Source organism: Streptomyces sp. NPDC030995, assembly GCF_055571215.1.
Genome location: NZ_JBVIFS010000008.1, coordinates 92,452 through 148,147 on the forward strand (window position 1 = coordinate 92,452; position 55,696 = coordinate 148,147).

Annotated in this window: 34 protein-coding genes; 21 read left to right on the top strand and 13 right to left on the bottom strand. The window is 72.7% G+C overall.

What is annotated here, in order from left to right; translation table 11 throughout:
* Positions 1–132: 132 nt before the first annotated feature.
* Positions 133–1,686 carry an MFS transporter gene (locus ACZ45T_RS15280; RefSeq protein ID WP_468441284.1) on the bottom strand — a complete coding sequence of 518 codons (1,554 nt, stop codon included), beginning with the start codon at positions 1,684–1,686 and terminating at the stop codon, positions 133–135.
* 142 nt (positions 1,687–1,828) lie between these two features.
* Here ACZ45T_RS15280 and ACZ45T_RS15285 point away from each other — a divergent pair, with 142 nt between their 5' ends.
* The 3 genes from ACZ45T_RS15285 (at position 1,829) to ACZ45T_RS15295 (ending at position 3,958) form a co-directional block, all read left to right on the top strand.
* Positions 1,829–2,431 (top strand): TetR/AcrR family transcriptional regulator, encoded by a 603-nt coding sequence (locus ACZ45T_RS15285; RefSeq protein ID WP_468441286.1) that lies wholly within the window; start codon positions 1,829–1,831, stop codon positions 2,429–2,431.
* 115 nt (positions 2,432–2,546) lie between these two features.
* Positions 2,547–3,257, top strand: a complete 711-nt coding sequence (locus ACZ45T_RS15290; RefSeq protein ID WP_468441288.1) for a ribonuclease HII — start codon at positions 2,547–2,549, stop codon at positions 3,255–3,257.
* Between the two features lie 8 nt (positions 3,258–3,265).
* Positions 3,266–3,958 carry a hypothetical protein gene (locus ACZ45T_RS15295; RefSeq protein WP_468441290.1) on the top strand — a complete coding sequence of 231 codons (693 nt, stop codon included), beginning with the start codon at positions 3,266–3,268 and terminating at the stop codon, positions 3,956–3,958.
* 72 nt (positions 3,959–4,030) lie between these two features.
* Here the strand turns inward: ACZ45T_RS15295 and ACZ45T_RS15300 are convergent, their stop codons facing one another.
* Positions 4,031–4,660, bottom strand: a complete 630-nt coding sequence (locus ACZ45T_RS15300) for a hypothetical protein (RefSeq protein WP_468441292.1) — start codon at positions 4,658–4,660, stop codon at positions 4,031–4,033.
* A gap of 330 nt (positions 4,661–4,990) precedes the next feature.
* Here ACZ45T_RS15300 and ACZ45T_RS15305 point away from each other — a divergent pair, with 330 nt between their 5' ends.
* The 3 genes from ACZ45T_RS15305 to ACZ45T_RS15315 all read left to right on the top strand — a co-directional run bounded on the left by ACZ45T_RS15305 (position 4,991) and on the right by ACZ45T_RS15315 (position 11,341).
* The gene (locus tag ACZ45T_RS15305; RefSeq protein WP_468441294.1) at positions 4,991–7,150 is read left to right on the top strand and encodes a DEAD/DEAH box helicase; all 2,160 of its coding nucleotides are present in this window, start codon (positions 4,991–4,993) and stop codon (positions 7,148–7,150) included.
* Positions 7,151–8,060: 910 nt separating this feature from the next.
* Positions 8,061–10,979: an AfsR/SARP family transcriptional regulator gene (locus tag ACZ45T_RS15310; RefSeq protein ID WP_468441561.1), complete on the top strand. Its 2,919-nt coding sequence runs from the start codon at positions 8,061–8,063 to the stop codon at positions 10,977–10,979.
* A gap of 137 nt (positions 10,980–11,116) precedes the next feature.
* A complete protein-coding gene (locus tag ACZ45T_RS15315) occupies positions 11,117–11,341 on the top strand; it encodes a hypothetical protein (protein ID WP_468441296.1) in 225 nt (74 codons plus the stop codon).
* Positions 11,342–11,538: 197 nt separating this feature from the next.
* On the opposite strand, the gene ACZ45T_RS15320 is transcribed toward ACZ45T_RS15315, so the two are convergent.
* The 5 genes from ACZ45T_RS15320 to ACZ45T_RS15340 are packed head-to-tail and all read right to left on the bottom strand — an operon-like array spanning position 11,539 to position 15,980.
* On the bottom strand, positions 11,539–12,366 hold the full coding sequence (locus ACZ45T_RS15320) for an ABC transporter permease (RefSeq protein ID WP_468441298.1): 828 nt from the start codon (positions 12,364–12,366) through the stop codon (positions 11,539–11,541).
* A complete protein-coding gene (locus tag ACZ45T_RS15325; protein WP_468441300.1) occupies positions 12,363–13,340 on the bottom strand; it encodes an ABC transporter ATP-binding protein in 978 nt (325 codons plus the stop codon). The genes ACZ45T_RS15320 and ACZ45T_RS15325 overlap by 4 nt, the downstream gene beginning before the upstream one ends.
* Position 13,341: 1 nt before the next feature.
* Complete coding sequence (locus tag ACZ45T_RS15330; RefSeq protein ID WP_468441302.1) at positions 13,342–14,133, bottom strand: thioesterase II family protein; 792 nt, start codon at positions 14,131–14,133, stop codon at positions 13,342–13,344.
* 3 nt (positions 14,134–14,136) lie between these two features.
* Positions 14,137–14,931 (bottom strand): ABC transporter permease, encoded by a 795-nt coding sequence (locus ACZ45T_RS15335; RefSeq protein ID WP_468441304.1) that lies wholly within the window; start codon positions 14,929–14,931, stop codon positions 14,137–14,139.
* The gene (locus ACZ45T_RS15340; RefSeq protein ID WP_468441306.1) at positions 14,928–15,980 is read right to left on the bottom strand and encodes an ATP-binding cassette domain-containing protein; all 1,053 of its coding nucleotides are present in this window, start codon (positions 15,978–15,980) and stop codon (positions 14,928–14,930) included. Before ACZ45T_RS15340 ends, ACZ45T_RS15335 begins: the two co-directional genes overlap by 4 nt.
* 185 nt (positions 15,981–16,165) lie before the next feature.
* Here ACZ45T_RS15340 and ACZ45T_RS15345 point away from each other — a divergent pair, with 185 nt between their 5' ends.
* From ACZ45T_RS15345 to ACZ45T_RS15405, 13 genes are all read left to right on the top strand, one after another.
* Positions 16,166–24,241: an amino acid adenylation domain-containing protein gene (locus ACZ45T_RS15345; protein ID WP_468441308.1), complete on the top strand. Its 8,076-nt coding sequence runs from the start codon at positions 16,166–16,168 to the stop codon at positions 24,239–24,241.
* The gene (locus ACZ45T_RS15350) at positions 24,238–31,977 is read left to right on the top strand and encodes an amino acid adenylation domain-containing protein (RefSeq protein ID WP_468441310.1); all 7,740 of its coding nucleotides are present in this window, start codon (positions 24,238–24,240) and stop codon (positions 31,975–31,977) included. Before ACZ45T_RS15345 ends, ACZ45T_RS15350 begins: the two co-directional genes overlap by 4 nt.
* Positions 31,974–37,577: an amino acid adenylation domain-containing protein gene (locus ACZ45T_RS15355; RefSeq protein ID WP_468441312.1), complete on the top strand. Its 5,604-nt coding sequence runs from the start codon at positions 31,974–31,976 to the stop codon at positions 37,575–37,577. Before ACZ45T_RS15350 ends, ACZ45T_RS15355 begins: the two co-directional genes overlap by 4 nt.
* 153 nt (positions 37,578–37,730) lie before the next feature.
* Entirely contained in the window at positions 37,731–40,310 is a 2,580-nt protein-coding gene (locus tag ACZ45T_RS15360; protein WP_468441314.1) for an amino acid adenylation domain-containing protein, read from the top strand.
* Between the two features lie 80 nt (positions 40,311–40,390).
* On the top strand, positions 40,391–41,377 hold the full coding sequence (locus tag ACZ45T_RS15365) for a TauD/TfdA family dioxygenase (protein WP_468441316.1): 987 nt from the start codon (positions 40,391–40,393) through the stop codon (positions 41,375–41,377).
* A 47-nt stretch (positions 41,378–41,424) separates the two neighbouring features.
* Entirely contained in the window at positions 41,425–42,462 is a 1,038-nt protein-coding gene (gene sbnB, locus ACZ45T_RS15370) for a 2,3-diaminopropionate biosynthesis protein SbnB (protein WP_468441318.1), read from the top strand.
* A gap of 42 nt (positions 42,463–42,504) precedes the next feature.
* On the top strand, positions 42,505–43,497 hold the full coding sequence (gene sbnA / locus ACZ45T_RS15375) for a 2,3-diaminopropionate biosynthesis protein SbnA (RefSeq protein ID WP_468441320.1): 993 nt from the start codon (positions 42,505–42,507) through the stop codon (positions 43,495–43,497).
* A gap of 49 nt (positions 43,498–43,546) precedes the next feature.
* Entirely contained in the window at positions 43,547–43,762 is a 216-nt protein-coding gene (locus ACZ45T_RS15380) for an MbtH family protein (RefSeq protein ID WP_468441322.1), read from the top strand.
* 34 nt (positions 43,763–43,796) lie between these two features.
* Positions 43,797–44,282: a YbaK/EbsC family protein gene (locus ACZ45T_RS15385; RefSeq protein ID WP_468441563.1), complete on the top strand. Its 486-nt coding sequence runs from the start codon at positions 43,797–43,799 to the stop codon at positions 44,280–44,282.
* A complete protein-coding gene (locus ACZ45T_RS15390) occupies positions 44,279–45,271 on the top strand; it encodes a TauD/TfdA family dioxygenase (RefSeq protein WP_468441324.1) in 993 nt (330 codons plus the stop codon). Before ACZ45T_RS15385 ends, ACZ45T_RS15390 begins: the two co-directional genes overlap by 4 nt.
* A gap of 38 nt (positions 45,272–45,309) precedes the next feature.
* Positions 45,310–46,824, top strand: coding sequence for an anthranilate synthase component I family protein (locus ACZ45T_RS15395; RefSeq protein WP_468441326.1), 1,515 nt, complete (start codon positions 45,310–45,312; stop codon positions 46,822–46,824).
* On the top strand, positions 46,821–47,411 hold the full coding sequence (locus ACZ45T_RS15400) for an anthranilate synthase component II (RefSeq protein ID WP_468441328.1): 591 nt from the start codon (positions 46,821–46,823) through the stop codon (positions 47,409–47,411). The genes ACZ45T_RS15395 and ACZ45T_RS15400 overlap by 4 nt, the downstream gene beginning before the upstream one ends.
* Positions 47,412–47,485: 74 nt before the next feature.
* Positions 47,486–48,253, top strand: coding sequence for a LuxR C-terminal-related transcriptional regulator (locus ACZ45T_RS15405; protein ID WP_468441330.1), 768 nt, complete (start codon positions 47,486–47,488; stop codon positions 48,251–48,253).
* A 118-nt stretch (positions 48,254–48,371) separates the two neighbouring features.
* Here the strand turns inward: ACZ45T_RS15405 and ACZ45T_RS15410 are convergent, their stop codons facing one another.
* The 6 genes from ACZ45T_RS15410 to ACZ45T_RS15435 form a co-directional block, all read right to left on the bottom strand.
* On the bottom strand, positions 48,372–49,007 hold the full coding sequence (locus ACZ45T_RS15410) for a sensor domain-containing protein (RefSeq protein ID WP_468441332.1): 636 nt from the start codon (positions 49,005–49,007) through the stop codon (positions 48,372–48,374).
* A gap of 106 nt (positions 49,008–49,113) precedes the next feature.
* Complete coding sequence (locus ACZ45T_RS15415) at positions 49,114–49,422, bottom strand: chorismate mutase family protein (protein ID WP_468441334.1); 309 nt, start codon at positions 49,420–49,422, stop codon at positions 49,114–49,116.
* Between the two features lies 1 nt (position 49,423).
* The gene (locus ACZ45T_RS15420) at positions 49,424–50,767 is read right to left on the bottom strand and encodes a cation:proton antiporter (RefSeq protein WP_468441336.1); all 1,344 of its coding nucleotides are present in this window, start codon (positions 50,765–50,767) and stop codon (positions 49,424–49,426) included.
* Positions 50,764–51,363, bottom strand: a complete 600-nt coding sequence (locus ACZ45T_RS15425; RefSeq protein ID WP_468441338.1) for a flavin reductase family protein — start codon at positions 51,361–51,363, stop codon at positions 50,764–50,766. The genes ACZ45T_RS15420 and ACZ45T_RS15425 overlap by 4 nt, the downstream gene beginning before the upstream one ends.
* Before the next feature lie 211 nt (positions 51,364–51,574).
* Positions 51,575–53,116, bottom strand: a complete 1,542-nt coding sequence (locus ACZ45T_RS15430) for a tryptophan halogenase family protein (protein WP_468441340.1) — start codon at positions 53,114–53,116, stop codon at positions 51,575–51,577.
* Between the two features lie 74 nt (positions 53,117–53,190).
* The gene (locus ACZ45T_RS15435) at positions 53,191–53,970 is read right to left on the bottom strand and encodes a 4'-phosphopantetheinyl transferase family protein (protein WP_468441342.1); all 780 of its coding nucleotides are present in this window, start codon (positions 53,968–53,970) and stop codon (positions 53,191–53,193) included.
* Positions 53,971–54,243: 273 nt separating this feature from the next.
* On the opposite strand from ACZ45T_RS15435, the gene ACZ45T_RS15440 reads away from it, so the two are divergent.
* Positions 54,244–54,447 (top strand): hypothetical protein, encoded by a 204-nt coding sequence (locus ACZ45T_RS15440; RefSeq protein ID WP_468441344.1) that lies wholly within the window; start codon positions 54,244–54,246, stop codon positions 54,445–54,447.
* Between the two features lies 1 nt (position 54,448).
* Positions 54,449–55,549: an anthranilate phosphoribosyltransferase gene (gene trpD / locus ACZ45T_RS15445; protein WP_468441346.1), complete on the top strand. Its 1,101-nt coding sequence runs from the start codon at positions 54,449–54,451 to the stop codon at positions 55,547–55,549.
* Positions 55,550–55,696: the final 147 nt, after the last annotated feature.

A 55,696-nucleotide genomic window follows, 5' to 3' on the forward strand; every position in this document is an offset into this window, starting at 1 on the left:
TTCTCCGTCTTCAACACCCCCAACGGCTACCCCCCCTCGGTCAGCTACCGCCCCCGAAGGGGCGGGGGGGGGGGGGGGGGGGCCCCCCCCCCCCCCCCCCCCCCCCCCCCCCCCCGGTACGGCGGGCCGTGCTCAGGCGGCCGGACCGGCCTTCGCGGCGGCTCCGGCCAGGGACTCCAGGTCGCTCTTGCGCACCCGGATCACCAGCAGGGCGGTGGCCAGGGCGAGTCCGGCCATCGCGACGGCGGCGAGGAACGCGGTGGAGATGCCCTGGGCGAGCACCAGGTCCCCCCAGGGGTCGGGCAGTTGCTTGGTCTCCTTGAAGGCGGCCAACTGGCCCGGATCCGCCTGCGCCATGAAGGCAGGGACCTGCTTCTCGGCCTCGGTGCGGCTGGCGGTGCCGAAGACGGTGACCAGGATGGACAGGCCGAGCGAGCCGCCGACCTGCTGGCTGGCGTTGAGCAGCCCGGAGGCCGCGCCGGCCTCGTGCGGCGCCACCCCGGAGACGGCGGTGAGGGTGAGGGTCACGAAGTTGAGGCCCATGCCGAGGCCGAAGAGCAGCATCGGGCCGAGCACTCCGGAGAGGTAGGAACTGTCGGTCCGGAGGAAGGTCAGCCAGACGAGCCCGGTTCCGGTGAGCGTGGAACCGATGACCATGAAGGGCTTGGGGCCGAAGCGCGGCAGGAAGCGCTGCGAGAGACCGGCGGCGGTGACGATGGCGACCGTCACGGGCAGGAAGCCGAGCCCGGCCTGGATGGGCGAGAAGCCCAGGACGTTCTCCACGAACTGCACGATGAAGAAGAACATGCCGAACATCGCGGCGGCGAGGCCGAGCATGATCACGTAGGTGCCGGTGCGGTTGCGGTCGGCGAACATGCGCAGCGGGACGATCGGCTCGGGGGCCCGCGACTCGATGAAGACGAAGAGTGCGAGCAGGACGAGCGCGGCCGTGAAGGAGCCGAGCGTGAGCGAGTCCCGCCAGCCCTCCTCCGAGGCGCTGATGAACCCGTAGACGAGCGAGGCCATGCCGCCGGTGGACGTGACGGCTCCGGCGATGTCGAAGCGGCCGGGGTGGCGCTCGGACTCGCTGATGTAGAGCGGGGTCAGGACCGCGATCAGCAGGCCGATCGGCACGTTGACGAACAGGACCCAGCGCCAGTCCAGCCACTCGGTCAGCATGCCGCCGGCCAGCAGGCCGATCGCGCCGCCGCCCGCGGAGACGGCGGCGAACACCCCGAAGGCCCGGTTGCGCTCGGGACCTTCGGCGAAGGTCGTGGTGATCAGCGCGAGCGAGGTGGGGGACGCGATGGCGCCGCCGACCCCTTGCAGGGCGCGGGCGGCGAGCAGCTGCCAGGGCTCCTGGGCGAAGCCGCCGAGGAGGGAGGCGAGGGTGAAGAGCAGGATGCCGGTCAGGAACACGCGGCGTCGGCCGAGGATGTCGCCGGCCCGGGCGCCGAGCAGCAGCAGGCCGCCGAAGGTGAGGGTGTAGGCGCTGAGGACCCAGGAGAGGTCGGTGGTGCTGAAGCTGAGGGCGCTCTGGATGTGCGGGAGCGCGATGTTCACGATCGTCGCGTCGAGGACGACCATGAGCTGGCATGCGGCGATGACGGCGAGCGCCACTCCGGGGCGCCCCTCCCGGCGTGCCGCGCCCGGTATCCGGGGCGTCGTGAGTTGAGAAGTTGTCACTGAGGATCCCCCCCAAAGTGAAATAGTGAACGTATTCGTTCACTACGGGGCTACGGTAGGAGTGGAGCGTTAGGGAACGCAAGCGTTCTCTAACGTTGAAATCATGTGTTTCGGGCACGGGGGCCGGTCGGGAGGTGGAGAGATGGTGGATTCGCGCTGGTCGGCGGGGTCGTCGGGGCGCAGGCGGGGTCCCGAACTCGAACGGGCGATTCTCGACGCCGCGTTGGAACAGCTGAGCACGGTCGGCTGGAACGCACTCACGATGGAGGGTGTCGCGGCCGGCGCGCAGACCGGCAAGGCCTCGCTCTACCGGCGGTGGCCGTCGAAGGCGGACCTGGTGGACGAGGCGCTGCGGACCGGGCTGCCGCAGATCGGTGAGATTGCCGACCACGGGTCGATTCGCGAGGACCTCCGTCTGCTGTGCGTGCGGATGCGGGACGTCATGCACTCGCGTGCCGGGCAGGCCGTGCGGTCTGTGCTTCACGAATGCGACCACATGCATGCGGAGCGGTTCCACGGGGTCATCCTGTCCGGGGTGCACGAGCCGGCCCAGGTGTTGATCAAGGAGCTTGTCCAGCGGGGAATCAAGCGTGGTGACGTCCGGTCGGACGCGACGGGTCCGTTTGTCGTGGATGTCATTCCGGCGATGCTGATGTACCGCGCCAAGGTGTGCGGTAGCGAATGGGTGGACGCGGATATCGCGGAGCTGATCGACGAGGTGATGGTGCCGCTGCTCCGCAGGTGAGACGCGCCGGGCGCGCTGCGGAGCGCGTGGAGCGGGATCCGCGCCCGGCCGGATGCGGGTCGGACCCGGGCGGGGGTGTGCAGTCGGCTCGGGGCGGCGTAACCTTGCTGGCGCCATGCCGTACGAAGCACCCACCCACACCGTCGAACGCTCCCTCCGTGCAACCACCGGCGCCAAGGTCATCGCCGGGGTCGACGAAGTCGGACGAGGGGCCTGGGCCGGTCCCGTCACCGTGTGTGCGGCGATCACCGGCCTGCGTCGGCCGCCCGCAGGGCTCACCGACTCCAAACTGCTCACCCCCAAGCGCCGTGATGCCCTCCTCGATGTCCTGGAGGACTGGGTCACCGCGTACGCCCTCGGGCACGCCTCGCCCGAGGAGATCGACGAGCTCGGGATGACGGCCGCCCTGCGGCTCGCGGCGGAGCGCGCCCTGGAAGCCCTTCCGGTGCGGCCCGACGCGGTGATCCTCGACGGCAAGCACGACTATCTCGGCCCGCCCTGGCGGGTCCGTACGGTGATCAAGGGCGACCAGTCCTGCGTCGCCGTCGCCGCGGCCTCGGTCATCGCCAAGGTCCGGCGCGACCGCATGATGGCCGAACTGGGCGAACAGGGCAGCGGAATAGCGGACTTCGCCTTCGCCGCCAACGCCGGATATCCCTCGCCCGTGCACCGGGCGGCGCTGGAGGAGTTGGGGCCCACCCCCTACCACCGGCTCTCGTGGTCGTACCTCGACGCGCTGCCCCGCTGGCGCCACCTGAAGAAGGTGCGCCGCAGCGAGGAAGCGGCGGAGCTGGAAAACGGAGGCCAACTCGGCTTCGATTTCTGATCGCACCCATGTGCCACCGGCCGGTACGTTTCGTACCGGTGTTTGATAGACATCAACTCACGCCTCTCACACCCGCCATCGAGGAGCCTCAGATTCACGAGAGTGCCCAGGGTCCCCGCGTCACGCCGGCCGCGAGCCGCACCGCGCAGACCCCCCGCCCCGTACCTGGTCCGCGTCCCGCCGCCGTCCCGCGGCCCGGACGCCCCGGCCCGGCCCGGCCCGCACCGCCCGCACCGCGTGCGCCGCAGGCCGCCTCCGGATCCGTTCCCGCAGCCCCGGCTGCCCCCACCGCGCCGTCCGTCTCCGCGGCGGTGCCGCAGATCCAGCTGATCCCGGCCTCCGCCGAGGGTGCGCTGGACGCGGCCGAAGAGGCCGTCGACCTGCTGCTCGACACCGGGCGCGCGCCCGGCGACATCCTGGTGCTCACCACCGGCGACCCGCACCCGTGGGCCGCACACGAGCTGTCCTTCGGCGAGGCCGCGTACTGGGCCCTGCACGACGCCGGGGACGACGTCTTCTACGCGGACACGGCGCAGGTCCAGCGCGCCACCAGCCGTCCCGTCGTGGTCTTCGCGGCCAACGGCGGAGCGGTCGACACGGTCGCGGGCAGCCTGCCGGTCGCGCTCACCCGGGCGGGTGCGCTGCTGATCGTGTGCGGCGACCCACAGCAGATCAACTCCGTGCTGGGTGCGGGCGTCTGACGCCCTGTACCCCGGTACGGGCGAGGGGCGGGGCGGGCCTTTCGGTCGGCCCCGCTGAAGCCCCTGGGGGTGTCAGCGCGCGGCGGTCCGGCGCAGGGCCTCGACCGCGCCGCCGCCCGTGTGCAGGGCGAGCGGGGAGAACTCGGCCGCGGTGTCACCGAGGCGCTGCGGACGGGAGTCCGAGCCGGGCCGGCGGCCGCCGCGGCCCTCGCCCAGCACCTGCCAGCCGCCGCGGGTCAGCGTGATGTACGCGCCGCAGCGCAGCCCGTGCAGGGTGCAGGCGTCCCGCAGCCCCCACATCCACGCCCCGTCCTCCTCGGTCCACCGCTCGTCGCCCTCGCGGCAGTAGAGCAGCACCGCGGTCCGTACCGGGGTCCGGCGCCGCAGGTCGTGCGGGAGGATCCGGCGCAGCCGGGACAGCAGGGCGTTGCGGTACTCCCAGCCGTCGGCCGAGACGGACCGCTGCACGAAGGAGGCGCTCGCCACGAGCTGCTCCTCCGGGCCGAGGACGGCGATCACCGCGGTCGAGGGCACCGGGCTGTGCCGGGAGTGCAGGCCGCTGACGACCTCGCGCGGATTGCGGAGCAGCGGAATGCCCGCCGCCGTCCATTCCGCGGGTTCCAGCAGCCTGCCGTGCCGGCTGGCGCCGCCGGTGGCCGTTGCCAGGGACGTGGTCGAGGGCGGCGTATGTCCGAAGGTCACGGTCCTCCCTTCGGGTACACGCCCGTGGACGGGCACGGCTGGAGTTGGGCGCGCCGCAGCGCGGCCCAGGAGAGTGCCGAGGAGCCGAGCGGGAGCACTCCAATTCTCGCGTGGTATCCGAGGGTGCGGCAACGAGCAATTGACGCCGCAGACCGGAATTCGCCGGTATGCCGTTCATATCCTTGCCCCGCCACGCCGGTGATGACGCACATTCGGCTGGTCCGCGAGACGGGCTTCCCCGATCACCGCGCGGGCGGGGGACCGTTCGAGAGCGGGTCGTCACGCTGGGTGAGTTGGCCGATTGTCCTTGCCATCGGGTTGCATGGGGGCATGGACAACCTGGAGCTCCGCACCGAAGCCGATGCCATCCTCGCTGAGCTCGTCGGTGCCCCGGGGGGTTCGGCGCGGTTGCGGGAGGACCAGTGGCAGGCGGTGTCGGCCCTGGTGGAGGACCGCCGGCGCGCACTGGTGGTGCAGCGCACCGGCTGGGGCAAGTCGGCGGTGTACTTCGTCGCCACTGCTCTGCTGCGCCGGCGCGGCGCGGGCCCGACGGTGATCGTCTCGCCGCTGCTGGCGCTGATGCGCAACCAGGTCGAGGCGGCGGCGCGGGCCGGCATCCAGGCGCGCACGATCAATTCCGCCAACCCGGAGGAGTGGGACACCATCTACGGGGAGGTCGAGCGCGGCGAGACCGACGTCCTCCTCGTGAGCCCGGAGCGCCTCAATTCGGTGGACTTCCGCGAGCAGGTGCTGCCCAAGCTCGCGGCCACGACCGGTCTGCTGGTGGTCGACGAGGCGCACTGCATCTCCGACTGGGGCCACGACTTCCGCCCCGACTACCGCCGGCTGCGGTCGATGCTCGCCGATCTCGCCCCCGGAGTGCCGGTCCTGGCCACGACCGCCACGGCCAACGCACGGGTCACGGCGGACGTGGCCGACCAGCTGGGGACGGGGAGCGGGGGCGCGCTGGTCCTGCGCGGGCCGCTGGACCGCGAAAGCCTGCGGCTGGGCGTGCTGGAGCTGCCGGACGCGGCGCATCGGCTCGCGTGGCTGGGTGAGCGGCTCGGTGATCTGCCGGGCTCGGGGATCATCTACACGCTGACGGTGGCGGCGGCGGAAGAGGTCGCGGCGTTCCTGCGGCAGCGCGGGTATCCGGTGTCGTCCTACACGGGGAAGACCGAGAACGCCGACCGGTTGCGGGCGGAGGAGGACCTGCTGGCGAACCGGGTGAAGGCGCTGGTGGCGACCTCCGCGCTGGGGATGGGCTTCGACAAGCCGGACCTCGGCTTCGTGGTGCACCTGGGGTCGCCCTCGTCGCCGATCGCCTATTACCAGCAGGTGGGGCGTGCGGGGCGCGGCGTGGACCACGCGGATGTGCTGCTGCTGCCGGGGCGGGAGGACGAGGCGATCTGGGCGTACTTCGCCTCGGTGGGCTTCCCGGCCGAGGAGCAGGTGCGGCGCACGCTGGCGGTTCTGGAGCAGGCGGGGCGTCCGCTGTCGCTGCCCGCGCTGGAGCCGTTGGTGGATCTCCGGCGCTCGCGGCTGGAGACGATGCTGAAGGTCCTGGACGTGGACGGGGCGGTCAAGCGCGTGAAGGGCGGCTGGACCTCCACCGGCCAGCCGTGGGCGTACGACGCGGAGCGGTACGCGTGGGTGGCCCGGCAGCGGGCGGCGGAGCAGCAGGCGATGCGGGACTACGTGGCGACCACGGGGTGCCGGATGGAGTTCCTGCAGCGGCAGCTCGACGACGAGAAGGCGGCCCCGTGCGGTCGCTGTGACTCCTGTGCCGGGCCCTGGCTGGACGGCGCGGTCTCGCCCGGCGCGCTCGCGGGCGCGGCGGGTGAACTGGAGCGGCCGGGGGTCGAGGTCGAGCCGCGCCGGATGTGGCCGACGGGGATGGCCGCGGTCGGGATCGACCTCAAGGGCCGCATCCCCGAGGGCCAGCAGGCGGCCGGCGGGCGTGCGCTGGGAAGGCTGTCGGACATCGGCTGGGGCAACCGGCTGCGTCCGCTGCTGTCGGAGCAGGCCGCGGACGGGCCGGTTCCGGAAGACGTGCTGGCCGCCGTCGTGACGGTGGTGGCCGACTGGGCGCGCTCGCCCGGCGGCTGGGCCGGCGGCGGCCCGGACGCGGTGGCGCGGCCGGTGGGCATCGTCGCCATGCCCTCCCGCACCCGTCCGCAGCTGGTGGCCTCCCTGGCCGGGGGCCTGGCCCGGGTCGGCAGGCTGCCGCTGCTGGGCAGCCTCGCCTACACCGAGCAGGCCGGCGACCACGCGCCGCACCGCAGCAACTCCGCGCAGCGGCTGCGCGCCCTGGCCGCTTCCTTCACCGTGCCCGACGAGCTGGCCGCCGCCCTGGCCGCCACCCCCGGGCCGGTCCTGCTCGTCGACGACTACACCGACTCCGGATGGACCCTGGCCGTGGGCGCACGCCTCCTTCGCCGGGCCGGAGCCGGCCGGGTGCTCCCCCTCGTCCTCGCCCAGGCCGGCTAGGCCCTGTCCGGGCGATCTTCGCGGGCCCGCGCTGCCTGGCACGGCACCTCGCCGCGTTGTCGGATCGCGCGAGTACGGTCAAGTACGAGCTGCGACCCTCCGCCTTGCGATGCACCGCACCAGACAACGCGGGCTGATCCACGAAGATCGCCCGGACAGAACCTAGGCCCTGTCCGGGTGGCCGGCCCGGTCCGGGCGGACAGGGCCTTCGGCCTGCGAAATCACCAGGCGGCGGGATTGTTTTCCGGCCAACCAGCCCAGGTTGGATCGGGCCTGCGCGTGGAGTGAAGCGGACGTGCCCCGACTACCCCCACCTGGGAGGACGCCGAGGGCGTCGACGACCTTCCGCTCGTGCTCGTGAGCCCCGACGGCTGTGCCCGGCGGGCGGGCCGGTCGTACTCGTGTCGCGTGCCGCGGACATCGGCGGCCGGCCGACGGTCCGCGGCCGCGCCCGGGCGGTGTCGCAGTGCCGTGGCCGTGTTCCGGAGGATTGCTCGCCCTTGATCCGCATGTCCTGAGCGGCCGATCGCCCGGACAGGATGGCCTGTTCTCGACCATCCTGCCTGCGTTTCCCCATGGACCATGCGGCATGATCTACGAGACTTGATCTGTACCAGGGGGCGGGGAGGTCCGGCGGGGGAACGGCTCGGATCGGGAGTTCTCGGGCCATTGTCACTGGTGGCCGGTGTCGCACCGTTGACGCGGGAGGGCCCGGCAGTGGGCCGCCCCCCTGTATTGATCCGCATGTCCTGACCGGCCGTCCGTCCCGGCGAGACGGCCTCTTCTTGGATTGCCCGTCGGGGAGCCCTGGCGGGAAATACACGGCAATGTCTACAAGGTTCGATCTGTACGGGGGCGGGGAGGTTCGGTGGGGGAACGACTCGGATTCAGAGTTCTCGGGCCATTGACAGTGACGGTCGGGGACCGCAGCGTCCAGGTGGGAGGAGCCCGGCAGCGGGCCATCCTCGCCCTGCTGATCCTCAGTCCCGGGCGCGTCGTCCCGGTCGACACGCTCGTCGACGTCGTGTGGAACGGCAGGCCGCCGGCCACGGCCCGCACCCAAGTGGCGATCTGCATCGCCGCGCTGCGCAAGACCTTCAAGGCGGAGGGCGGCGGGGACGATGTGATCGTCACGGCCCACCCGGGCTATCTGCTCAACACCAAGGAACACGACGTCGACTGGGTCGACTTCGCCACCCTGGTCGGGCAGGCCGAGCAGGAGGCCGGGGGCGGGCGGCTCGCCGAGGCCGCGCACCACTACGCCGAGGCGCTCGCCCTGTGGCGGGGTCCGGCGCTCGCGGGCGTGATGGGGCGGCCGGTCGAGGACGAGGCCGGGCGCCTGGAGGAGTACCGGCTCAACGCCTTCGACGACTCGACCGCCGTACAACTGGAGTTGGGCCAGCACCACGAGATCGTCCCGGAGCTGGCCGCCGTGGTCAGGGACCAGCCGCTGCGCGAGCGCACCCTGGGGCACCTGATGCTGGCCCTGTACCGGTCCGGCCGCCGGGCGGAAGCGATGGAGACCTTCCGCAAGGTGCGCAGGCAGTTCATCGACGAGCTGGGCCTCGAACCAGGCCCCGACCTTCAGAACCTGCACGACGCGATCCTGCAGGACGCCCCGTCCCTCGACGCCCCGAAGGCCTCCCCGGCCGCGCCCGCACCCGCCGAGCCGCGCGTCGTGCCCTCCGAACTTCCGCCGGACATCCCGGGATTCATCGGCCGCAGCGCCGAACTCGCAGGTCTCGACGCCCTGATCGCCGAGGACGGCGACACGCGTGGGCCGCGGGTCGGACTGATCGCAGGGGTGGCGGGGGTCGGCAAGACCGGACTCGCGGTGCGCTGGGCCCACCGGGTCCACGACCGCTTCCCCGACGGCCGCCTCTACGCCGAGATGCGCGGCTACGACGGGAACCACCCGCCCACCGAAGCGGGTGACGTACTCAGCCGCTTCCTGCGCTCGCTCGGTGTGCTGAGCGACCACATCCCGCACGGCCTGGAGGAGCGGACGGCGCTCTACCGGTCGTTGCTCGCCCACCGCAAGATGCTCATCGTCCTCGACAACGTGCGCAACTACAGCCAGATCAAGGACCTGCTGCCGGGTGTCGGCGAGTGCTGCGTCGTGATCACCAGCCGGGAGCAGCTGGAAGAGCTGGTCACCTGGCCGCCGCAGGCCAGGGTGCACCTGGGCCTGCTCTCCGAGCCGGAGGCGGTCGGCCTGCTCGGTGCGATCGTCGGCGAGGGGCGGATCGCCGGCAACCCGGCCGAGGCGACCGCCCTGGTCGGGCTGTGCGACCGGCTGCCGCTGGCGCTGAGGATCGCCGCGGCCCGGCTGGCCTCCAAGCCGCACTGGACGGTGCGGCACATGGTGAACCGCCTCCGCAGCGAGCGGCAGCGGCTCGACGAACTCAGCCAGGGAGAGTCCCAGGTCCGGGCCAGCCTGGAACTGAGCTACCGCTACCTCTCCGACGGCGCGGCCCACCTCTACCGCAACCTCGGGCTGCTGACCGCCCCGGACTTCGCCGCGTGGTCCGCGGCCGCCCTCCTGGACCTCGGGGTGCTGGAGGCCGAACGGCTCATCGAGCAGCTCGTCGACGCGCAGTTCCTCGAAGCGGTCGGTCTCGACGCGACCGGCCACATGCGCTACCGCTTCCAGAACCTGCTCCGGCTGTACGCGGGCGAGTGCGCGGCGCGCGAGGAGAGCGAGGAGCAGCGGTGGGCCGCCCGGGACCGGCTCTTCCGCACCTACCTGACCCTCGCCGAGGAGGCTCATCGCCGCGAGTACGGCGGAGACTTCAGCGTGCTGCACGGCTCGACCCGGCGCCGTCCGCTCGACCCGGAGCTGACGGACGAGCTGCTGGTCGCGCCCCTGGAGTGGTTCGAGGCGGAGCGGCTCTCGCTGCGGACCGTGATCGACCAGGGCGCCGAACTCGGCATGGACGAGCTGGTCTGGGACCTGACGGTCTCGATGGCGGTGCTCTTCGAGACCCGCAACTACATCGAGGACTGGCGGATGTGCGCCGAGCGGGCCCTGGCAGCCACCCGCGCCTCGGGCAACGTCCGCGGGCAGGCCGCCATGCTGACCGACCTGGGCGCCGTGGAGCTGCGGCTGCGCAACCTGCCGCTCACCGCGGCCAGGCTGGAGGAGGCGCTTGCCCTGCACATCGAGGTCGGTGAACGCCACGGCGAGGCGCTGACCCTGCGGAACCTGGCGATCCACGACCGGATGCAGGGCGAGCTGGGCATCGCGATGGGGCGGCTCCAGGTGGCGCGCGAGATATTCGAGGAGGTGGGTGACCGCTCCTCCGAGGCGCACACGATGAACAACATGGCGCAGATCGAGCTGGACCTGGGCAGGCCGGAGGAGGCCATCCAGCTGGGTCTGGAGGCGGTGCGGCTCTCCGAGAGCACCGGCCGGGGCGGGGCACGGGGCGTCGCGATGAGCATTCACCGGCTCGCCCGCGCCTATCTGGCGCTGGGGCGTTCGGAACAGGCGGAGGAAGCGTTCCTGCGCGTGGTGCACATCGTCAAGGAGAAGTCCGACATGGTCGGCCTCTCGCACGCGCTCCTCGGTCTCGGGGAGACCCGCCTCGCGGCCGGAGCCGGGCAGCAGGCACTCGACACGCTCACCGACGCCCTGGACATCGCCTCGCGGATCAACAGCCCGCTGGTGGAAGGACAGATCAACATGGCCATCGGCGGGACGCTGCGGGCCCTGGGCCGGCCGGGCGCCGAGAAGTACCTGACGGACGCGCAGGCCATCTTCGACCGGATCGGTGCCAGACCCTGGCAGGAACGGGCGGCGTTGGCCATCGGCTCACCCGTTCACTGAAAGGGCCCGGCCCTCCCCCCGTCCGCCCCGCGGCCCGCCATTTGTTCCGGTTTTCCCACATGGTCGCGGGTGTCCCCGCCCCGTAGCGTTCTTTGTCTCGGCACGTACACCACGACCGAGTAGGGAAGGCGCGGATCATGGACGCCACGGCTGGGGCTGTTATCGCGGCCGCTGTCATGCTCAGCTGCACGATGCTCGTCGTCGCGGCGCTGTTCTGGTTCTCCACGGGACACAGTCGTCGCCGGTACGCCGCCGTCGAGCGGATCGCCGTGGAGCAGGAGGTGCTGCGGGGTGAACTGACGGAGGTCTCCGGCCGGATACGTGCGATCCAGGGGCTCCTTGAGGACTCGGTCGACCAGTGAGCCCGAGAGGGACGGCGAGAAGGGGCGGCATCCTGGATGCCGCCCCTTCGCCGTTCCCTGCCGCTCTCCGCCGTCCCTGCCGCCTCTGCCGTCTTCGCCGTTACACGCCGGGCTCGGGATCGGGATCGGGCTCACCGCAAAAACCCGTACCGGCCGCAGGGGACGGCCGGTACGGGGAGTCGCGGGGGCGCGGGGGGTCAGACGTCGCGGCGCTTGAGCATGGCGGACGCGACCGCGATGACGGCCACGCCCCACAGGGTGCAGACACCCAGGCCCTGCCAGGGGGTGAGCAGCGCGTCCGCGCCGGGGTGGGCGAAGATGATCTGCTGGCCCGCGTTGGCCGGGAGGTAGGCGGCGACGTGCCGGCCCGCCTCGCCGGGCAGGCTGCCCGCCATCGGCCCGAGCACCAGCAGGAAGCCGAGGACGCCGGCGACCGCGCCCGCGGTGTGCCGCACCAGCGCGCCGATGCCGAGGGCGAACAGGCTCATCGCCGCGAGGAACAGGCCGCTGCCCACGACCACGCGCAGGACCTCCGGGTCGCCGAGGGCCACCGGGGCGTGCTCGTGGAGGAGGGCGGACCCGGCGAAGAAGGAGGCGAACGCCGTGATCTCGCCCGCCACCAGGGTCACGAGGGCGAAGGCGGCCGCCTTGGCGACGAGCACCGGTGTGCGGCTGGGGACGGCCAGGACGCTGGCCCGGATGGTGCCGCTGGTGTACTCGCTGGTGATGACCAGAACACCGAGCACCGAGATGATCAACTCGCCGACGCCGAAGGCGCTGAAGATGATGCCCAGCGGGTCGGCCGTGACCTTGTCACGGTTCGCCTGTGACGCGGTGTCCCATCCGGCGGCGGTGACGGCGCTCGTCGCGACCGCCGCGCCGACCGAGGCCACCAGCATCAGCAGCAGCGCCAGCAGCGTGGAACGGACCGATGTGATCTTGACCCATTCGGCCCGCAGCAGGCTGATGAAGCCGACCGACTTGACCGGTCGGGACTGAAGGGGACGGGCTACTGCGGTGGTCATGCCGCGCTCCTGTGGGTGAGGGGGGACGAGGCGGCGGAGTCCGCCTCCGGGGCGGGGCCGCCGTACTCGACGCTGGCGCCCGTCATCTGCATGAACGCCTCCTCCAAGGAGGAGCGCTGCGGGGTGAGTTCGTGGATGGCGACCCGCTCGGCGCTCGCGAGTTCGGCGATCCGGGGGGCGTCGATGCCGACCACGGTCAGCCGGCCCGGGTCCGCCTCGCTGACCGACGCCCCCGCGGCGACGACGGCGTCGGTGAACCGCACCGCGTCGGGGGTGCGCACCAGGACGGAGTCCGTGCGCGAGTTGCGGGCGATGAACTCGTCGACCGGGCAGTCGGCCAGCAGCGTTCCCCGGCCGATCACGATCAGGTGGTCCGCGGTGACCGCCATCTCGTTCATCAGGTGGCTGGAGACGAAGACCGTACGTCCCTCCGCGGCCAGCGACTTCATCAGATTGCGGATCCACAGCACGCCCTCGGGGTCGAGGCCGTTGACCGGCTCGTCGAGGACGAGGATCTGCGGGTCGCCGAGGAGCGCCGCCGCGATGCCCAGGCGCTGCGCCATGCCGAGCGAGAAGCCGCCGGCCCGGGCCTTGCGGACCTCGGTGAGGCCCACCCGCTCGAGGACCTCGTCCGCCCGGGAGGCGGGCAGGCCCTGGGTGTGGGCGAGGAAGCGGAGGTGGTTGTAGGCGCTGCGGCCCTTGTGGAACGCGCGCGCCTCCAGCAGGGCGCCGATGGTGCGCAGCGGGTTCTTCAGCTCGCCGTAGGGGCGGCCGCCGATCGTCGCGCTGCCGCTGTCGGGCCGGTCGAGGCCCAGCAGCAGACGCATGGTGGTCGACTTGCCGGCACCGTTGGGGCCGAGGAAGCCGGTCACCTTGCCGGAGGGGATGGTGAAGCTCAGGTCGCGTACGGCCGTCTTGCCCCCGTACTGCTTGGTCAGATTGCGGGCTTCGACTACGGGAGCCGGTGCGGGCATGTCAGTTCTTCCCTTCGGACGCGCTCGTGCGGGTCAGCGCCGTGAGTCGCTTGTCGATCTCGCCGGCCAGGGCGTCGGCGTGCGGCACGAGATAGAAGTGGTCGCCCGGGAACGGCCGGGCGGAGAAGTCGGCGGGACTGGCGTCGGCCCAGGCCAGGACGGACGCGACGGACACGTCGGGGTCCGCGGTGCCGTAGAACGCGGCGACCGGGATGCCGAGTTCGCTCAGCTCGGCCTCGGTCGCGTAGGCCTCCAGGAGCCGGTAGTCCGCACGGATCGCGGGCAGGGCGAGGTCGAGCAGATCGGGGTGCTCGAGCGCCGGGGCCAGCGGCCCGCCGCGGCGGCGGACGTCGGCGACCAGGGCCTCGTCGTCGGCGAACCGGAACACGGGGAGCCGGTGCGGGGCCGCCCGCCCGGAGACCATGAGCAGCCGGGGGGCGTCCTTCGAGCGCCGCAGCCGCAGGGCGACCTCGTACGCCACGGAGGCGCCCATGCTGTGGCCGAAGAACGCTGTGGGGAGCGCGGGCAGTTCGCCGAGCGCCGCGGTGATCGCATCGGCGAGTTCGGCCATGTCGGTGACCGGGTCGTCGGCGATCCGGTCCTCGCGGCCCGGGTAGCGCACCGCGAGCACCTCGGTGTCCGGTGACAGCCGGCCGGGCCAGTCGCGGAAGAAGCTGGCGGCTCCCCCCGCGTGCGGGAAGCAGACGAGGCGGACCCGGGGGCGGGCCGTGGTGTGCAGGGTGCGCAGCCAGGTGGCGCTGAGGGCACGGGGGGTCAGGGCGGTGGTCGTCATGCTCTATCGCCTTCTGCGGAATTGGCGGGCGGCCAGCGGGGCGAGGACAGCGATCATGCCGAGGCTCCAGGCGAGCGCGGCGATCACGTGGTTGCCGGCGGGGGTGCCGGTCAGCAGCGCCCGGGAGGCGTCCACCACCGAACTCATCGGGTTGTGCGCGACCAGGAAGCCGAGCCAGCCGGGCATCGTGCCGGGCGCCACGAAGATGGAACTGCCGAACTGGAGCGGCACCATGGCCAGCATGCCCACGCTCTGCACCGTCTCGATGGTGCGGGCGGTCAGCCCGATCAGGGCGTGCAGCCAGGCCAGTGCGATTCCGTACAGCAGGATCAGGGCGATCGCGGCGGCCGCCTGGAGCGGGCCCGTCTGCACCCGGAAGCCGATCAGCAGGGCGAACGCGAACACCACGAGCAGGCTGACCAGCATCCGCAGGGCGTCCGCGAGGATGCGGCCGGCGAGGACCGCCGACGGGGCCATCGGCAGGGTGCGGAACCGGTCCATCACGCCGTTGCCGAAGTCGACGTTGAGGCTGATGCCGGAGGTGCGCGAGGCGATGGTGGTGGTCAGTGCCATGATGCCGGGCATCACGTACTGGCGGTATTCGGCGGCGCTGCCGGAGATCGCGCCGCCGAAGATGTAGACGAAGATCAGGGCGAAGACGACCGGCATCAGCGTCGCGTCCAGGATCTGGCCCGGGCTGCTCAGCACCTTGCGCAGATTGCGCCGGGTGATGGCCAGGGTATGGCCGACGGCCCGGCCCGCCGCGTGAATGCCGCCTACGGCGACGGCCGAGCTCATGCGGCGCTCCTGGTGGTCTCGGCGCCGGTGCGCCCGGCGGTGCTCCTGGGGGTGAGCGGTGAGGCGCCGGCCGGCGTGTCCCGGGCGGCGTCGCTCACGGCGTCCGGCGGAGTGCCGGTCAGCGTGAGGAAGACGTCGTCGAGGCTGGGCACCTGGGTGTCGAGCCGGGCCATCGGAATGCCGCAGGAGCCGAGCACCCGGACAGCCTGGGTGATCAGGCGGCCCTCGTGGTCCAGCGGCAGCCGGACCAGCCCGTCCCGCTCGTCCACGGCGACCGGGCCGAGGCCGGCCTGCTCCAGGGCGTGGCGGACCTCGATGAGGTCCGCGCGGTCCTGCGGGGTGACGTGGAGCACCGGACCGCCGATGCGCTCCCGCAGCTCCAGCGCGGTGCCGGAGGCGATGACCTCGCCGCGGTCGATGACGGTGATCGCATCGGCGAGCGCCTCGGCCTCCTCCATGTACTGCGTGGTGAGCAGCACGGTGGTGCCGTTCGAGGCGAGGGAACGCACCTCGTCCCACAGGGCATTGCGGCTGCGCGGGTCGAGTCCCGTGGTGGGCTCGTCGAGGAAAAGGACCCTCGGGTCGCCGAGGAGGCTGGCGGCGAGATCGAGGCGCCGCCGCATTCCGCCGGAATAGCCCTTCACCGGCCGTCCGCCGGCCTCGGTGAGGCGGAATCGCTCCAGCATTTCATCGGCGCTCGTACGGGCCTTGGCGCGGCCCATGCTCAGCAGCCGGCCGATCAAGTAGAGGTTTTCCCAGCCTGAGATGTCTTCGTCGACAGCGGCGTACTGCCCGGTCATTCCGATCAGGCAGCGCACCTCGCGGGACTGGCGCGCCACGTCGTAGCCGTGGATGAGCGCCTGCCCCGAGTCCGGTTTGACCAGGGTGGACAGCATCCGGATGGTCGTGGTCTTGCCCGCGCCGTTGGGGCCGAGGAGGCCCAGGACGGTGCCCTCGGGAACCTCGAAGGAGACACCCCGCACGGCGCGGGTGTCCCCGAATGTCTTAGCCAGGTCTTCTACGCGTATCGCAGGGGTCGTGATCGTCATCGGATCGATCCTCTCGGTGTCCGCAGGAACAGCGGCGAGGCAGAGGCTAGGACGCTCTTTTATCGATGACTTATCGAGATGGTTTGCCGCGCCGCCCGGTCGGCTGAAAGGCTCTCGATAACGCCATGAAAGAGCGGCTTCTTAATGTCCATCGCATGTGGATTGCGAATTGAGGAGTCGGATCGATGTCAGGTGTGGCGATACGAGACCTGGATCCGTCCGAGCCGACCACGGCGCGGACGGGTCTGCTGCGGCGGCTCGCGGAGCACGCGGCCGCCACCCCCGACGGCATCGCGGTGTCGGGGGCGCAAGTGCGCTGGAGCTACCGGGAGTTCCAGGGGATGACCGCCGGGCTCGCGGCCCGGCTGCGGGCGTCGGGGATCGGGGCCGGTGACACGGTCGCGATCCACGCGCGGCGCACGCCGGCCCTGGCCCTGGCGCTGGTGGCGGTCGCCCGCAGCGGCGCGGCCTTCCTGGTGTGCGACGCCGCGCATCCGGCCGGCCGCCTGCGCCTCCAGGCCGAGCAGGCGGCGGTCACGGCGTGGATCGCCTGCGACCCGCAGGGCGTCCCGGACGGGCTCGCGGGGGACCTGCCGGTGATCGGGGCGACGTCCGCCGGTGAACCCGCGCAGGACGACGCCGGGTTCGCTCCGGCCGGTACGGACGGCCGCGCCGCCTACATCGCCTTCACCTCCGGCACCACCGGGCGGCCGCGCGGCATCGTCGGCGGCTGGGAGCCGGTCGAGCACTTCATCGACTGGTACGTCGGCACGTACGGCATCGACCGTACGGTGCGCGGCGCCGTGCTCTCCGGGCTCGGCCACGACCCGCTGCTGCGCGATGTGTTCGTGCCGCTCTGGAGCGGCGGCACGGTGGTCTTCCCCGACGCCGACGTCCGCGAGGCCCAGGCCATCGGCCAGTGGCTCGCCGACGAGCGGATCACCCTCGCCCACCTGACCCCCGGCCTCGGCGACGCGCTGGCCGAGAGCGCCCCCGAGGGCGGCTGGCCCTCCCTGCGGCTGGCCGGCTTCGGCGGCGAGGCGCTGACCTGGCGCACGGTCGACGCCTGGGCCGAGCGCGCCCCCCGGGCCCACGTCCTCAACCTCTACGGCACCACCGAGACCCCGCAGGCGGTCTCCGTGTACACCGCCGCCGACCCCGCCCGGCCCGCCCCCGAACGGCACGGCGCCAGGGTGCCGCTCGGACCCGGCATCGACGGGGTCGAGCTGGCCGTGGAAGCGGGCGAGCTCCTCGTCCGCACCCGGTACCTCGCCCGCTACGCCGACGACGGCGCCCCCGAGGGCTTCGGCGGCAGCTACGCCACCGGCGACCTGGTGCGCCCGCTGCCCGACGGCACGCTGGAGTTCACCGGCCGCCGCGACGACCAGATCAAGATCCGCGGCCACCGGGTGGAGCCCGCCGAGACCGAGGCCGCGCTGCTCGCCGCCCCCGGCGTCGCGCAGGCCGTCGTCACGGTGCAGGGCGACACGCTGATCGCCCACGTGGTGGCCGCGCCCGGGCACGGCGTACAGGCGGACGAGGTACGGCGCTTTGCGGCCGACCGGCTGCCCGAGTACGCGGCGCCCGCCCACGTCGCCGTGCACGCCGCACTGCCGCTCACCCCCAACGGCAAGGTCGACCGGGCCGCGCTCGCCGCGCCCCGGGCCGCCGCCACCGACCGCCGGGTCCCGCGCACCGCGCGCGAGGAGATCCTGTGCGGCCTGTTCGCCGAGGTGCTCGGCGCAGCGCAGATCGGCCCGGACGACGACTTCTTCGTCCTCGGCGGCCACTCGCTGAAGGCGAACCGCCTCGTCAACCGGGTGCGCCGGGTCTTCGGCGTGGCCCTCCCGGTCAGCGCCGTCTTCGACGCGCCCACCCCCGCCCGGCTCGCCCGCGGCCTGGACGGCGCCGACGGCGGCACGGCGGAGCTCGCCCCCGCCGTCCGGCCGGAGCGGCTGCCGCTGTCCAGCGCCCAGCGCAGGCTCTGGTTCGTCCAGCAACTGGACTCCGACGACACCTCGTACAACATCGCCCTCACCCTCCGGCTGACCGGCCGGCTCGATCCGTCGGCGCTCGCGGCCGCCCTGGGCGACCTCACCGACCGGCACGAGGTGCTGCGCACCGTCTACCGCCGGCACGGAGGCGAGCCCTTCCAGCTGGTCCTCGACAGCGCGCACCCCACGCTGCACCGGGTGGACACCACCGAGGGCGGGCTGCCCGGCGAGCTCACCCGCCAGGCCCGCCACCGGTTCGACCTGGCGGCCGAGCCCCCGCTGCGGACCGTGCTGCTGGCCACCGGACCCGAGCGGCACACCCTGCTCGTCCTGGTCCACCACATCGCCGCCGACGGTGCCTCCTTCGGCCCGCTCGCCCAGGACCTGTCCGCGGCCTACACGGCCCGGCTCGCGGGTCAGGCCCCCGACTGGGCCGCGCTCCCCGTCCAGTACGCCGACTTCACCCTGTGGCGCCAGGCCGTCGAGCGCCCCGAGGACGACCTCGCCCACTGGGAGGACCGTCTGGCCGGTCTGCCCGACGTCCTGGAGCTGCCCACCGACCGGCCCCGCCCCGCCGTGGCGTCCGGTCGCGGCGGCCGGGTCCGGTTCACCGCGCCGGCCGAGCTGCACCAACGGCTCGCCCTGCTCGCCCAGCGCACCGGCACGACCGTGTTCATGACGGTCCAGGCGGGTCTCGCCGCGCTGCTCACCCGGCTCGGAGCCGGCACCGACATCCCGATCGGCACCGCCACCGCGGGCCGCTCCGACGAGCTCCTCGACGGCCTGATCGGATGCTTCACCAACACGGTGTGCCTGCGGACCGACACCTCGGGCGCCCCCACCTTCCTGGAGCTGCTGGGCCGGGTTCGCGAGGGCGACCTCGCCGACTTCGCCCACCAGGACCTGCCGCTCGACCGGCTGGTGGAGCACCTCAACCCGGCCCGGTCGCTCGCCTACCACCCGCTGTTCCAGACCATGCTGACCTTCCAGGGCGCCGAGCGGACCCGCTTCGCACTGCCCGGTCTCGATGTCGCCCTCGACACCGTCGACCGCCGCGCCGCCAAGGTCGACCTGTCGTTCCTGTTCGAGGAGGAAGACCTCTCCGACGCGGCGGACGCCGGCCTCGACGCCGGGGCCGGCGGCGCGAGTGCCCTCCTCGGCACCCTGGAGTACGCCGCCGACCTCTTCGACCTCGAGAGCGCCGAGCTCCTCGCGGCCAGGCTGATCCGTCTCCTCGACGCGGCCGCCGCCGAACCGGGGCTGCCCATCGGCGACCTGGAGATCATGGACGAGGAGGAGCGGAACCGGACCCTGGTGGAGTGGAACGACACCGCGCACCCGGTCGCCGGGGCCACCCTCCCCGAACTGTTCGAGCGGCAGGCGCTGCGCACTCCGGGCGCACTGGCCGTCGAGCACGCCGGAGTCGGCCTGACCTACCGGGAACTGGGCGAGCGAGCCAACCGGATCGCCCGCCGTCTGATCGCCCTCGGCGCCGGTCCGGAGACCTACGTGGCGGTCGCCCTCGACCGCTCCACCGACCTGGTGGCCGCGCTGCTCGGCATCGCCAAGGCGGGCGCCGCCTACCTGCCGCTGGACCTGTCCCACCCGGCCGACCGGATCGCCTTCGTGCTCGACGACATCAAGCCCGTCGCCGCCGTCACGACCCGCTCCACCGCCGACCGGGTGTCCGCCGGGCTTCCGCAGCTGGTCCTGGACGCCGCCGGTACCCAGGCGGACCTGCGGGCGACCTCCGCCGCGGACGTCACCGACGCCGAGCGCACGGTCCCGCTCACCCCCGCCCACCCCGCCTACGTCATCTTCACCTCCGGCTCCACCGGCCGCCCCAAGGGCGTGGTCGTCGAGCACCGCTCCCTGAACGCCTACCTGGCCTGGGCCCGGGACGCGTACGACAGCGTGAGCGGGCGGGCGATGGTCCACTCGCCGGTCTCCTTCGACCTGACGGTCACCGGTCTGTTCGCCCCGCTCACCGCGGGCGGCACGGTCCAGCTGGTCGAACTCGACGGGCGAGCCGCCGCCGAGGCCCCGCGCCGGCAGCCCTCCTTCGTGAAGGCGACCCCGAGCCACCTTCCCCTCCTCATCGAGCTGGACGGCGGTTTCTCCCCGTCCCGCCAGCTCGTCCTGGGCGGCGAGTCGCTGATGGGCGAGGTGCTCGACCAGTGGCGGGCCCGCAACCCCGAAGCGACCGTGATCAACGAGTACGGGCCCACCGAGACGACCGTCGGCTGCACCGAGTTCCGCATCGCCCCCGGCGAGCCGGTCCCCACCGGAGTGGTCACCATCGGCCGCCCGGTCTGGAACACCCGGATGTACGTCCTCGACGCCCGGCTGCGCCCGGTGCCGGCCGGGGTGGCGGGCGAGCTCTACATCGCGGGCGACCTGGTCACCCGCGGCTACCACGACCGCCCGGAACTCACCTCCGCCCGCTTCGTCGCCGACCCGTACGGCCCGTCCGGCGCCCGCATGTACCGCTCCGGCGACCTGGCGCGCTGGAACCGCGCGGGGCTGCTGGAGTTCATCAGCCGGGTCGACGACCAGGTCAAGGTGCGCGGCTTCCGCATCGAGCTCAGCGAGATCGAGTCCGTGCTCGGCGCCCACTCCGACGTCCTGCAGGCCGCCGTCGTGGTCCGCGAGGACCGGCCCGGGGACAAGCGCATCATCGCCTACGCCGTCCCCGCGGGCCCCGCGCTCGCCCCGGACGACCTGCGCACCTGGGCGGCCGAGCGGCTGCCCGAGTACATGGTCCCGGCGACCGTCGTCCTGCTCGACGAGTTCCCCGCCACCGCGAACGGCAAGCTGGACCGTGCCGCCCTGCCGGAACCCGTGGAGCGGGCCGCCGCAGCCGGCGGACCCTCGTCGCGCACGGCCCGCGAGGAGATCCTGTGCGGACTCTTCGCCGAGGTCATCGGTGTCGACGAGGTCGCCGTGGACGCCAACTTCTTCGACCTGGGCGGGCATTCGCTGCTCGCGACCCGGCTGATCGGCCGCATCCGGTCGGTCTTCGCCGCCGAGGTCTCCCTGCGCACCCTCTTCGAGGCCCCCAGCGTGCGCGAGATGGCGGCCCGTCTCGACACCGCCGCCCAGGCCCAGGTCCCGCTGGCGCCCCAGCCGCGCCCGGAGCGCCTTCCGCTCTCCGCGGCCCAGCGCCGCCTGTGGTTCCTCAACCGGCTGGAAGGGCCGAGCGCGACGTACAACGTACCGCTCGTGCTGCGACTGGAAGGCCCGCTGGACACGACGGCACTGCGCGCCGCGCTCGGTGACGTGGTGGCCCGGCACGAGAGCCTGCGCACCCTGCTCCCCGAGGAGAACGGCGTACCCCGGCAGGACATCGTGCCGGCCGGCCGGGCGGCCGCGGACCTGCACGTCGAGGAGGTCACGCCCGAGGAGCTGGAGGCGGCGCTCGGCGAGGCGGCCCGGTACGCGTTCAGCCTGGACGCCGAACTGCCGCTGCGGGCCACCGTGTTCCGGCACGCGCCGAACCGGCACGCCCTCCTGCTCCTGATCCACCACGCGGCCGCCGACGGCTGGTCCACCGGCCCGCTGCTGCGGGACCTGTCCGAGGCCTACGCGGCCCGGCGCGACGGGCACGCCCCCCGATGGGCCGCGCTCACCGTGCAGTACGCGGACTACGCGCTGTGGCAGCAGGAGGTGCTGGGCTCCGAGGACGACCCGCAGAGCCCGCTCGCCCGGCAGATCGACTACTGGACCGGCCGCCTGGCGGGACTGCCCGAACTGATCGAGCTGCCGCTGGACCGCCCGCGCCCCGCCGTCGCCTCGCACCAGGGCGAGCTGATCCCCTTCCGGATCGGCGCCGACGACCACCGGGCGCTGAAGTCCCTCGCCCGCACCACCGGCACCACCGTGTTCATGGTGTTCCACGCGGCGCTCGCGGCGCTGCTGACCCGGCTCGGCGCGGGCACCGACGTACCGATCGGCACGGCCGTGGCCGGACGCTCGGACGAGGCACTGGACGATCTGGTCGGGTTCTTCGTCAACACGCTGGTGCTGCGCACCGACACCTCCGGCAACCCGACCTTCCGTGAACTGCTGGAGCGGGTACGGGAGACGGACCTGGCGGCCTTCGCCCACCAGGACGTGCCCTTCGAGCGGCTCGTCGAGGTCGTCAACCCGGTCCGCTCGCTCGCCCACCACCCCCTCTTCCAGGTCATGCTCGTCCAGCAGGACGAAGCGGGCGGAAACCTGGCGCTGCCCGGAGTCACCGGACGCATCGAGGACCTGAGCGCGGGCATCGCCAAGTTCGACCTGGTCCTGTCCATCCAGGAGGACCCGGACGGCGTCGGCGGCAACCTCGGTTTCGCCACCGACCTCTTCGACCGTGCCACCGCCTCGGCGGTCGCCGAGCGTCTCGTGCGCGTCCTCGAAGCGGCCGCCGCCGACCCCGACCAGCCGGTCGGAGCCCTCCCCGTCGTCACCGACGAAGAGCGCCGCACCCTGCTGGACACCTGGAACGACACCGCTCGGCCCGTCCCGGCCGGCTCCCTGCCCCGGCTCTTCGCCGCGCAGGCCGCCCGCATCCCCGACGCCCCCGCCCTGCGGCTCGGGTCCGAGACGCTCTCGTACGCCGAGCTCGACCGCCGCGCCAACCGCTTCGCCCATCGGCTCGTCGCCGAGGGCGTGGGCCCCGAATCGCGGGTGGCGCTCTTCCTGGAGCGCTCCTTCGACGCGGTCGTCGCGATCCTGGGCATCCTCAAGGCGGGCGGCATGTACGTCCCCCTGGACGTGCGCTACCCGGCCTCCCGGCTCCGCATCATCCTCGACGAGGCCGCCATCACGATGGTCGTCACGGACCGGGCCGGGCTGGAACTCCCGCCGGGCGCACGGATCCTGGAGCCCACGGCCGACGGACACCCCGACCACGACCCGGGCGTTCCGGTCCACCCGGGGCAGCTCGCCTACGCCATGTTCACCTCGGGCTCCACCGGCACCCCCAAGGGCGTCGCGGTCACCCACGAGAACATCGCCGCGCTCGCCCACGACCGCTCCTTCAGGAACGGCGCCCACCAGCGCGTGCTGCTGCACTCGCCGCTCGCCTTCGACGCCTCGACGTACGAACTGTGGGCGCCACTGCTCGCGGGCGGCGAGGTGGTCATCGCACCCCCCGGTGACGTGGACATCGACGTGATGAAGAGGCTGCTCACCGGCGAGGGCCTGACGGCGGTCTTCCTCACCACGGCCCTGTTCAACCTGCTCGCCGAGGAGCCGGGCAACCCGCTCGCCGGGCTGCGCGAGGTGTGGACCGGCGGCGAGGCCGGCTCGCTCACGGCCATGCGCCACGCCGTCGACCACTGCCCCGGTACCCAGGTCGTGCACGTGTACGGGCCCACCGAGTCCACCACGTACGCCACCCGGCACCTGGTCCGACGCCCCTACGACTACCGGGGGATCCCGCCCATCGGCGGACCCATGGACAACACCACCGCGTACGTCCTCGACGAGCGGCTCCAGCCGGTGCCGGTCGGCGTGCCGGGCGAGCTGTACATCGGCGGCGACGGTCTGGCGCGCGGCTACCTGGGGCGCGCCGCGCAGACCGCGGGGCGTTTCGTGGCCGGCCCGTTCGGCACTCCGGGCGGGCGCATGTACCGCACGGGTGACGTGGTGCGGTGGACCACGGACGGCCAGCTGGAGTTCGTGGGCCGGGCCGACGACCAGGTGAAGGTGCGGGGTTTCCGCATCGAGCTGGGTGAGATCGAGTCCGCGCTCGCGGCGCAGCCCGGTGTGGCGCAGGTGACGGTGGTGGTCCGTGAGGACCGGCCGGGTGACAAGCGGATCGTGGCCTACCTGGTGGGTGACGTGGTGGCGGAGGTGCTTCGTGCGGCGGTGGCCGAGCGGCTGCCGGAGTACATGGTGCCGTCGGCGTTCGTGCGGTTGGAGGCGTTGCCGCTGACGCCGAACGGGAAGCTGGACCACAAGGCGCTGCCGGCGCCGGTGTTCGCGCCGACGGGTGGCCGGGCTCCGCGGACCGCGCAGGAGGAGATCCTGTGTGGCTTGTTCGGTGAGGTCCTCGGCCTGGATCAGGTCGACCCGGAGGCCAACTTCTTCGAGATGGGCGGGCATTCGCTGCTCGCGACCCGGCTGATCAGCCGCATCCGCTCGGTCTTCGACGCCGAGACCGAGATTCGCACTCTGTTCGAGAACCCGACCGTGGAGACCCTCGTGGGCCGCCTCGCGGGAGCCGAGAAAGCCCGGCCCAAGCTGCGGCCGATGAAAAGGTCCAAGGAGACGTCATGATCCCGCTCTCTTACGCACAGCGGCGCCTGTGGTTCCTGTACCGCCTGGAAGGCCCGAGCCCGACGTACAACGTGCCGTTGGCGTTGCGGCTGGACGGAAAGGTCGACGCGGAGGCGGCCCGGTCGGCGCTCGATGACGTGGTGGGCCGGCACGAGAGCCTGCGGACGCTGTTCCCGGCCGCGGACGGTGTGCCGCGGCAACAGATCGTGCCGGCGGAGAAGGCGTCCGGGCTGCTCGACGTGGTGGAGGTTCCGGCCGACGGTCTGGAGGCGGCGCTCGGTGAGGCCGCGCGGTACGCGTTCGTGCTGGACGCGGAACTGCCGTTCCGGCCGACGCTGTTCCAGGTCGACGGTGCCGGGGACGTGCTGCTGCTGGTCCTGCATCACATCGTGGCGGACGGCTGGTCGGCGGGCCCGCTGCTGCGGGACCTGTCCGAGGCCTACGCGGCCCGGGTCGGCGGATCGGCCCCCGAGTGGGACGACCTGGAGGTGCAGTACGCGGACTACGCGCTGTGGCAGCAGGAGGTGCTGGGCTCCGAGGACGACCCGGAGAGCCTGATTTCCCGGCAGTCGCAGTTCTGGCGGGACGAGCTGGCGGGTCTTCCGGAGCTGATCGAGCTGCCGCTGGACCGGTCCCGGCCGGCCGTCGCCACCCACACCGGCGACATCGTCCCGCTGCACCTGGACGCCCGGAGCCACGCGGCGCTGGTCCAGCTCGCCCGCCGTACCAACAGCACCATGTTCATGGTGTTCCACGCGGCGCTCGCGGCGCTGCTGACCCGGCTCGGCGCGGGAACGGACGTACCGATCGGCACGGCCGTGGCGGGACGCTCGGACGAGGCGCTGGAGGACCTCGTCGGGTTCTTCGTCAACACGCTGGTCCTGCGCACGAACACCTCGGGCAACCCGACGTTCCGTGAACTGGTGGAGCGGGTGCGGGAGACGGACCTGGGGGCCTTCGCCCACCAGGACGTGCCCTTCGAGCGGCTCGTCGAGGTCGTCAACCCGGTCCGCTCGCTCGCCCACCACCCCCTCTTCCAGGTCATGCTCGTCCTCCAGAACAACGCGGAGGGCAAGCCGGCCCTGGGGAGCCTGACCGGCCACGTGGACGACCTCAACGTCGGCACGGCCAAGTTCGACCTCGCCTTCACCGTCCACGAGCAGTACGCCGCCGACGGCACCCCCGCCGGGGTGGGTGGCGCGCTCACCTACGCGACGGATGTCTTCGACCGTGGTTCGGTCGAGGTGCTGGTGGGGCGTCTGGTGCGGCTGCTGGAGGCGGTGGCCAAGGATGCGGACCGTCCGGTGGGTGCGTGGGACGTGCTGGCTCCGGGTGAGCGGGCGCGGATGCTGGGGGAGTGGAACGACACGGCCCGTGAGGTGCCGGAAGGCTCCTTCGTCGAACTCTTCGAGGAGCGCGTGCGGTCCGCCCCCGGAGCGGTGGCGGTGGAATTCGGTGAACTCTCCCTCACCTACGGCGAGTTGAATGCCCGGGCGAACCGGCTGGCCCGTCATCTGGTGGGGATCGAGGTCGGTCCGGAGCGGCGGGTGGCGGTGGCGCTGCCGAGGTCGCTGGAGTGGCTGGTCTCGGTGATCGCCGTGATGAAGGCGGGTGGCGCGTACGTGCCGGTGGACCCGGAGTATCCGGCCGACCGGATCGCGTACATGCTGCAGGACGCCGACCCCGTCGCCGTCCTCACCCGCGCCGATACCGCCGACGTGCTGCCGGACGGTGTCCGCCCGACCCTGATCGAGGATCTGGCCCTCGACGCGTACGCAGCCGCTGACCTGACGGACGCCGAGCGCACGGCCCCGCTGCTGGTGGGCTCGCCGGCGTGGGTGATCTACACCTCCGGTTCCACCGGCCGCCCCAAGGGCGTCGTCGTCACCCACGCCGGCGTCGCGAGCCTCTCCCACTCCCAGATCCAGTCCTTCCGGATCACCGCGGACAGCCGGGTGCTCCAGTTCGCCTCGCCGAGCTTCGATGCGGCGGCCTGGGAAGTGGTCATGGCGCTGCTGTCGGGGGCCCGGCTGGTGCTGGCGCCGGCCGAGGAGCTGATGCCGGGTGAGCCGCTGGCCGGGGTACTGGCCCGGCATGAGGTGACGCACGCGACGCTGCCTCCGGCGGCCCTCGCCGTGATGCCGCAGGACGGTCTGCCGGCCGGGATGACGCTGGTGGTCGCGGGTGAGGCGTGCCCACCCGCGATGGTCGGCAAGTGGTCCCAGGGGCGCCGGATGATCAACGCCTACGGTCCGACCGAGACCACGGTGTGCGCCACGATGAGCGGCCCGCTCTCGGGGGCCGTGACCCCGCCCATCGGCACCCCCCTCACCAACTTCCAGGTGTACGTGCTGGACGCGGCCCTGCAGCCGGTGCCCGCGGGCGTTCCCGGTGAGCTGTATGTGGAGGGAGCCGGTCTGGCGCGGGGCTATCTGGGGCGCGCCGCGCAGACGTCGGGGCGTTTCGTGGCCGGCCCGTTCGGCACTCCGGGCGGGCGCATGTACCGGACCGGTGACGTGGTGCGGTGGACCACGGACGGCCAGCTGGAGTTCGTGGGCCGGGCCGACGACCAGGTGAAGGTGCGGGGTTTCCGCATCGAGCTGGGTGAGATCGAGTCCGCGCTCGCGGCGCAGCCCGGTGTGGCGCAGGTGACGGTGGTGGTCCGTGAGGACCGGCCGGGTGACAAGCGGATCGTGGCCTACCTGGTGGGTGACGTGGTGGCGGAGGTGCTTCGTGCGGCGGTGGCGGAGCGGCTGCCGGAGTACATGGTGCCGTCGGCGTTCGTGCGGTTGGAGGCGTTGCCGCTGACGCCGAACGGGAAGCTGGACCACAAGGCGCTGCCGGCGCCGGTGTTCGCGCCGACGGGTGGCCGGGCTCCGCGCACTGCGCAGGAGGAGATCCTGTGTGGCTTGTTCGGTGAGGTCCTCGGCCTGGATCAGGTCGACCCGGAGGCCAACTTCTTCGAGATGGGCGGGCATTCGCTGCTCGCGACCCGGCTGATCAGCCGCATCCGCTCGGTCTTCGGAGTCGAACTCCCCGTCCGCACGCTGTTCGAGGCCCCCTCGGTCGGGGCCCTGGCCCAGCGCCTGGACGGCGCGGCCCGCGCCCGTACGGCCCCGTCGGCGCGGCAGCGGCCCGAAGTGGTACCGCTGTCCTTCGCCCAGCGCAGGCTGTGGGTGCTCGACCAGGTCGACGGCAGCGGTTCGACGTACAACGTGCCGTTGGCGTTGCGGCTGGACGGAAAGGTGGATGTAGAGGCGGCCCGGTCGGCGCTGGGCGATGTGGTGGGCCGGCACGAGAGCCTGCGGACGGTGTTCCCGGCCATGGACGGTGTGCCGCGGCAGCAGATCGTGCCGGTTGAACAGGTGTCCGGGCTGCTCGACGTGGTGGAGGTTCCGGCCGACGGTCTGGAGGCGGCGCTCGGTGAGGCCGCGCGGTACGCGTTCGTGCTGGACGCGGAACTGCCGTTCCGGCCGACGCTGTTCCAGGTCGACGGTGCCGGGGACGTGCTGCTGCTGGTCCTGCATCACATCGTGGCGGACGGCTGGTCGGCGGGCCCGCTGCTGCGGGACCTGTCCGAGGCCTACGCGGCCCGGGTCGGCGGATCGGCCCCCGAGTGGGACGACCTGGAGGTGCAGTACGCGGACTACGCGCTGTGGCAGCAGGAGGTGCTGGGCTCCGAGGACGACCCGGAGAGCCTGATCTCGCGGCAGTCGCAGTTCTGGCGGGACGAGCTGGCGGGTCTTCCGGAGCTGATCGAGCTGCCGCTGGACCGGTCCCGGCCGGCCGTCGCCACCCACGCCGGCGACGATGTCGACATCCACGTCCCCGCCGACGTCCACCGGTCGCTCTCCGCGCTCGCGGCCACGACCGGCACCACCACCTTCATGGTGCTTCAGGCGGCGCTCGCGGCGCTGTTGACCCGGCTCGGCGCGGGAACGGACGTACCGATCGGCACGGTCGTGGCGGGGCGCTCGGACGAGGCGCTGGACGATCTGGTCGGGTTCTTCGTGAACACGCTGGTGCTGCGCACCGACACCTCTGGTGATCCCACGTTCCGTGAACTGCTGGAGCGGGTACGGGAGACGGACCTGGCGGCCTTCGCGCACCAGGAGGTGCCGTTCGAGCGGCTGGTCGAGGTCGTCAACCCGGTCCGCTCCCTCGCCCACCACCCCCTCTTCCAGGTCATGCTCACGCTTCAGGCGCAGGAGCGGGCCTCCGTCCGACTGGGCGACCTGCCCACCGACGTGTCCGGTCTCGACGTCGGCGCCGCCAAGTTCGACCTCGGCTTCAGCCTCACCGAGCAGCGGTCCGAACAAGGCGAGGTCGCCGGGATCGACGGCAGCGTCGTCTATGCGACGGATGTCTTCGACCGTGGTTCGGTCGAGGTGCTGGTGGGGCGTCTGGTGCGGCTGCTGGAGGCGGTGGCCAAGGATGCGGACCGTCCGGTGGGTGCGTGGGACGTGCTGGCTCCGGGTGAGCGGGCGCGGATGCTGGGGGAGTGGAACGACACGGCCCGTGAGGTGCCGGAGGGTTCCTTCGTCGGGCTGTTCGAGGAGCGCGTGCGGCGCTCGCCGGACGCGGTGGCGGTGGAGTTCGAGGAAATCGCGCTCTCCTACGCCGAGTTGAATGCCCGGGCGAACCGGCTGGCCCGTCATCTGGTGGGGATCGGGGTCGGTCCGGAGCGGCGGGTGGCGGTGGCGCTGCCGAGGTCGCTGGAGTGGCTGGTCTCGGTGATCGCCGTGATGAAGGCGGGTGGCGCGTACGTGCCGGTGGACCCGGAGTATCCGGCCGACCGGATCGCGTACATGCTGCAGGACGCCGACCCCGTCGCCGTCCTCACGAGTCAGGCGTGTGCCGGTCAACTGCCGTGCGCCCCGGACGCGTTGGTGCTCATCGACCAGGTCCGGCTCCGGGAGCTGGACGCGGCTGACCTGACGGACGCCGAGCGCACGGCCCCGCTGCTGGTGGGCTCGCCGGCCTACGTGATCTACACCTCCGGCTCCACCGGCCGCCCCAAGGGCGTCGTCGTCACCCACGCCGGCGTCTCCTCGCTGGCCGCCGGCCAGATCGAGCGATTCGGTGTGGTGTCCGACAGCCGGGTGCTCCAGTTCGCATCGCCGAGCTTCGACGCCGCGGCCTCCGAGGTCTTCATGGCGCTGCTGTCGGGGGCCCGGCTGGTGCTGGCGCCGGCCGAGGAGCTGATGCCGGGTGAGCCGCTGGCCGGGGTACTGGCCCGGCATGAGGTGACGCACGCGACGCTGCCTCCGGCGGCCCTCGCCGTGATGCCGCAGGACGGTCTGCCGGCCGGGATGACGCTGGTGGTCGCGGGTGAGGCGTGCCCACCCGCGATGGTCGGCAAGTGGTCCCAGGGGCGCCGGATGATCAACGCCTACGGTCCGACCGAGACCACGGTGTGCGCCACGATGAGCGGCCCGCTCTCGGGGGCCGTCATCGCGCCCATCGGCACCCCGATCGTCAACGCGCGTGTCCACGTCCTCGACGGACGGCTCCAGCCGGTGCCGGTCGGTGTGCCGGGCGAGCTGTACGTGGAGGGCTCGGGCCTGGCGCGTGGCTACCTGGGGCGCGCCGCGCAGACGTCGGGGCGTTTCGTGGCCAGTCCGTTCGGTGCCCCGGGCGGGCGCATGTACCGCACGGGCGACGTGGTGCGGTGGCGGGCCGATGGCCAGCTGGAGTTCGTGGGCCGGGCCGACGACCAGGTGAAGGTGCGGGGCTTCCGCATCGAACTGGGTGAGATCGAGGCGGTCCTGGGCGTTCAGCCGGGTGTCGTGCAGGCGGCCGTGGTCGTCCGCGAGGACCGGCCGGGCGACAAGCGGGTCGTGGCCTACGTGGTCGGCGACGCCGGGACGGAAGCGCTGCGCGCCGGGGTGGCCGAGCGGCTGCCGGAGTACATGGTGCCCTCGGCGTTCGTACGGCTGGAGGCGCTGCCGCTGACGCCGAACGGCAAGCTGGACCACAAGGCCCTGCCCGCACCGGTGTTCGCCGGTGCTGCGGGCGGCGGCCGGGCTCCGCGCAGCGCGCAGGAGGAGATCCTGTGCGGCCTGTTCGGTGACGTCCTCGGCCTGGACCAGGTCGACCCCGAGGCCAACTTCTTCGCCCTCGGCGGCGACAGCATCCTCGCCATCCAGCTCGTCAGCCGGGCCCGACGGGCGGGCCTGGTGTTCTCCGCCCGCGACGTCTTCGGGCACCAGTCGGTCGCCCAGCTCGTGCTGATCGCCCAGGCCGCCCCCCAGGAGGCCGCCGACAGCGCCGAGGACCAGGGCAGCGGCGAGGTCGTCGCCACGCCGATCATGCACTGGTTGCGGGAGCTCGGCGGTACCTGGACCGGGTTCAACCAGTCGATGACCGTCCAGGTGCCGGCGGGCGCCGACGGGCCGCGGCTCACCGATGCCGTACAGGCCCTGCTCACCCGGCACGACGCGCTGCGGCTGCGGGCCCGGCAGGACGGCGACGGCTGGCGCCTCGACATCAGGCAGCCCGGCGAGGTGCGGGCGGCGGACCTGCTGCACCGTGTCGACGCGAGCGGGCTCGACGACCGGGAGCTCGCCGCCGTGGCGGCCTCGGAAGGGGAGGCGGCCCGGCTGCTGCTCGACCCGGAGCAGGGCACGGTGATCCGCTTCGTCTGGTTCGACCGGGGCGCCGCCCGCCCGGGACTGCTCCTGGTCCTCGCGCACCACCTCGCGGTGGACGGCGTGTCCTGGCGCATCCTGCTGCCCGACCTGGCCGCTGCCTGGCACGGCGAGGAACTCGCCCCCGTACCGGCGTCCTTCCGTCGCTGGGCGCGGACGCTGGCCTCGGCGGCAGCCGGGCGGCGCGGCGAACTTCCGCTCTGGAAGTCCGTCATGGCCACCCCCGACCCGCTGCTCGCGGCCCGCCCCCTCGACCCGGCACGGGACACCGAGGCCGCCACGCGCTCGATCACCCTGACCCTGCCCGCGGAGGTCACGGCCCCGCTGCTCACCACCGTGCCGGCGTCCGTCCACGGCGGGGTGAACGACGCCCTGCTCACGGGCCTCGCCCTCGCGGTGCGCGACCACCGGCGGGCGCGCGGCGTGGACGCCCCGGCCCTCCTGCTGGACCTGGAGGGACACGGCCGCGAGGAGATCGCCGAGGGGGTCGACCTCTCCCGTACGGTCGGCTGGTTCACCTCGCTGTATCCGGTGCGGGTCGAGCCGGGCGACGTACCGCTCGCGAGCGCCCTGAAGCGCGTGAAGGAACAGCTGCGGGCCCTGCCCGACCACGGCATCGGGCACGGCATGCTGCGCCACCTCGACGAGGAGTCGGCGGCCGCCCTGTCCGGCCGGCCCGCCCCGCAGATCGGCTTCAACTACCTGGGCCGCTTCCCCGCGGCGCGATCCGCCGGTGAACCGGGCGCGTTCGCCTCCGCCGGGGACTGGGCGGCCGTCTCCGGAGTGCCGTCCCCGGCGCCCCGCGACCCGGGCATGCCGGTCGGGCACGCCCTGGAGGTCAACGCCGTCACCCGGGACCTGCCCGACGGGCCCGAGCTGACGGCGACATGGACCTGGCCGCACGAGCTGTTCGGCGAGGACGAGGTACGTGCCCTGGCCGCCGGCTGGTTCGACGCGCTGCGCGCCCTCGCCGAGAGCGTGCAGGACCCCGGAGCGGGTGGCTTCACCCCCTCCGACCTTTCCCTGGTGAGTCTGAGCCAGGACGAAATCGACGACCTGGAAATCGAATTGAGGAACATCGCATGAAGACATCGGGCCTCGAGGACGTCCTGCCGCTCTCGCCGCTGCAGGAAGGCCTCCTCTTCCACGCCCTGGCCGAGGAACCGCAATCCGGTCCGGCCGACGCGGACGTCTACACCACCCAGATGGTCCTGGAGCTGACCGGACCGCTGGACGCCGCCCGCCTGCGCACGGCTGCCGAAGCCCTGCTGCGGCGCCACGCCAACCTGCGGGCCGGATTCCGGCAGCGGGCCAACGGCCAGCCGATCCAGGTGGTGCACCGCGAGGTCCCGCTGCCCTGGCAGGAGACCGACCTCGGGCACCTGGTGCCCGGGAAGCGCGACACCGCCCTGCAGGTGGTGCTCGACGAGGAGCGGGCGCACCGCTTCGACCTGGCGGCCCCGCCCGCCCTGCGGTTCCGGCTGGTCCGCCTGGAAGAGCAGCGCCACTCGCTCGTACTGACCAACCACCACATCCTGTGGGACGGCTGGTCCGCACCGGTGCTCCAGCGCGAACTGCTCGCGCTGTACGCCGATCACGGCGACCCGGCGAACCTGCCGCCGGTCAGCCCCTACCGCAACTACCTCGCCTGGCTCGCCCGCCAGGACCGGGACGTCTCCGAGCAGGCGTGGCGGCGGGCGCTCGACGGCCTCGCCGGGCCGACCCTGGTCGCCCCCGGCCCGGAGCGCGGGCCCGTCCAGCCGGAGTACCACACCGTCGAACTGCCCGAGGAGCTCACCGCCGCCGTCGTCGGTGGCGCGCGGGCCGGCGGGCTGACCCTGAACACCCTCCTGCAGGGCGTCTGGGCGCTGACCCTCAAGGAGCTGACGGGCCTCGAGGACGTGGTCTTCGGGTCGGTGGTGTCCGGGCGGCCGCCGGAGATCCCCGGCATCGAGACCATGGTCGGCCTGTTCATCAACACCGTCCCGGTGCGGGTCCGGCTCGACGCGGACCTCCCGCTCACCGAGGCCCTCGGCAGGCTCCAGGACGAGCAGGCGCTCCTCCTCGACCACCAGCAGCTGCGTCTCGGCGATGTCCAGCGGCTGGTCGGTTCCGGGGACCTGTTCGACACCGTGCTGACCGTGGAGAACTACCCGGGCGGCGGCGAGGCCCCGCCGTCCTACGCCGGGGTGCGGGTCGGTCGCGTCACCGGCAAGGACGCCGCGCACTACCCGCTGCGGCTGATCGCGGGCCTCGCCGGCGGGCGGCTCCTGGTGCGCCTCGAATACCGGCCCGACTTGTACGAACCGGCCGCGGCCGAGGCCGTGCTCGGCCACGTCGTACGGCTCCTGAAGGCGGCTGCCGACCCGTCCCGCATCACGGTGGGCGAGCTGCCCGCGCTCTCCGCCGACGAGCGGGCCCTGCTGCCCGAGTTCGCCGCCACCGCCGACGCGGATGCGGACGCCGACGCGGATGCCGTTGCCGGTGCTCCCGCCACGCGGCGGCAGGCCACCGGGACCACCCCGCAGCAGGAGATCCTGTGCGGCCTGTTCGCCGAGGTCCTGGGCCAGCGCGCCTTCGCCCCCGACGACAGCTTCTTCGCCAAGGGCGGCCACTCGCTGTCCGCGCTGAAGCTGCTCGGACGGGTCCGTGCCGTCTTCGGTGTCACCGTGCCCGTACGCGTCCTCTTCGAGGCGCCCACGCCGGTCCAGCTCGCGGACCACATCCGGCAGGCGGCCGGCGAAGCGGCCCGCCCCGAGCCGGTGGCCGGCCGGCGCCCCGAGCGGATCCCGCTCTCCTTCGCCCAGCAGCGCCTGTGGTTCATGCACCGGGTGGAGGGCGCGAGCCCCGCCTACAACGTGCCGATGCCGCTGCGGCTCACCGGCGACCTCGACCTGTTCGCCCTCAGCGCCGCCCTCGGTGACCTGGTGGAGCGGCACGAGAGCCTGCGTACGGTCTTCCCCGACGACGCGGGCGACCCGTACCAGCTGATCCTGGAGGGCGTCGCGCCCTCGGTCGACGTGGTCGACACCGATGCCGAGCACGCCCCCGAGGTACTCGCCGAGGCCGCCCGGTACGCCTTCGACCTCACGGAGGAGATCCCGCTGCGCGTCACCGTGCTGCGGCTCTCCGAGCGCGAGCACCTCCTGCTGCTGCTCGTCCACCACATCGCCGCCGACGGCGGCTCGGTCGCCCCGCTCCTCGGGGACCTGGCAGAGGCGTACACCGCCCGGCACGCCGGGGTGGCCCCCGAGTGGCAGGCGCTGCCCGTGCAGTACGCGGACTACACGCTCTGGCAGCGCGAGCTGCTCGGCGAGGAGAACGACCCCGAGAGCCTGCTCGCCACCCAGCTCGACTACTGGCGCACCGCCCTGGCGGGCGCTCCCCTCCAGCTCGACCTGCCCGCCGACCGGCCGCGGCCCGCCACCGCCGACCACAGGGGCGACTTCGTGGAGTTCGCCCTCGGCGCGGACGCCCACCGGCGGCTCGGCGAACTGGCCCGGTCCGCGGGATCCACCCTGTTCATGGTGGTCCAGGCCGGCCTCGCGGCCCTGCTCAGCCGGATGGGCGCCGGGGACGACATCCCGCTCGGCACCGCCGTCGCCGGCCGCGGCGCCCCGGCCCTCGACGGGCTCGCCGGCTTCTTCGTCAACACGCTCGTGCTGCGCACCGACACCTCGGGAGACCCCACCTTCCGCGAACTGGTCAGCCGGGTCCGGGAGGCCGACCTGGCCGCCTACGCCCACCAGGAGCTGCCCTTCGAGCGGCTCGTGGAGGCGGTCAACCCGGTGCGCTCCGCCGCCGTCCACCCGCTCTTCCAGGTGATGCTGGCCTTCCAGAACAACGCCGGGCCCGCCATGGAACTGCCCGGTCTGACCGTTCGGTTCGAGGGCGTCGGCACCGGCACCGCACGCTGTGACCTGTCCTTCAGCATCGCCGAGACCCGGACGGCCGACGGGACCGCGGACGGGCTGCGCGGCATCGTCGAGTACGCCTCGGCGCTCTTCGACCCGGAAACCGCCCAGGCCCTCGCCGACCGGTTGGCCCGGCTGCTCACCTCCGCCGCCGAGGACCCGGCCCGGGCGCTCAGCGCCCTCGCCCTGCTCTCCGAGGCGGAGGACCGGCAGCTGCGTACCGAATGGCACGGCAGCGCGGCCGTCGTCGAACCCGACACCCTGCCGGCGCTGTTCGGCCGGCAGGCCGCGAAGACCCCCGACGCGCCGGCCGTCGAATGCGGCGGCACGGTCCTCAGCTACGCCGAACTCGACGCACGGGCCAATGAGCTGGCGCACCGGCTCGTCGCGCTGGGCGCGGGGCCCGAGCGCTACGTCGGCATCGCCCTGCCCGCCTCGGTCGAACTGGCCGTCGCGGTCCTCGCGGTCGTCAAGTCGGGCGCCGCCTATGTGCCGCTCGACCCCGACTACCCGGCCCAGCGGCTCACCCTGATGCTCGAAGACACCCGGCCGCAGGCCGTGCTCACCACGGCGGACCTGTCCGGACGGCTGCCCGCCACCGCCGCGCCCACCGTGCTCATGGACGAGGAGCGGGTCCGCCCCGTCGGCGCCGTGGCGCCGCCGCGGACCGCGCTGCGGCCCGACCACCCCGCGTACGTGATCTACACCTCCGGGTCCACCGGCCGCCCCAAGGGCGTCGTGGTCAGCCACGCCGGGCTCGCCGCGCTCGGCGCGAGCAGCCACACGGACCACGGGGCCGGCGAGGGCGGCCGCATCCTCCAGTTCGTGTCGCCCAGCTTCGACGTCTCCGTCGCCGAGATGTGCATGGCGCTGCTCACCGGGGCATGCCTGGTCATCCCCGAACAGCGGTACGTGGGCGCCGAACTCGCCGCCTTCCTCGCCGACCGGAGCATCAGCCACGTCCACCTGCCGCCCGCGGTGCTCGCCGGGCTGCCGGAGACCGATCTGCCCGCCCTGCACACGCTGATGTCCGGCGGTGAGGCCTGCACCCCGCAGCTGGTGGCCCGGTGGGCGCCCGGCCGCCGCATGATCAACGCCTACGGCCCCACCGAGGCCACCGTGGAGGTGACCTACGGCCTCCAGGATCCCGAGGACCCCGCCTCGGCCCGCTCGATCGGCCGCCCCGTCCCGGGCATGCGGACGTACGTCCTGGACCGGGCGCTGCGCCCGATGCCGGCAGGCGCCCTAGGCGAGCTCTACATCGCCGGGCCCGGCGTCGCCCGGGGCTACCTGCACCGGTCGGTGCTCACCGCGGGCCGCTTCGTCGCCGACCCCTGCGGCCCGGCGGGCAGCCGCATGTACCGCACCGGCGACCTGGTACGGCGCACCCGTGACGGCCGGCTCGACTTCGTCGGCCGCACCGACGGGCAGATCAAGCTGCGCGGCTTCCGCATCGAGCGCGGCGAGATCGAGGCCGCCCTCCTCGACGGCCCCGGGGTCGCGCGGGCCGCCGTCGTCGTACGGGAGGACCAGCCGGGCTCCCCGCGTCTGGTCGCCTACCTGGTGCCCGGGCCCGACGGGGTCGACGTCGCCGAGGTGCTCGGCGCGCTCCACGGCCGGCTCCCCGAGTACATGGTGCCGTCCGCCGGCGTCGTGCTCGACGTGCTGCCGCTCACCCCCAACGGGAAGCTGGACGAACGCGCCCTGCCCGCCCCGGTGGAGGAGGCCGGCGGCGCCGGCCGCGCCCCGCGCACCGCGCGCGAGGACGTGGTGTGCCGTCTCTTCGCCGAGGTCCTCGGTGCGGAGACGGTCGGCATGGACGACAACTTCTTCGACCGCGGCGGCCACTCCCTGCTCGCCTCCAAGCTCGCCGGGCTGATCGGGCAGGTGCTCGGTGCCGAGCCGACCGTGCGCGAGATCTTCGAGGCGCCCACGCCCGCGCTGCTGCTGCGGCGCATCGACGGTGAGGACGGCGGTGAGGGCGGTGGCTTCGCGCCGCTGCTGCCGCTGCGCACCACCGGTTCGCGTCCCCCGCTGTTCTGCGTGCACCCCGTGGGCGGGCTCAGCTGGTCGTACTCCAGCCTGCTGCGCACCCTCGACCCCGAACAGCCCGTGTACGGGCTCCAGTCGGCCGGCCTCGACGGCGCCGGGCCGATGGCGGCCACGCTGGACGAGATGCTCGACGGCTACGTCGAACAGATGCGCACCGTGCAGCCGCACGGCCCTTACCGGCTGCTCGGCTGGTCCCTCGGCGGCACCCTCGCGCACCTGCTCGCCGCCGAGCTGCAGCAGCGCGGTGAGGAGGTCGAGCACGTGGTGCTCCTGGACGCCTTCCCGGTGGAGGAGCACCGGCGCCACGAACTGCCCACGGACCAGGTGCTGCGCGACCTGTTCCAGGCGTACGCGCGGCTCCACGGCGACGACCCGGAGGACGTGCCGGGCGAGCGCGCGGGGGTCCACGCCCGGGTCGTCGGCTACATGGGCCTCAGCGACAGCGAGCTGCGTCACCTGGACGAGGAGCAGCGGGGCATGGTGCTCGACGTGCTGGTGAACAACGTACGGCTCGTCTCGCCCGCCCAGCCCCCGCTGTTCAAGGGCGACCTGCTGCTGGTGGCCGCCACCGAGAACGTGCGCGAGTGGGCGGACCAGAGTGCCTGGGAGCCCCATCTGTCCGGGGTGATCGAGCGGTTCGAGGTCGCCGCCACGCACGAGGCGCTGGTCTCGCCCGCAGCGGCCGCCGAAATCGGCCGGATGCTCTCGACGCGTCTGTGAATTGACAGCCCCCGCCCGGAGGCGACGGCCCGTTCAACCGGCCGTCGCCTCCGGGCTTTTGTGCGCCCATTCGCCGGAACAGGACTGATATTCCGTCGATAAGGCGGCTCCATATTGTCGTTTGCGTAGAGGTGGAGCCGGGATTCGGCCCACGTGAATGAGCTGATATTCCCGATGGAGGCGACACTCGTGGTGAACGGGGCGGACGAAGTCGGCGGTGTGGCGGGCCGGGAGTACTGGCGTCATGTCACCCGCGCCGGGGGATTCACCCCCCTGCCGAGCTGGGCCGCCGAGCCGGGCTCCACCGGTACGGGCGAGATCTGGGCGGAGCTGGACGGGGTCTCTCCCGCCGCCGGCGCAGCCGCCGGCGACGCCGGCGACGTGCGGCCGGTCGATGCTGCGCTCCTGCTCGCCGTGCACGCCAAGGTGGTCGCGGCGCTGACCGGCGACCGGGAGACCGTCACCGGCTTCCTGCCGGCGGGCGGCAGCCCCCTGATGGCCCGGGTCGCGGTCGAGGACGGCAGCTGGACCGAACTGATCGAGGCCGCCACCGGCACCCTCAACGCGATCCGCGGCTTCGCCGCCCAGGCCCCGCGCACCCGGATGGCGATGTTCGACGCGCTCGCCGCCGAGCGCGCCGCCGACCTGCCGGCCGACCTGTCGGGCGGGGTCGTCCTCGGGGTGGCCGTCGAGGGCGGGCGGCTGCTGGTGCGGCACCGCGCCGACATCCTGGACGCGTCCGCGGCCCGGCGCATCGCCGGCTACTACGTGACGGCCCTGCGCCGGGCGGTCGCCGGGCCGGACGCCCCGCACGACGAGCGGCACCTGCTCGGTGACGAGGAGCTGCGCTTCCAGTGGGAGCAGCTCGCCGGCCCCGAGCGGCCGTTGCCCGACCGGCGGTTCCACGAGCTGTTCGAGGAGCAGGTCCGCCTGCGGCCCGACGACGTCGCCGTGGTGCACGGCGGCCGGTCACTGACGTACCTCGAACTCAACCGGCAGGCCAACCGCATCGCCTGGCAGCTGCGGCACGAGGGCCTGTGGAACGAGGACGTGGTCGCCGTCGTCACCGAGCGCGACCTGGACTGGGCGGCCGCGGTGCTCGGCGTCTTCAAGTCGGGCGGCGCCTACCTGCCCGTCGAGCCGCACTTCCCGGCCTCCCGCATCGAGGCCATGCTGCGCCGCAGCGGCTGCCGCACGGTGCTGACCGTGGCGGAGGTCTCCCCGGCGCTCACCGAGGCCGTCGCGGCGATGGGCGGCGACACCGAGCAGAGCGGTGTCGCAGCGCAGAGCGGTGACGTGCCCCCCGCCGTGTTCCGGATCGACGAGCTGCCCGAGGGCCTCGCGGACCACGACCCGAACCTCCCCGTCGCCGCCGACGCGCTCGCGTACATCTACTTCACCTCGGGTTCCACAGGCGAGCCCAAGGGCGCGATGTGCGAGCACGCGGGCTTCGTCAACCACCTCCTCGCCAAGATCGAGGACCTGGAGATCACCGCGGGCACCACGGTCGCGCAGACCGCCCCCCAGTGCTTCGACATCTCCCTGTGGCAGCTGGTCTCGGCCCTCGTGGTCGGCGGACGCACCCGCATCATCGAGCAGGAAGCGGTCCTGGAGATCGGCCGGTTCACCGAGATCCTGCGCAGCGGGCGCGTCCACGTGGTCCAGCTCGTGCCCTCCTACCTGGAGGTCCTGCTCACCTACCTGGAAGGGCGGGCCGGCCTGCTGCCCGACCTGAGGATGGTGTCGGCGACCGGCGAGGCGCTCAAGAAGGAACTCGTGGAGCGGTGGTTCGAGGCCTTCCCCCAGGTGCCCCTGGTCAACGCCTACGGACTCACCGAGACCAGCGACGACACCAACCACGAGGTGATGCGCACACCCCCGGCGGGGGCGTCCGTGCCGCTCGGCCGGCCGGTGCGCAACGTCCGCATCCAGGTGGTCGACGAGCGGCTCGAACCGGTGCCGTCGGGCGCCCCCGGCGAGATCGTCTTCCACGGGGTCTGCGTCGGGCGCGGTTACGTGAACGACCCGGAGCGCAGCGCCGCCGCCTTCCTGACGGACCCGGACCGGCCCGGACAGCGCGTCTACCGGTCGGGTGACTTCGGACGGTGGGCGCCGGACGGACGCCTGGAGTTCCACGGCCGCCGCGACGCCCAGCTGAAGATCCGGGGCTTCCGCATCGAGATCGGAGAGATCGAGAACAGCATGATGCGGTCGGAGGGGGTGCGCGACGTCGCGGTCGTCGCCATCGGCAGCGGCGACGAGCGAAGCCTCGTCGGCTACGTCACCACGGCCGACGGCGGCGAGCCGGTGCGGCTGCGCGAACAGCTCGCCTCCGTCCTGCCGTCGTACATGGTGCCCGCCCGCCTGGTCCGTCTGGACACGATGCCGCTCACCGCCAACGGGAAGATCGACAAGAAGGAGCTGGCCCAGCGGGCGGTGGACTCCGTGCCCGAAGCCCCGGTGGCAGGCCCCGAGCTGCCGGCGACGGACACCGAACGCCGCCTGGCCGAGCTGTGGAGCGCGGCCCTGAAGGTGCCGGTCCACCGGATCGCCCGTGACGCGCACTTCTTCGAACTGGGCGGCACCTCGCTGACCGCGGTGCGGCTCGCCATCAGCCTCGACCGGCTCGTGTCGGTCGTCGAGCTGGCCAAGCACCCCGTCCTCGCGGACCTCGCGGAAGTCCTCGAACAGCGCACGGCGCAGCGCCTGGCGCCGGAGGCGGCGGCGGTCTGAGCCGTCCGGGACCGCACACCGGGTCCCCGTACCGCCCGCGCGCACCCCAACCTGCCCCGTACCGAGAAAGAGACCGGAAGATGACCTCCGTCCTTGACTTCACGGCGTCCGTACCGGATGCCCTGCCCGGACTGCCCATGGTGATGACCGCCGACGCCGACGGGGCCCCGCTGACCTGGGCCGCGGCGCACCAGGACGCCGTGCGCGACGCCCTCGACGTCCATGGCGCCGTCGTGCTGCGCGGCCTGAACCCCGGCACCCCCGAGGCCGTCGCCGCGATCGCGGCCGCGCTCGGCATCGAGGCGATGCGGGAGCGCGAGGCGTTCGCGCCGCGCCGCGTCCTCGCCCCCGGCGCCGTCTCCTCCTCCGAGTGGCCGCCCGAGGAGCCCATGTGCATGCACCACGAGGTGAGTTACGCCGCCGAGGTGCCCTCGATCGCCCTGTTCGGCTGCCTCACCGCGCCCGGCGCCGGCGGCGCCACCGCCGTCGCGGACTCCCAGCAGGTGCTGCGGGCGCTGCCGGCGGAGCTGGTCGAGCGGTTCGCCCGCGACGGCTGGCAGCTGACCCGCACCTACCGCGAGGTCGGCGTCTCCTGGATCGAGGCCTTCGGCACCGACGACCCCGCCGAGGTGGCCGCGTACTGCGACCGCGAGGGCATCGCCCACGAGTGGCTGCCCGACGCGGCGCTGCGCACCCGCCAGCGGCGGGCCGCGCTGATCGAACACCCGGGCAACGGACGGCCGGTCTGGTTCAACCAGGTCGCCTTCCTCAACGAGCTGACCCTCGACCCGATGGTCCGCGAGTACCTGACCGACGTGTACGGGCCCGACTCGCTGCCCTTCAACACGGCGTACGGGGACGGGCAGCCGATTCCGCCCGAGGTGATCGAGACCATCAACCAGGCCTACCAGGACGCCACGTACCGCGAGCCGTGGCGCACCGGCGACGTACTGATCGTGGACAACCTGCGGATGGCGCACAGCCGCGAGCCCTACGAGGGGGACCGCGAGATCGTCGTGGTCCTCGGCAACCCGGTCCGCCTGCCGGGCCACGTGCTCGCGCTCTGACCGGGCCGCGACCGCGCCCCGCCCACTCACACCGAGGGAGAACACCGATGTCCCCCACCACCGCAGCCCCGCCCGAATTCGCCGTGATCTCCGGCGCCGAGGTCGACCGGGTGCTCGGCGGCCGCCACCAGGAAGTCACCCGCATCATCGAGGCGGCCTACCGCGTCCACGGCGACGGCGACACCGTCAACCCGCCGTCGTACTTCCTGCGCTTCCCCGACCGGCCCAGCTCCCGCATCATCGCGCTGCCCGCCTCGGTCGGCGGCGACAACGCCGTCGACGGGCTGAAGTGGATCTCCAGCTTCCCCGACAACGTGGCGGCGGGCCTGCCGCGCGCCTCCGCCGTGCTGATCCTCAACGACCCCGCCACCGGCTACCCGCTGGCCTGTCTGGAGAGCTCCATCATCAGCGCCGCGCGCACCGCGGCCTCGGCCGCACTCGCCGCGGACAAGCTCTCCGCGGGCCGCGAACGCCCCCGGCGCATCGGCTTCTTCGGTGTCGGGCTGATCGCCCGCTACATCCACGCCTTCCTCGCCGGCACCGGCTGGGAGTTCGACGAGACCGGCGTGTACGACCTGAGCCGCGAGCACGCCGAGGGCTTCGCCGACTACCTGGACCGCACCGGCGCCCCCGGCACGGTCACCGTGCACGACAGCGCGGAGGAGCTGATCCGCTCCAGCGACCTCGTCGTCTTCGCCACCATCGCGGGCGAGCCGCACGTCGAGGACCCCGACTGGTTCGGCCACAACCCGCTGGTGCTGCACGTGTCGCTGCGCGACCTGTCGCCCGAGGTGGTGCTCGCCGCGACCAACGTGGTCGACGACGTCGAGCACTGCCTGAAGGCCAACACCTCGCTGCACCTGGCCGAACAGCGCGTCGGGAACCGCGACTTCGTGCACGGCACCCTTCACGACGTGCTGAACGGCACCCTCCGACCCCCCGCTGACCGGCCGGTGATCTTCTCGCCGTTCGGCCTCGGGATTCTCGACCTCGCACTCGGCAAGCACGTCTACGACACCGTGCGCGAGGCGGGCGAACTGTCCGTCGTCGACGGCTTCTTCCATGAGATGCGCCGCTACGGCTGACCGCCCGCCATTCCCAGCCACACCTCTAAGGCGGGAGGACCCATGCCGATCATCTCGGCCCCGCAGGAATTCAACGAGGACGATCTCTACGTCGACCTCGGGCCGGTTCTCGGTACATCGATCTACCTGAAATGCGAGGGATTCAATTTCAGCGGATCAATCAAGCAGAAGGCCGCACTCTCGATGATCGAGGCGGCTGAGGAGAGCGGGGTGCTGAACGAGGACTCGATCCTGGTCGAATCCTCCTCCGGCAACCTCGGCGTCGCGCTCAGCATGATCGCGGCCAGCAAGGGCCACCGCTTCCTGTGCGTCACCGACTCCCGGTGCAACCTCGCGTCCCGGCGCCTCATGGAGGCGTTCGGCGCGGAGGTCCGCATCGTGACCGAACCCGACCCGGAAGGGGGCTTCCTCGGCGCCCGGCTCAACCTCGTGCGCCGTCTGTGCGACACCGACTCCCGGCACGTCTGGCTCAACCAGTACCTCAACGCGAACAACTGGCGCGCCCACTACCGGTGGACCGCGCCGCCGATCGCCCAGCGCTTCCCCGGCGTGGACGTGCTCTTCATCGGGGCCGGCACCACCGGCACCCTGATGGGCAGCGCCCGCTGGTTCAAGGAGCACCGGCCCGAGGTGCGGATCGTCGCGGTGGACAGCGTCGGCTCCGTCACCTTCGGCCACCCGGCGGGGCCCCGCATGCTCCCGGGCCTCGGCGCGGGGGTACGGCCGCCGCTGCTCGACGAGTCGTTCGTCGACGACGTGGTGGTGGTCCCCGAGTCCGAGACGGTCCGCATGTGCCACCGGCTCGCCGCGCGCGGCTTCCTGTTCGGCGGTTCCACCGGGACCGTCGTGGCGGGAGCCTCCGAGTGGCTCTCCCGGCAGGGCGCGGACCGCAGCGGTCTCGTCTCGGTGGCGATCTCCCCGGACCTGGGCGAGCGCTATCTCGACACGGTCTACCAGAGCAACTGGGTGCAGGGCGTGTACGGCGACGAGCTGTCGGGCGTCAGGGACGACTCGGCCGTCGAGTCGGTCGCCTGACCCACCGCCCGCCCCCGAAAATCACACCATTTTTTGAAGGGAACAGAGCATGAGCAACCCGTTCGACGACCCCGAGGGCCGCTACCACGTCCTCGTCAACGACGAGGGCCAGTACTCCCTGTGGCCGTCCTTCGTCGAGATCCCGGCCGGCTGGCAGGCCGTCCTGGAGAACGCCGGTCACGACGAGAGCCAGGCGTACGTCGCGGCGCACTGGACCGACATGCGTCCGCGCTCCGTCGTCGAGGCGATGGCCAGTGCTGGCTGAGACCGCCACGGAACACACCTCCTACACCCGGCTGATGGACCTGCTCGCCGACCGCACGGCCGGCCACCGCGTCCTGAGCCACCCGCCCGAGGGCGGCACCGAGGCGGCGAGCCTGCTGCGCGGGCATCCGCTGCGGCAGGCCGCCAAGTCCATCGTCATCCGGGTCGCCCGGGGCCGCACGGCACGCCGGTACGTGCTCGCGGTGGTCCCCGGCGACCGGCGGGTCGACATCGAGGCGGTGCGCGCCCTGGCCGGCGGAGTACGGGCGGGCTTCGCCGACCGGGCCACCGCGGAACGGCTCACGGGCTGCGTCAGCGGCTCGATCGTGCCCTTCTCCTTCGACCCGCAGCTCCGCCTCCTGGTGGACCGGGACCTCCTCGACGAGGACGAGATCTACTTCAACGCCGCCCGCCTGGACCGGTCCGTAGCCCTCTCCACCCGGGCCTACCGGCGCATCGCCGCACCCGTCGTGGCGGCGATCAGCGACCGCGGCACAGCCCGGAAAGGAATGAATACATGACACTGGCACTCGACAACCCCATCGTCGGCGCTTCGGCCCGTACCGTCACCGTCGGCCCGGGCGACGCCGACCGGATCCGCGACCTCGCCCGGCACATCGCCCCCGTCGCCGCGGGACGCATCGACGCCCCCGAGTGGGTCGACGCCGCCCGCTCCGCCTGGTGCGACCTGCCCGCCGGCCTGCGCCGCGGCCTGCGCTCCTTCCGCCGCGACTCCGGCCCGTCCGGCGCCCTGCTGGTCCGCGGCCTGCCGGTCGACGAGGAAGCGCTGCCCGCCACCCCGACCGTCCGCGGTTCGGTACAGCGCAGCGCCGAGGTGCCCGCCGCGGTCCTGCTGATGATCGCCTCGGGGCTGGGCGACCCGGCCGCCTTCCGGCCCGAGAAGACCGGCGCGCTGGTCCAGGACGTGGTCCCGGTGCCCGGACAGGAGGACTTCCAGGGCAACGCCGGGTCGGTGCTCCTCTCCTTCCACACCGAGAACGCCTTCCACCCGCACCGTCCCGACTTCGTGATGCTGCTCTGCCTGCGGGCCGACCACGAAGGGGTCGCCGGGCTGCGCACCGCCTGCATACGCCAGGTGCTCCCGATGCTGTCTGACGAGAGCCGGGCGGCGCTGTGGAGCGAGGAGTTCGTCACCGAGGCCCCGCCCTCCTTCGGCGCGGTGCCGGGCGGCGCCGCACCCCACGCGGTGCTCACCGGAGCGGCGGACGACCCCGACGCCCGGGTCGACTTCGCGGCCACCCGCGCCACCACCCCCCGCGCGCGGGCCGCCCTGGACGAGCTGAACCGGCTCTTCGACCTGACCGCGCAGACCGTCCGGCTCACCCCCGGCGACCTCGCGATCGTCGACAACCGGGTCACCGTCCACGGCCGCACCTCCTTCCGCCCGCGCTACGACGGCCAGGACCGCTGGCTCCAGCGCAGCTTCGTCCTGACCGACCTGCGCCGCTCGCGCGGACTGCGGGCGCACGACGGCTACGTACTGGACTGACCGGTGCGTCCGCAGACGTACCAAGGAATGAGACGCTCGTGACCACACTGCTCGAACCACCGACCCCGGCCGCGGCGCCGGGGCCCGCGCTCATCGACGTACACGTCGAGGAGGCGCCGCTGCCGCACCACGAACCGCTCGACCTCTACACTGCCCTGTGCGAGCGGTTCGGCAAGGACGACGTCTACCTCCTGGAGAGCCCCGCGGGGCCGGTGCAGGACCGCAGTTCGGCCGTCGTCGGATACGACCGGCTCGCCGAGATCGAGGTCTACGCGTCCCATGTCCTGATCCGCGGCTGCGACGGACTGACCCGCGCGCTGCTCGCCCTCGCCGACGAGATGCGGATGACCCCGCTGGCGCCGGCCGCGCGCGGGCTGACCCACCCCGGCCAGGTCTGGGAGTTCCTCGGCGCCGCCCAGCGGCTCTTCACCGTCCACACCCAGGCACCGGCCACCAGCTTCGCGTTCGGTTTCCTCGGCACGATCGGGTACGGCGCCGCCTGGCACATGGAGGAGCTGCCCGAGCGGACCGCGGACACCGGGGGCCCCGACTGCGTACTGACCCTCTTCCGCGACACGGTCCACTACGACCTCGCCGCGCACGAGGTACGCCATCTGCGGGCGCACGCAGCCCAGTTCCCGCCGCCCGTCCCGTACGACCTGGAGGCGGCCGCCCTCAGGCCGCCGGCCGGTGACGCCGTGCCCGAGGCGCCCGAACCGCGCTCGGTGCGCGACAGCACCGACAAGGAGACCTTCCTCGCCCGGGTCGAGCGCTGTCTCGGCCACATCGGGGTCGGGGACGTCTACCAGATCCAGATCGGCCACCGCATCGAGGTCAGCACCGACCTCGAACCCCTCCAGGTCTACCGGCGGCTGCGTGCGCGCAACCCCTCGCCGTACATGTACCTGGTGCCGCGATCCGGCACCACCCTGATCGGCGCCAGCCCCGAGATGCTCTTCGCCGACGACGGCGAGCGCATCATGATGCGGCCCATCGCCGGGACGGCGCCGCGCAGCGGCGACCGGGAGACCGACGAACGGCGCATCGCGGCGCTGCGCGCGGACGAGAAGGAACGCGCCGAGCACATCATGCTCGTGGACCTGTGCCGCAACGACGTCGGACGGGTCTGCGAGCCGCAGAGCCTGGAGACCGAGGGGCTGATGACGGTCGAGACCTACTCGCACGTCTTCCACCTCGTCTCCACCGTCACCGGCCGGCTCGACCGGACGCACGACACCTGGTCCGCGCTGCGCGCCTCCTTCCCGGCGGGCACCGTCACCGGGGCGCCGAAGATCCGGGCCATGGAGCTGATCCAGGACATGGAGGACCGGCCGCGCGGAATGTACGCGGGCGCGGTCGGCCTGGTGGACCTGCGCGGCTGGAGCCGGTTCGCCCTGTGCATCAGGACCGTGGTGCACGACGGGACCAGCTATCACACCCAGAGCTGCGCGGGCATCGTCGCGGACTCCTCCCCCGAGGGGGAGTGGCGCGAGACGCTCCACAAGATGGGCGCCGCCCACTGGGCGCTGACCGGAAAGGAGCTGCTGCCGTGAAGATCCTGGTGGTCGACGCCTACGACAGCTTCACCCACATCATCGACCAGTACCTGCGCGGCCTCGGCGCGGACACCGAGGTGGTGCGCTCCGGCACCCGCAGCGCCGACGACCTCGTCGCGCTCGCCCCGGACGCCGTGGTGCTCGGACCCGGTCCCGGTCATCCCGCGGATTCCGGCCACGTCGAGCTCGTCCACGCCTTCGCGGGTCGCACCCCGCTGCTCGGCATCTGCCTGGGCCACCAGGCGATCGGCCTGGCCCACGGCGGCCGGGTGGTGGTCGCGGACCGGGTCCGGCACGGCAAGACCAGCGTCGTGCACCACGACGGGACCGGTCTGTACGAAGGCCTCGGCACCGAGATGACGGTGGCCCGCTACCACTCGCTGATCGTTGAGGAGCCGCTGCCCGAGGCCCTCGAAGCCACGGGGCACGCCAGTGACGACGGCTGCGTGATGTCGTTGCGCCACCGCAGCCTGCCCATCTGGGGCGTGCAGTTCCATCCGGAGAGCGTGGCCACCTCGGGCGGGATGCGGCTCCTGGAGAACTTCATGACCGCCGCCCGGCAGTACACCCCCTCGCGCGTGTGAGGTTCGTCCCGCGCGCACCGTTCCCCCAATCGCCCCGCGCCCTCACCGGTCGCGGGGCGAAGGAAGTGATCCCCATGCGGATTGTGATCGTCGAAGGCTCCGCGGTCCTGCGGGCCGGCCTGACCCACGTCCTGGACGGCAGCGGCTGTCAGGTGGCCGCCGCCGTGCCCCGTGGAACCGCGCTGCCCGCACTGGTCCGCCGGTACCGGCCCGATGCCGTGATCGTCAACGCGCACCACTTCGGCGCCGACGACGTGGTGGAGTCCGTGCGCGCCGCGCGGCGCGAGCTGCCCTCCACCGCCGCGCTGCTGTACAGCGCCGTCCCCGAGCCCGCCCTCGCGGCCCGGCTGCTCGCCCACGGCGAGCGGGGCACCGGCTTCGTGCTCCAGGAGCACATCACCGAATCGGAATTCCTGTTCGACGCCCTGGAGCGGGTCACCGCCGGCGGCTCGGTCATCGACCCGCGGGCGGCGCAGGTCCTCGCGCCCACGCCGCGCCCCGCCGGCGGCGGCCCCGGGGGTGGGGGTGACCTGGCCTCGCTGAGCGGCCGCGAGCTGGACGTGCTGCGGCTGATGGCCCAGGGGCGCACCAACAGCGCCATCGCCGACGAGCTCTGCGTCTCGGCCGGGACGGTGGAGAAGCGGGCCGCCTCGGTCTTCGGCAAGCTGGACCTGCAAGGGGACGACCGCGACAACCGCCGGGTCCTCGCCGTGCTGCGCTTCCTCGCCGCCCAGACCTCCGGAGCCTCCGCGGCCCCCGAGATGCCCGTGGCCGTCACCACGACCCCGCTCCCCGTCGGCCGTGCCACCACCCGGCCGACCCTGCTGGTGAGGGCCGCGTAACCCGCGCACGCCTGCGCCCGTACGACTGCCCCGTACACCTGCGCCCGTACGACTGCGCCCCCGACGGAAGGTGTCCGTCGGGGGCGCAGTCGTACGGGCGCAGGCGTGTGACAGGGGCTCAGCGGTCCTGGCCGAGGTGGCGGCGCACGGCGGCGCGCTGCCAGTCGGTGAGGCGGATGACGACCCACGGCATCACGAAGAACGCCACCACGCCGGCCGCGAAGTGCAGCGCCACCGCGCCCAGCGGGGTCGGGCCGCCCCACGCGGGAGTGGGGTAGGGCTCCCAGCCCCAGATCGGGTACGTGAGGTTGCGCGCGCAGACGATGGCCCAGCCGGCCACGGCCATGAACGACAGAGTGGACAGGAGCATGTTCACGAGGAAGAACACGAAGCCGTGGCGCAGCCGTCCGCCGACCCGCGGTATGACGGTCTCACCGAAGAAGACCCGCATCCGCATCCGCTCGAAGGCGGGTCCGGCGAGTGCGATGCCGGCAAGCGCCACGATCAGGATCACAGGGCCGAGTTGCTCGTAGCCGTTGTCCTGCGCGGCCTTCATCACGTACTGGAGCGCGAGGATCAGCGCGAGGGTGAGCGGCAGCAGCAGGGCGAACAGCATGTGCCGCCAGGTGTCGCGGCGGAACGGCAGCGCCAGCAGCCCGACGAGGCCGGAACGTGAAGGTGCCGCGGACCTCGCTGACTTCGCGGAGTTCGCGGGCTTCGTGGCCGCCGGGGCCGGTCGGTTGGGTCGCGTCATGGTGGACATCCTTTCCGGAAACGGGAAAAGGCGCCTCCCGGCGGACGGAAGGCGGAGGAGAGCCCGGCAGGGGCCGTCGCGGGGACGGCCCCTGCCGGGCGGGGGGTCAGGCGGCGGCGGGCGTCATCCGCTGGTCGGGTACGGCGTGGACGGCCCCGGCCCGCTCGCTGCGGGCCAGTGCGAGCAGCTGGAGCGCGATCGCGGTGCCCGGCCGGCCGAGGGCGTCGTGGTACTGGCTGAGCACCCCGTTCTCGTGGGCCAGCTGGAACTCGCGCAGCCCGGCCAGCCGCCGCAGGGAGCGCAGTTGCTCGGCGGTGGTGTTGCGTTCGCGGACCAGGTCCAGGATGTGCTGGTCGATGGAGTTCAGGCGCGCCTGGCGCTCGGTGATCCGGGCAGCGGTGCCGATCGATGACATGTCAGACCTCCACAGGGGTGCTGTTGGCGGGGATGCCGGGGGCGGTAACGGGCACGGGCACCGGGGAATCCGAGGCCGCGGAAGGAGCCGTAGGGGCGGACTTCTTGGCTGGAGCGGTCGCGCCCAGCGCGACCAGGAGCGGCCCGGTCATGGCCGTGGTGACCAGTGCCATCAGGACGAGCGCGGTCAGGCCGGCGGAGCTGATGAGACCGGCCTGCCAGCCGATGCCGGCGACCACCAGCTCCGTGACACCGCGGCAGTTCATCAACGTGCCGAACCGCAGCGCCTCGGCGCGGGGCATGCCGGTGATCCAGGCCGCGCCGCCCGCTCCGAGGAACTTGCCCACGGAGGCGGCGAGGATGACGCCGATCAGCACCAGCCAGTGCCAGGCGCTGAACCCGAGTTCACCGATGGAGACGCTGAGCCCGACCCCGGCGAAGAACAGCGGGAGCAGCACCGCCTGGGTGAAGCCCTGGAGCTGCTGGTGCATCCGGGTGGCGGCCGTGGAGCCGCGCGGCACGGCCATCCCGAAGAGGAACGCGCCGATCACCGGGTGCAGGCCGATGATCTCGGTCAGGCCCGCGTAGCCGAACGCGCCGGCGAGCAGCAGCGGCAGCACCAGGCGCTCGCCGCGCCCGTTGCCCTCGACCCGCCTCAGGAAGCCCGCGAGCAGCGGACGTACGAACAGCTGGGTGCCGGCCACCAGACCCAAGACCAGGCCGACGGTGAGCGCCATGTGACCGGTGCCGCCATTGCTGCTGAACGCGAGTACGGCGGTCAGCACCAGCCAGGCGACGCCGTCCCCGAACGCCGCCGTGACCAGGGCGAACGAGCCCAGCTTGGTGGTGTCGAGACCCATGTCGACCAGGATGCGGGCGAGCACCGGAAGCGCCGTGACCGACAGGGCGAGCCCGAAGAAGAGCAGGTAGCCGGTGTGCTTCGCGGCGTCACCGCGCAGTACGTCCGGCGCCAGCGCCGCGATCCCCACCCCGAGGAGGAACGGCAGGCCCATGCCGCCGAGGATCGCGGCACCGACCGCCGACCGGCCCGACCGCACCCGCTCCAGGCGCAGTTCGCAGCCGAGGAGGAACATGAAGGTCACCAGGCCCAGCTGGGCCGTGGTGGTGAGCGCCGTCGTGACATCGTGCGGGAGCAGCCACGCCTTGGCCTCGGGCCAGACCCAGCCGAGCGCGGAGGGACCCAGCAGCAGGCCGCCGAGGATCTCCCCGATGACCGGGGCCTGGCCGAGCCGGCCGAGCAGCGAGCCGAGCAGATGGCTGAAGAAGACGACCACGGCGGCCGCGATCAGGAATCGGGCCAACGGGTCCGCGTGCAGGGCCGTCATGACGCCATTCCCTCCGGGGCGGCCAGCGGCCCCGGTATGTCGCCGCCGGGCCAGACGGCGAACCCGCGGGCGCCGTAGAGCAGGGGCGTGCCCGACTCCCGGACGACGTTGGTCACCTCACCCATGACCACGGTGTGGTCGCCGACCTCCGTCAGCCGGGAGACCCGGCAGTCCGCCACCACGAAGGCGTCGTTGGCCAGCCACGGCAGCCCGGCGCCCGGGGTGGGCTGCCACTCGACGTCGGCGAACCGGTTCGAGGAGGGCCGGGCGAACACCTCGGCGGCCCGCTGCCCGCCGTGGTGCAGCAGGTTGACGGCGAAGGATCCGTACTCGCGCAGCGCACGCAGGGTCTCGCCGTGCGTGGTCAGCCCCACCGACAGGGTCGGCGGGTCGGCGGTGACGCTCGCGAGCGAGGAGCACGTGAGCCCGCGCGGCCGTCCGTCGGCGCCGTAGGTCGTGATGATGGCGACCCCCGTGGGAAAGGCGCCCATCAGCGCCCGGAAGTCGGCCACGGGCGCCGGCGGAGCCTTCCACGGGGCGGGACGGGGCACCGCGTGCGGCTGGGCGCCGCCCGGTACCGAGGAGAGCCTGGTCATACTCTGTCGCCCTTCGTGAGGTCAGAGGTCAGGAGATGGATGCGAGTGCCGGCGTGGGGGGACTGCCGGAGTGGGGGGGAGTGGGGGGAGTGGTGGCGTGGGGGCGTGGGGGGAGTGGTGGAGCCGGGGCAGGTCGGGGCCCGCCGGCGCCCGTACCGAAGGGGGGTGTCGGCGCGGGCGCCGGCGGAGGGGCGGAGTACCTCCGGGGGCCTCAGTGAATCGAGGAGAGGTACTCGTGGCAGCTGGGCAGCGCCTGGACCAGGCGCTGCGCGTCGGCCTGCACCGCGGCCAGTTCGGCGCGGGCCCTGGCCGGGTCGATGTGGGCGAGCGAGGGCCGCGGGGCGGCGGGCTCGTGCCCGAGACCGAGCAGCATCGTGATCCACGAGTACTGCTCGAAGCCGTGGTAGTACGGGTAGATGGTGTGCTCGTCGAGCAGGTGCGAGGAGGCGAGCTCCAGCTTCTCCGCCAGCCCGTCGGGCATCCGGCGGAGCTTGGCCTCCTTCCAGTACGGCGTGTCCTCGCGCCCCGAGGCCGCGTAGTGCAGCACGAGGAACTCCTTGACGCCGTCCAGGACGTGGGCGACCCGGCTGTTGTAGTCGTCGGCCAGCTTCGGGTCCCAGTTCTCGTCCGGGAAGTTCTTCACCAGCTGCTCGATGCCGTGCTGGATGAAGAAGATGCCGGTCGACTCGAGGGGCTCCACGAAGGCGCTGGACAGGCCGATGGCCACGCAGTTGTTCACCCAGGAACGCTCGTTGCGGCCGATGCGCATCCGGATGTGGTTGGCCTCCAGGTCCTCCTGCCCGGGCGCGGCGAACGCGCGCAGGGTGCGCTCCGCCTCCTCCGGGCTGCAGAACTCGTCCGAGTACACGTAGCCGGTGCCGTTGCGGCCGAAGAGCGGGATCGTCCAGATCCAGCCCGCGTCCATGGCGGTCGCCGTGGTGTACGGACGCATGCCCTCCGCGCCCTGGTCCGGCTTCGGCACCCGCAGCGCCACGGCACGGTTGTTGGGCAGCACGTCCTGGAAGGACACGAACTGCTCGCCCAGCTTCTCGTTGATCAGCAGACCGCGGAAGCCGGTGCAGTCGATGAAGAGGTCGCCGGCCAGCTCGCCGTGCTCACGGGTGAGGACGTCGGTGATCCAGCCGCGCTCGTCCGTGTGCACCTCCACCACGTCGTCGATCACGTGGCGGACGCCGCGCTCGGCGCCGTACTTGGCGAGGAACTGCGCGAGCAGCCCGGCGTCGAAGTGGTACGCGTACGGGAACTGGGCGCGCTGCTCCTCCAGGGTCGAGCGGCCGAGCGAGCCGTCGAGCCCCTGCGCGAACAGCGAGCCGTCGAGCATCCGGGGCGAGCGCTGTGCCTCGCACAGCGCCGGGGTGACGAAGCACGACTGGTCGAACGGGATGTTCGGGTCGCCTTCCTTCAGCCACCAGTCGGCGATCGAGAAGCCGTCGGACGTCCGCAGCCGTTCGAACGGGTGGTAGAAGTGGTCGCCCACCTTGCGCCAGTTCTCGAAGCGGATGGCCAGCTTGTACGAGGCCGAGCAGTGGGGCATCCAGTCGCGCTCGTCGAGGCCGAGATAGTCGAAGAAGTGCCGGACGGTGCTGAACGTGGCCTCGCCGACGCCGATGCTCTGCACCCGGTCCGATTCGACCAGGGTGACATCGATGCGATCGCCGAAGGCCGCCTTGAGGTACGTGGCGCTCATCCAACCGGCGGTACCGCCACCCACAATGACAACTGACTTGATCACGCTGCATCTCCTGTTCGGGAGGTTTGGTAGCCCAGAACGATGCAGCGAAGCTATCGGCGCGCGGTTTTCTTTCGTTATCGCATTCTTTCGGCCATGGCATCGACTCCGGAGCGGACGTACGGAATTACGGCGTCCGCCCCTAGAACTGCGAGGGCGCCGTAACAGCCGTCGATTCTCGGCAGATCGACCATGGCGGGAAAGGGACGGTCAGCGGACTCGGGGCCGTGCCAGGCGAGCACAGCCGGAGGCCGGGCCGCGGGGCTGACGGTGAAGGAGTCCATGGGCGTGTTCAAGCCTTCGCCCGTCGCCTTGAGGACCGCTTCCTTACGGGTCCACAGCGTCAGGCACGCCCCGGCCCGCTCCGCGACGGGGAGCGCCTCGATGACCGCCTGCTCCTCGGGAGTGAGCACCAGCGCGTACTCGACGGGGATGCCCGGTTCCTCGGGCGTCACGAACTGCTCCACGTCCACGCCGAGCGGGTGGCCGTGGGCCAGGGCCACCGCGACCAGATCGCCGGAGTGCGATATCGACAGCTCCCAGCCGGCCGCCTCCCCGACCACTTCCGGCTTGCCGTGCGCCCCGCCGCAGCCCGCGCACCGGGTCCGGAAACGGACCGCCTCCGGCGCGAGCCCGGTCAGGGAGCCCAGCGCGGTCTTGGCGAGCGTGCGGCCCGTGACGAACAGGGAGAGGTCCCGTTCGTGGACGAAACCCGAGCAGCGGGCCCGTTCGGACTCGTCGAGAAGGGCGAGGTGCTGGGCGGGCCGCGGCAGGCGCCGCGACAGCCACACATGGCAGGTGACGGTGCCTGGCGAGGACGGCTGCCGCGGGGTGCCGTGCACAGTCATGGGCATCATGCGCGCTCCTCGCCTCCGTATGTGGCAGAGGTCTGCCACCACGGTCAATGGTGCTGGGCGCGGGCGCCGTCCAATAGCCGGAAAACCTCCGATCACACGGAGGAAATCCCCCCTGGACAGGTCGTTATCGTCTGTGCTTCGGCGGCGAAGGGCAGACGATAACGAGCCGAAGCCGGGCCTTCCTAATGTGTTCCTCGTACCGGGAGGCCGCAGCGCAAGCAGCGGCCACACGGTGACCACGACAGTGTTTTTCCATCAGGGGGATTCAGAATCATGAAGTTCACGCGGAACATTCGCATCCGGAAGACCGCCGGCCTGATCGTCTCCGGCGTCGCCGTGCTCGCCGCCCTGCAGGCCGGCACCGGTGCGGGTCTCACCGCCGGCGAGAGCGCCGTCCGGACCGTGGCGGCCCCGGTCGTCGACGTCACGGTCGCCACGGCCTTCGCGGCCAACCCCGGCAGCGAGGACTGGGGCTGAGATGACCGTCGGACGTGACGGCCGCGTGTCGGCCATCCCCGGGGACCGGTCCTGGTCCCGCCTCCTCGAAACCGTGCTGCGCGGCGAAGACCTGACCACGGCCGACACGACCTGGCTGATGGACACCGTCATGCGCGGGGAGGCGACCTCCGCGCAGATCGCCGGAGTCCTGGTCGCGCTGCGCGCCAAGGGCGAGACGGTCGGCGAACTGGAGGGACTGGCACACGGCATGCTGGCCCACGCCGCTCCGCTCCACGTGACGGGGGACGCCGTCGACATCGTCGGCACGGGTGGCGACGGCGCCTGCAGCGTCAACATCTCCACGATGTCCGCGATCGTCGCCGCGGGCGCCGGCGCCCGGGTCGTCAAGCACGGCAACCGGGCGTCCAGCTCGCGCTCGGGCTCCGCGGACGTCCTCGAGGCACTCGGGGTGATGCTGCGGCTGCCCGGGGACCAGATCGCGGAACTCGCCGAGTCCGTCGGCATCACCTTCTGCTTCGCGCCGGACTTCCACCCGGCGATGCGGCACGCCGCGGCGCCCCGCCGCGAACTGGGCATCCCGACGATCTTCAACGCGCTGGGCCCGCTCACCAATCCGGCGCAGCCGCGCACGCTGGCCGTCGGCGTCGCGGACGTCCGGCTCGCGCCGCTGATCGCGGGAGTGCTCGCCGGGCGCGGAGTCAACGCCCTGGTCTTCCGTGGCGACGACGGCCTGGACGAGCTGACCGTCGCCACCACCTCGCGCGTGTGGTCCGTCGCCGCGGGCGAGGTCCGCGAGGAGCGCTTCGACCCCAGGGAGGTCGGTCTGCCGCTCTCGCCGGCCGACGCGCTGCGGGGTGCCGACGCGGCTTACAACGCCGAGGTGGCGCGCCGGATGCTCGCCGGGGAGCGGGGGCCGGTCCGCGACGCGGTGCTGCTCTCCGCGGCGGCGGCCCTGGCCGCCGCCACCCCGTCCACGCGCCCGCTGGCCGAGCGCCTGGCCCCCGCCCTCGCGGCGGCCGCGCGCGCGGTCGACTCCGGTGCGGCCGCGAGCGTCCTGGCGCGGTGGGTGGCACGGAGCAACTTCCTGGCCGGGGGCGAGGGGTACGCGTCGGCCGCGTAGAGGAAAGTGATGTGGTGGTGGGGGGGGGGGGGGGGGGGGCCCCCCCCCCCCCCCCCAAAAAAAACAAAACAGCACTACAACGCCGGCCATCCAACACATCGGCGGAAAAGGAAAACAATCCAAAAAACCGCCCAAAACAAACCCCAC

Bases quoted from the DNA above. Each gene is read 5' to 3' on its own strand.
- ACZ45T_RS15285 (WP_468441286.1), top strand. From the start codon at position 1,829: ATGGTGGATTCGCGCTGGTCGGCGGGGTCGTCGGGGCGCAGGCGGGGT.
- ACZ45T_RS15290 (WP_468441288.1), top strand. From the start codon at position 2,547: ATGCCGTACGAAGCACCCACCCACACCGTCGAACGCTCCCTCCGTGCA.
- ACZ45T_RS15295 (WP_468441290.1), top strand. From the start codon at position 3,266: ATGTGCCACCGGCCGGTACGTTTCGTACCGGTGTTTGATAGACATCAA.
- ACZ45T_RS15305 (WP_468441294.1), top strand. From the start codon at position 4,991: ATGGACAACCTGGAGCTCCGCACCGAAGCCGATGCCATCCTCGCTGAG.
- ACZ45T_RS15315 (WP_468441296.1), top strand. From the start codon at position 11,117: ATGGACGCCACGGCTGGGGCTGTTATCGCGGCCGCTGTCATGCTCAGC.
- ACZ45T_RS15320 (WP_468441298.1), bottom strand. From the start codon at position 12,366: ATGACCACCGCAGTAGCCCGTCCCCTTCAGTCCCGACCGGTCAAGTCG.
- ACZ45T_RS15325 (WP_468441300.1), bottom strand. From the start codon at position 13,340: ATGCCCGCACCGGCTCCCGTAGTCGAAGCCCGCAATCTGACCAAGCAG.
- ACZ45T_RS15330 (WP_468441302.1), bottom strand. From the start codon at position 14,133: ATGACGACCACCGCCCTGACCCCCCGTGCCCTCAGCGCCACCTGGCTG.
- ACZ45T_RS15335 (WP_468441304.1), bottom strand. From the start codon at position 14,931: ATGAGCTCGGCCGTCGCCGTAGGCGGCATTCACGCGGCGGGCCGGGCC.
- ACZ45T_RS15340 (WP_468441306.1), bottom strand. From the start codon at position 15,980: ATGACGATCACGACCCCTGCGATACGCGTAGAAGACCTGGCTAAGACA.
- ACZ45T_RS15345 (WP_468441308.1), top strand. From the start codon at position 16,166: ATGTCAGGTGTGGCGATACGAGACCTGGATCCGTCCGAGCCGACCACG.
- ACZ45T_RS15350 (WP_468441310.1), top strand. From the start codon at position 24,238: ATGATCCCGCTCTCTTACGCACAGCGGCGCCTGTGGTTCCTGTACCGC.
- ACZ45T_RS15355 (WP_468441312.1), top strand. From the start codon at position 31,974: ATGAAGACATCGGGCCTCGAGGACGTCCTGCCGCTCTCGCCGCTGCAG.
- ACZ45T_RS15365 (WP_468441316.1), top strand. From the start codon at position 40,391: ATGACCTCCGTCCTTGACTTCACGGCGTCCGTACCGGATGCCCTGCCC.
- sbnB (WP_468441318.1), top strand. From the start codon at position 41,425: ATGTCCCCCACCACCGCAGCCCCGCCCGAATTCGCCGTGATCTCCGGC.
- sbnA (WP_468441320.1), top strand. From the start codon at position 42,505: ATGCCGATCATCTCGGCCCCGCAGGAATTCAACGAGGACGATCTCTAC.
- ACZ45T_RS15380 (WP_468441322.1), top strand. From the start codon at position 43,547: ATGAGCAACCCGTTCGACGACCCCGAGGGCCGCTACCACGTCCTCGTC.
- ACZ45T_RS15385 (WP_468441563.1), top strand. From the start codon at position 43,797: ATGGACCTGCTCGCCGACCGCACGGCCGGCCACCGCGTCCTGAGCCAC.
- ACZ45T_RS15390 (WP_468441324.1), top strand. From the start codon at position 44,279: ATGACACTGGCACTCGACAACCCCATCGTCGGCGCTTCGGCCCGTACC.
- ACZ45T_RS15405 (WP_468441330.1), top strand. From the start codon at position 47,486: ATGCGGATTGTGATCGTCGAAGGCTCCGCGGTCCTGCGGGCCGGCCTG.
- ACZ45T_RS15410 (WP_468441332.1), bottom strand. From the start codon at position 49,007: ATGACGCGACCCAACCGACCGGCCCCGGCGGCCACGAAGCCCGCGAAC.
- ACZ45T_RS15415 (WP_468441334.1), bottom strand. From the start codon at position 49,422: ATGTCATCGATCGGCACCGCTGCCCGGATCACCGAGCGCCAGGCGCGC.
- ACZ45T_RS15420 (WP_468441336.1), bottom strand. From the start codon at position 50,767: ATGACGGCCCTGCACGCGGACCCGTTGGCCCGATTCCTGATCGCGGCC.
- ACZ45T_RS15425 (WP_468441338.1), bottom strand. From the start codon at position 51,363: ATGACCAGGCTCTCCTCGGTACCGGGCGGCGCCCAGCCGCACGCGGTG.
- ACZ45T_RS15435 (WP_468441342.1), bottom strand. From the start codon at position 53,970: ATGATGCCCATGACTGTGCACGGCACCCCGCGGCAGCCGTCCTCGCCA.
- ACZ45T_RS15440 (WP_468441344.1), top strand. From the start codon at position 54,244: ATGAAGTTCACGCGGAACATTCGCATCCGGAAGACCGCCGGCCTGATC.
- trpD (WP_468441346.1), top strand. From the start codon at position 54,449: ATGACCGTCGGACGTGACGGCCGCGTGTCGGCCATCCCCGGGGACCGG.